The following is a 57,671-nucleotide window of genomic DNA, read 5'->3' as shown; positions in this document are numbered from 1 at the left end:
ACTGACACACCGTCATCGCGAGCAAGCTCGCTCCCACAGGTGGCCCGCATTCGGATCGGTTATACCGCATCCCTTGGCAGCATCAACCCCAACGGCAACCGCACCCGAGCCTCCAGCCCGCCACCGGCGCGGTTGCGCAACTCGACGTTGCCGCCGTGCATCGAGGCGATACGCTTGACGATGGCCAGGCCCAGCCCCGTGCCTTTCCCACCCCGGGCGCGATCGCCCCGGGTGAAGGGGTTGAAAATGGCTTCCAGCTCCGAGGGATCGATGCCGGCGCCACGGTCCATGACGCTCAGCACCACGTAAGGCGCGCTGGTGTCGCCAGAGACATAGGCCGCGACTTCGACGCCGGCGCCGGCATGGTTCAGGGCATTGCCGATCAGGTTGTTCAACAAACGCTTCATCGACACCCGGCGCAACGGGAACGGCTGAATCGGCTCCAGGCGCAGGTGCACTTTCTCGTCGTTCTGGTTATAGGGCGCGACCACTTCCCGCACCAACTCGCTGAGGTCCACCTCTTCCACGGACTCATCACGCCCGTCGCGTATGAACGCCAGGAACTGGTCGAGAATCGCGTCCATGTCCTCGATGTCGCGGACCATCTCGTCGGTCAGGTCGGTGTGCTCGCCCATCAACTCCAGCGACAACCGCAGCCGGGTCAAGGGCGTGCGCAGGTCGTGGGAGACGCCCGCCAGCATCAGCTCGCGTTCGCGCCCGGCCTGTTCCACATCCTCGGCCATCTGGTTGAAGGCGCGGTAGACCTCGGTCATCTCGCTGGGCGTATCGCTGATGGGCAGCCGCACGCTGCGACCCTGGCCCAGTTGGCGGGCGGCGTAGACCAGGCGTTTCAACGGTTGGTTGAGCTGGCTGACGAAGATCCACGCCGATGCGGTCGACAGCAGGCCGATGGCCAGGAACCAGCCGAGCACGTTCCAGATTTTCTGGCCGCGCAACGGATGCGGATACAACGGCACTTTCAGCCAGCCATCCCCCAGGCTTGGAGCCCGCACCCAAAGCGCCGGCGGCGAATGCATGCGCAATCGCACCTCGGTATCGGCGCCCAGTTCGGCTTGCATCTGGCGTTGATAGATCTCGCTGTAGGGCCAATGCTGCTCGCCCTCCGGCACGCCGGCACCGACGACACGGATCAGCGTCGCCGCCTCGGCAATTTTCGCCCGGTTGGTTTCGTCCGCCGCCCAATAGGCCCGCAGGGTCAAGGCAACGCCGTGGCTGTACTGTCGGTCCACGAGCACGTCTTCGTTCATCAGCAGGTACACCAACGTCAGTGCCTTGGAAAAGAGCACGACGATCAGCACCAGCCAGAGGGTGCGGGAGAAAAAACTCTGGGGGAACCAAACAGGGGTTTTCATGAATAACCGCTACACACTTGCAGGAGCGAGCGATGCTCGCACAATGACAGACCGCGAGTCGCCTGGAAGAAGACATTTCAACCGGCCAGGCCACCCGCTCCTACAAATCGCCGATCACTTGCTGGCGGCGCCATCCGGCACGAACACATAGCCCACGCCCCAGACGGTCTGGATATACCGCGGCTTGGAAGGATCAGGCTCGATCATCCGGCGCAGGCGGGAAATCTGTACGTCGATGGAGCGCTCCAGCGCATCCCATTCACGACCACGGGCCAGGTTCATCAGCTTGTCGCGGGTCAGCGGCTGGCGAGCGTTCATCACCAGGGCCTTGAGCACGGCGAACTCACCGGTGGTGAGCATGTGGACCTCATCACCGCGCTTGAGCTCACGGGTGGCCAGGGACAGTTCATAGTCGCCGAAGGTCACGCTTTCATCTTCGCTGCCCGGCGCGCCAGGCACCGGTGCCGACTGGCGACGCAGCACCGCCTTGACGCGGGCCATCAACTCGTCGGGGTTGAACGGCTTGGCCAGGTAATCGTCGGCGCCCAGTTCGAGGCCCTTGATACGGCTCAGCTCGTCGCCCTTGGCGGTGAGCATGATGATCGGGATCTGGTTGTTGGCGCCGCGCAGGCGGCGGCAGGCGGTCAGGCCGTCTTCACCGGGCAGCATCAGGTCGAGTACGACCAGGTTGAACACTTCACGGGCCAGCAACCGATCCATTTGCTCGGTGTTCGGTACGGTGCGGGCACGGTAGCCCTTGCTGACGAAAAAGCGTTCCAGCAGGCTGCTCAGCCCTGGATCGTCGTCAACAATAAGAATTTTTTCGCCTTCAGCAGTTTGTGCAGTGCTGCTCATAGGAAGCTCCTTTGATCTCGGCGCGCATTATGGCCTAGCTGCCGTTATACGCACCGTGTGCATTGTTAGCAGATTTTTCCTCTATCTCCACAAATCCAGGTATCAAGCCTACAGACCATGTCCCCCCCTCAGGACGGAACGCTGGTTATAATGCGCGGCCTTTTGTGCCAGGGAATGTCGGATCGTGATCCCGACGTGCCATTTTTTCAGCCTTGGCAAGGCAACTTTTTGAATTTCGCGGGTCAACAGGCAGCCTTTTGACCCAGGCAGCGGCGCATGCCAGGCCGCTCAACCAGTCTCGCCGAGCCCGGTTTCTGTGGTGGCGAGCCTGATTTCACAATTTGTCAGGTGGTTTTATGGACAGCATCAACAGCCGCATCGCCGAGGAACTCGGTGTACGCCCACAACAGGTCGAAGCGGCCGTCGCGCTACTCGATGAAGGTTCCACGGTACCTTTCATCGCCCGTTACCGGAAAGAAGTGACCGGCAGCCTCGATGACACCCAGTTGCGGCATCTGGAAGAGCGCCTGCGCTACCTGCGAGAACTCGACGAACGGCGCATCAGCATCCTGGCCAGCATCCAGGAGCAGGGCAAGCTGACCCCGCAACTCGAGCGCGACATCAAGCTGGCCGACACCAAGACTCGTCTCGAAGACTTGTACCTGCCCTACAAGCAAAAGCGCCGCACCAAGGGCCAGATCGCCCTGGAAGCCGGCCTCGGCGAGCTGGCCGACGGCCTGTTCAACGACCCGACCCTGGCCCCGGAAACCGAAGCTGCGCGCTTCGTCGATGCCGAAAAAGGCGTGGCGGACGTGAAAGCCGCGCTGGAAGGCGCCAAGTACATCCTCATGGAGCGTTTCGCCGAAGACGCCAACCTGTTGGAAAAACTGCGCAACTTCCTCAAACAGGAAGCAATCCTCAGCGCTCGGGTCATCGCGGGCAAGGAAGAGGAAGGCGCGAAGTTCCGCGACTACTTCGAACACGACGAACCGCTCAAGAGCATGCCGTCCCACCGCGCACTGGCGATTTTCCGGGGTCGCAACGAAGGCATCCTCAGCTCCGCCCTGAAGGTCGGTGAAGAATTGCCGGGCACCATGCACCCGTGCGAAGGCATGATCGGCCAGCAGTTCGGCATCCAGAACCAGAACCGCGCCGCCGACAAATGGCTGGCCGAAGTGGTGCGCTGGACCTGGAAGGTCAAGCTCTACACCCACCTGGAAACCGATCTGCTGGGCGAGTTGCGCGACAACGCCGAGACCGAGGCGATCAACGTGTTCGCCCACAACCTGCACGACCTGCTGCTGGCCGCACCGGCCGGCCCCCGCGCCACGCTGGGCCTGGACCCGGGCCTGCGCACCGGTTGCAAGGTGGCGGTGGTGGACTCCACCGGCAAGCTGCTGGATCACGCCACGGTCTACCCGCACGTGCCGCACAACAAGTGGGACCAGACCCTCGCCGTGCTCGCCGCCCTGTGCGCCAAGCATTCGGTGGACCTGATCGCCATCGGCAACGGCACCGCCAGCCGCGAGACCGACAAACTGGCCGCCGAGCTGATCAAGAAATACCCAGCCATGAAAATGACCAAGGTCATGGTCTCCGAGGCCGGCGCTTCGGTTTACTCGGCATCGGAACTGGCTTCCAAGGAATTCCCCGACCTGGATGTGTCGATCCGTGGCGCAGTGTCCATCGCCCGTCGCCTGCAGGATCCACTGGCGGAGCTGGTGAAGATCGACCCCAAATCCATCGGTGTCGGCCAGTACCAGCACGACGTTTCCCAACTGAAACTGGCCCGTGGCCTGGACGCCGTGGTGGAAGATTGCGTGAACGCCGTGGGTGTGGACGTGAACACCGCTTCGGTGGCGCTGCTGGCGCGGATCTCCGGCCTGAACGCCACGCTGGCGCAGAACATCGTCACCCACCGTGACGAACATGGCGCGTTCAAGACCCGCGCCGCGTTGAAGAAAGTCCCACGCCTGGGTGAAAAAACCTTCGAACAGGCCGCCGGCTTCCTGCGGGTCATGAACGGTGACAACCCATTGGATTCGTCGGCCGTCCACCCCGAAGCCTACCCGCTGGTGCAGCGCATCGCCGCCCAGACCGACCGCGACATCCGCTCGCTGATCGGTGATGCCGCGTTCCTCAAGCGCCTGGACCCGAAGAAATTCACCGACGAAACCTTCGGCCTGCCCACCGTCACCGACATCCTCCAGGAACTGGAAAAACCGGGCCGCGACCCGCGCCCCGAGTTCAAGACCGCCGAGTTCCAGGACGGCGTCGAGGACCTCAAGGACCTGCAGCCGGGCATGATCCTCGAAGGCGTGGTGACCAACGTCACCAACTTCGGTGCCTTCGTCGACATCGGCGTGCACCAGGACGGTCTGGTGCACATCTCGGCACTCTCCGAGAAGTTCATCAAGGACCCGCGCGAAGCGGTGAAGGCTGGCGATGTGGTGAAAGTGAAGGTCATGGAAGTCGACATCCCGCGCAAACGCGTCGGCCTGTCGATGCGCATGAGCGACACACCGGGCGAGAAAATCGACGGTGCCCGTGGTGCTCGCCCTGGCTCGACACCCCGTCAGTCGCAGAACACCGCGCCGCGCAAGGAAACCGCCACCGCAGCCCCGGCGAACCACGCCATGGCCTCGTTGTTCGCCAACGCCAAGCAGTTGAAGAAACGCTGATGGATACGCCGGCCGGGTTGGTGGAAAGCGCTTTTTTCAAGCTGCTCGGCTGCCGCTTGCAGAGCCTGGGGGACGGGGTGGCGCAAGTCGCCCTGGGCCTTGAGCCGCCGTTGCGCAACCGCGGCGGCAAGCTGCACGGCGGTGCACTGTTCAGCCTGGTGGACATCGCCATGGGCCTGGCCTGCTCCAGTGTCCATGGCTTTGACCAGCAAAGCGCGACCATCGAATGCAAGATCAACTACATTCGCGCCGTGTCCGACGGCGAAGTGCTGTGCACCGCCCGGGTCATCCACCCGGGCCGGCGCACGCTGGTGGTCGAAGCCGAGGTGATGCAGGGCGACAAACTGGTCGCAAAAGCGCAAGGCACGTTCGCTGTCCTATAGCTCCCTGTCATCGATTTGAGTTAATTTCGACGCCATGAATGCAGTGTCGGGCTTTCCTGTGGGAGCGAGCTTGCTCGCGATAACGGAGAGTCAGTCAAGATCAACGTTGCTGATCCACCGCCATCGCGAGCAAGCTCGCTCCCACAATGGGGTTGCGGTGGCTAGCTTTTGGCACGAAAACCAGGCGAAAACGCCAGTTTTAACTTCACCCTTGTAGACCGTCTTGCCCACCCCCATATTGGGGCGACTGACGCGTGAAGGAATTCAACTTGAGCGACCTTTTAAACCGCCGCCTGGCCTTGCTCGGCGAGCGCGCCAACCTCTCCCTGCTCGAACAGTGCCTGCACGGCATCGAGCGTGAATGCCTGCGTGTCACGGACGATGGGCGCCTGGCGCAGACTCCGCACCCCAAGGCCCTGGGTTCGGCGCTGACCAACGAACAGATCACTACCGACTATTCCGAGTCGCTGCTGGAGTTCATCACGCCGGCCCTGGCCAACCCGGCCGATACCTTGCGCAGCCTCGACAAGATCCACCGGTTTGCCTACAGCAAACTGGGTGACGAGTACTTGTGGAGCCCGTCGATGCCGTGCCCACTGCCGGCGGAAGAAGAGATTCCGATCGCCTACTACGGCACCTCGAATATCGGCCAGCTCAAGTACGTCTATCGCAAGGGCCTGGCCCTGCGCTACGGCAAGACCATGCAATGCATCGCCGGGATCCACTACAACTTTTCCCTGCCGGAAAAGCTCTGGCCCCTGCTCCGTCAGAACGAAGCCGCCGATCTGAGCGACCGTGACTTCCAGTCGTCGGCCTACATCGCGCTGATCCGTAATTTCCGCCGCTACAGCTGGTTGCTGATGTACCTGTTCGGTGCCTCGCCGGCCCTGGACGTCGGTTTCCTGCGGGGCCGCCCGCACCAGTTGGAACAACTGGACCCGGACACCTTGTACCTGCCCTACGCCACCAGCCTGCGCATGAGCGACCTGGGTTACCAGAGCAACGCCCAGGCCGGCCTCACGCCATGCTACAACGACCTGCCGAGCTACACCGACAGCCTGCGCAAAGCGGTGGCGACACCCTACGCGCCGTACGTCGAAGTCGGCACTCACCAGAACGGCGAGTGGGTGCAGCTCAATACCAACATCTTGCAGATCGAAAACGAGTACTACTCCAACATCCGTCCCAAGCGTGTGACCTACACCGGCGAGCGACCGATCCAGGCCTTGATGGCCCGGGGTATCCAGTACGTCGAAGTGCGCTGCCTGGACATCAACCCGTTCCTGCCGATGGGCATCGACCTCACCGAAGCGCGGTTCCTCGATGCGTTCCTGCTGTATTGCGGCCTCAATGACAGCCCGCAGCTGGAAAACAACGAATGCGGCAACGCCACGAGCAACTTCCTGACCGTGGTCAAGGAAGGTCGCAAGCCAGGCCTGCAATTGCAGCGCCAGGGTCAAGCGGTGGACATGCAGGCCTGGGCCGTGGAATTGCTGGAAAAAATCGCTCCGCTGGCCGCGCTGCTCGACCAGAGCCAGGGTGGCGATGCCCATCGCCAGGCACTGGACGCGCAATTGGCGAAAGTCCGCGATCCGTCCCTGACGCCTTCCGCCCAGGTGCTGGCCGCCATGGCCGAACACCAGGAAAGCTTCGCCCAATTCTCTCTGCGCCAAAGCAAGGCCCACGCCGAATTCTTCCGCGCCGAGCCGTTGCCTGCCCAGGAACAAGCGACATTCGAAGAGACCGCGCGCGAGTCGCTGGTCCAGCAAGCTGAGCTGGAACAGAACGAGGTGGGGGATTTCGATGTGTTCGTGGGTTCTTACCAGGCAAGCATCCTGGCGATCAGTAACTGATCAGCCCGCCTTGGCGGGGATACTCTTGTGGCGAGGGAGCTTGCTCCCGCTCGGCTGCGCAGCAGTCGTGAAATGGGGCCTGCTGCGCAGTCCAGCGGGAGCAAGCTCCCTCGCCACGGAGGCCTCAGTCGTTTCCGGATGTTTTTTTCGCAAATAAGCTCATTCGAAAAAGTTATTTATTTCTGAATTCTTAGATCATTTAGTCTCCTCGAACGCCGAACGTCCGGCGGCCTGTTGAGGAGATTTTCCATGTCTTTGCGTTTCCCCCTTCGCCTTCTCGCGGCCGCCTCCCTGGCAGCAACGAGTCTTTTTGCCCAGGCAGCCGACCTGACCGTCGCTTACCAGACCACCGTCGACCCGGCCAAAGTCGCCCAGGCCGATGGCGCCTACGAAAAAGCCACTCAAGCCAAGATCGACTGGCGCAAGTTCGACAACGGTGCCGACGTCATCACCGCCATTGCTTCGGGCGATGTGCAGATCGGCTACCTCGGTTCCAGCCCGTTGACCGCGGCCATCACCCGCAAGGTCCCGGTGGAAACCTTCCTCATCGCCACCCAGATCGGCGCCGCCGAGGCCTTGGTGGTTCGTGACGGCTCCGGCATTAATTCCCCGCAAGACCTGATCGGCAAGAAGATCGCCGTGCCGTTCGTGTCCACCGGTCACTACAGCCTGCTCGCCGCGTTGAAGCACTGGAACATCGACCCGTCGAAAGTCACCGTGCTCAACCTGGCGCCACCGGCCATCATCGCCGCCTGGAAGCGTGGCGACATCGACGCCACCTACGTCTGGGACCCAGCCCTGGGTGTGGCCAAGGAAAACGGCAAGGTGCTGATCACCTCCGCGGAGCTGGCCAAGTTCGGCGCACCGACGTTCGACGCCTGGATCGTGCGCAAGGACTTCGCCCAGAAGCATCCTGAAATCGTCACCGCCTTCGCCAAAGTGACCCTGGACGCCTACGCCCAGTACCGCAAGGACCCACAAGCCTGGCTGGCCGATACGTCCAACGTCGACAAACTGGTGAAGCTCTCCGGTGCCAAGGCCAGCGATATCCCGTTGTTGTTGCAAGGCAACGTCTTTCCCCTGGCGGCCGATCAGGTCGTGAGCCTCGGCGCACCGACCACCCAAGCCATCACCAATACCGCGGCGTTCCTCAAGGAACAAGGCAAAGTCGAAGCCGTGCTGCCGGACTACGCGCCTTACGTCAGCGCCAAATACATCACTCGCTGATCAAAAAAAGGAGACATGCGATGGCCTTGCTACAGCTGGAGCGCATCAGCGCACAGTACCCCGGCGCGGCGGAACCGGTGCTGGCGGATATTTCCCTGACCCTGGGGCCGAAGCAGTTGCTGGTTGCCCTCGGTCCGTCCGGCAGTGGCAAGACATCGCTGTTGAACCTGATTGCCGGGTTCGTCGAGCCCAGCGCCGGGCAGATCACCCTCGACGGCACGCCGGTCAAGGGCCCGAGCGCCGAACGCGGCGTGGTGTTTCAGGACGATGCGCTGCTGCCGTGGCAGGACGTACTGGCAAACGTTGGGTTCGGCCTGGAACTGGCCGGCGTCCCCAAGGAAAAACGCGAGGCTCGCGCCCGGGAAATGCTTGCCCTGGTGGACCTGGCCGGTTTCGAGCAACGCCGCGTCTGGCAGCTCTCCGGCGGTCAGAAACAACGCGTCGGCCTGGCCCGGGCGTTGGCGGCCAACCCGCGTGTGCTGTTGATGGACGAACCGTTCGGTGCGCTGGACGCCTTCACCCGCGAGCAGATGCAGGAACTGTTGCTGCAGGTCTGGCAGCGCACCGCCAAGCCGGTCTTCCTGATCACCCATGACATTGAAGAAGCCGTCTTCCTCGCCACGGACTTGATTCTGCTGGCACCGAACCCGGGGCAGATCGTCGAACGCCTGAGCCTGGATTTCGGCCAGCGCTACGGCGCCGGGGAATCGGCACGGTCGATCAAGTCCGACCCACGCTTCATCGAAACCCGCGAGCATGTGCTCGCCAAAGTGTTTTCCCAACGCAGCGCCACTCGACCTCAGGAGCGCGCATGAGCAGCTACGAAATTCCCGCCGGGGTCCGTGACGCGACGACCCGGCCCGCGGCCAGCGGTTTGAGGCCCCACCTGAGTACGCGTTGGATCAGCGGCTTGACCCTGATCGCGTTGCTGGCAGCCTGGTGGGCCGTCACCGCCAGCGGCCTGATCGAACCGCTGTTCCTGCCCCCGCCGTCGGCCGTGCTGCAAAAAGGCTGGCTGCTGGCGACCCACGGCTACATGGACGCCACCCTCTGGCAACACTTGGCCGCCAGCCTTGAACGCATCGGCCTGGGCCTGTTGTTCGCGGTGCTGACGGCGGTGCCGGTGGGCATCGCCATCGGCGCCAACCGCATCGCGCGCGGTGTGCTCGATCCGTTGATCGAGTTCTACCGGCCGATTCCACCGTTGGCGTACCTGCCATTGATCGTGATCTGGTGCGGCATTGGCGAGTTGTCGAAGGTGCTGTTGATCTACCTGGCGATCTTCGCCCCAATTGCCATTGCCACCGCCACCGGCGTGCGCACCGTCGACCGGGCCAAGCTGCGCGCGGCGCAGTCGTTGGGCGCCACGCGGGCACAGTTGATTCGCCATGTAATCGTGCCCAGTGCCCTGCCGGACATTCTCACCGGCATCCGCATCGGTCTGGGTGTGGGCTGGTCGACACTGGTGGCCGCCGAACTGATCGCCGCCACCAGCGGGCTGGGATTCATGGTGCAGTCAGCGGCGCAGTTCCTGGTCACCGATGTGGTGGTGTTGGGAATCCTGGTGATCGCGCTGATTGCCTTCGCCATGGAAATGGGCCTGCGCGCCCTGCAACGCAAACTGGTGCCGTGGCACGGCCAGACCCATTGATACCCAATGACCACGCCGACCATTCGGCGCCCAGACCGAGAACACAGCGATGAACCGCCCGACCATTACGCCTTTTAGCACCGCCCTCGGCGCGCAGATCGAAGGAATCGATATCCGCCAGCCGCTGAGCCTGGCCGACCGCGATACCCTCGAGCAGGCGCTGCTCGAACATCAGGTGCTGTTTTTCCGCGACCAGCCGATCGAACCGCCACAGCAGGCGCGCTTCGCCGGGTATTTTGGCGACCTGCACATTCATCCGATCTACCCCAACGTACCGGAGCAGCCTGAAGTATTGGTGCTCGACACCGCCGTCACCGATGTCCGCGACAACGCCGTGTGGCACACCGACGTGACCTTTCTCCCAACGCCAGCCCTCGGCGCGGTGCTCAGCGCCAAGCTGTTGCCGGCGGTGGGTGGCGATACGTTGTGGGCCAGTGGCATCGCCGCCTATGAAGCCTTGTCGAGACCGTTGAAACGCTTGCTGGAAGGGCTGACGGCGACTCACGATTTCACCCGATCCTTTCCCTTGGAGCGCTTTGGCAATACCGCCGAAGACCTGGCGCGCTGGGAAGAGGCACGGCGGAAAAACCCGCCGCTGTCCCATCCGGTGATCCGCACCCATCCGGTGAGCGGACGTCGTTCACTGTTCGTCAATGAAGGTTTCACCACGCGTATCAACGAACTGTCGGAGACCGAAAGCGAGGCGATCCTGAAACTGCTGTTCGCCCACGCCACCCGCCCGGAGTTCACCCTGCGCTGGCGCTGGCAGGTCAACGACGTGGCGTTTTGGGATAACCGTGTGACCCAGCATTTCGCCGTAGATGACTACCGCCCGGCCCGGCGGGTGATGCACCGGGCGACGGTGTTGGGGGATGTGCCGTTTTTTCGCTGAACGCACCACTCACCTGTGGCGAGGGAGCTTGCTCCCTCGCCACAGGTGTTTGTGTTACTCAGCTGACGAAGGCTTTTCCCAAAGATTGATCCCGCCTTCCTGGGCAAACCGGTCGATTTGCGCCAGCTCTTCGGCGCTGAAGCTCAGGTTCTGCAAGGCTCCGACGTTCTCGATGATCTGCTCCGGCCGGCTGGCGCCGATCAGGGCGGAGGTGACCCGGGGATCGCGCAAGGTCCAGGCCAGGGCCATTTGCGCCAGGCTCTGGCCACGACGCTGGGCGATCTCATTGAGGGCGCGCACGTGGGCGAGGTTCTCCTGCGACAAGTGCGAAGCCTGCAACGAGCCGCCCCCCGGACGATTCACCCGCGCATCGGCCGGAACGCCCTTGAGGTACTTGTCGGTCAACAGCCCTTGGGCCAGTGGGGTGAAGGCAATCACACCGGTCCCCAATTCGTCGGTGGCGTCCAGCAGGTCTTTTTCCACCCAGCGGTTGAGCAGGTTGTAGGCCGGCTGGTGGATCAGCAGCGGGACTTTCCATTCCTTGAGCAGCGCCGCCATTTCCCGGGTCTTCACCCCGGAATACGAGGAAATGCCGATGTACAACGCCTTGCCCTGCTGCACCGCAGTGGCCAGTGCACTGGCGGTTTCTTCCAGTGGCGTATCGGGATCGAAGCGGTGGGAATAGAAGATATCCACATAGTCCAGCCCCAGGCGTTGCAGGCTCTGGTCGAGGCTGGCCAGCACATATTTGCGCGAACCGCCGCCCTGGCCGTAAGGCCCCGGCCACATGTCCCAACCGGCCTTGCTGGAGATGATCAACTCATCGCGGTACTGCTGGAAATCTTCGCGCAGCAACCGGCCGAAATTGATCTCGGCGCTGCCGTAGGGCGGGCCGTAGTTGTTGGCCAGGTCGAAGTGGTTGATGCCCAGGTCGAACGCCGTGCGCAGCAAGGCACGCTGGGTGTCGATGGGCGTACTGTCGCCGAAGTTGTGCCACAACCCCAGCGACAACGCCGGCAGCACCAGCCCGCTGCGACCGACGCGGCGGTAGGGAATGGACTCGTAGCGGTTTTGTGCAGCGGTGTAGGTCATCGAAAAGGCTCTCTGTTCGGACGGCTGGTGTCAGAAGCTAACATTTCACAGACGCCTCGGTCAGGCTGAAAGTTCGCGCAAGGCCGCCGCTGCCAGAAAACCCGAACGCGAGCTATAACGCTGGTCCCGTCGCACGGTTTGGTCGATGCGCTCAAGCAATTGCTCGGGCAGCGTGGCGTTGAACCGCACTGACTTTCCGAAATAGGGCGTGACATCAAACTCAACCACCCCCCATATCCCCCCGGCGTATTGCGGATCGTCGAGATGATCGTCGATTTCATGGATCTGCGGCAGCGGTTCGCCGTCGGCTATCAAGCCTTCATAGTGCAACGAGAGCGCCTCTTTCACATTTTCGAATGCCTGGCTCACAGTACTGCCTGCGGAGAAACAACCCGGTACATCCGGGACCGTCACTCCGTAGTCGGAATCGGCATCCTTGTGCAGAACGACCGGAAATTTCATGTGGACGAATCCTTCCTTCAGATCCGGCAACCGCAGCAACCGGTCTGATAACAATGCATCCCCATCGGGGATTTCGTAATCGGTCATGGGCTTCATTTCAGGCCCACCTGTTTCAATATGCTATTGATCGTGCCTCTGGGCAGATCGGCGCCAGGGTGCTTGATCGTCACCCTTCCAGCCTTGGTGGAATGCTTGTACTGATGATGGCTACCCTTGACAGCCACCAGATACCAACCGTCCTCTTCGATCTTCCTGATCATTTCCCGACTTCGCATCACCTTTGCCCTATTCGACAACTCTGCCGGAAAACTCTAGCTGCGAAAAAGGCCCCCAATACACACAATACACACCCAGAAAAATATTAGTTCAACTCTCCAACAAATGCACCGCCATCACCACTCGGTCATCGCGCCTGCGCAAACACCTCCGCCACCCAATCCACGAATACGCGAACCCGTGGCGACATGTGTCGATTGTGGGGATAGAGCACCGACACCGGCATGGAAGGCGGCGGGTAGGCGGTGAGGACTTCCTGGATCATTCCCTGCCGGATCGGTTCTTCCATTCGGTAATGCGGGCATTGGATCAGGCCCATGCCGGCGATGGCCGAGGCGGCGTAGATCTCGGCGCCGGACACCGACAACGAGCCCCCGATCGGCACCTCCTTGAGTTCGCCATCGACCATGAACTCGAACGGATAGAGTTTGGCGGTGGTCCGCGAGACGTAATTCACCGCCCTATGGTGCTTCAAGTCATCGAGGCTCTTCGGCTCGCCATACTGGCGCAGGTAACCGGGGCTGGCACAGGTGATCTGCCGAAGATTGGCGACACGCCGGCCGATCAATGACGAATCCGCCAGCGTACCGGAGCGCAGCACGCAATCGACGCCCTCGGCAATCAGGTCGACGAAACGATCGGCCTCGCTGATGAACAGTTCTATTTCGGGGTAGCGGGCCATGAATTGCGGCAACGCCGGAATCACAAAGTACCGCGCCTGGGTGCCATGCAGGTCTACTCTGAGTTTGCCTTTGGGCGCCACACCGCGAAATGCCAGTTCAGCCTCTTCAAGCTCCGCCAGCAATTGCACGCAGCGTGGGTAGTAGGCTTCGCCGTCGAGGGTCGGGCGCACCTTGCGGGTGCTGCGCTCCAGCAAACGAATGCCCAGCCAGGCTTCGAATTGATTGAGCGTATGGGTCAGCGTGGCCCGGGGCATATTCAAGTCTTCAGCGGCCAGGGTGAAGCTGCTGCGCTCGTATATGCGGACAAATACCCTCATCGCCTTGACCTGATCCATCTGAATCCCGTGCCTTGATTGTTGGAAAATATTGAACAGTCAAGGCAACTCTCGGGCATTTATCGCCAAGAGTAAACATGTGAATCTGGTTTCAACGAATCACGACACTTCAACCTCAAAGGAACCTCACATGACTGTTCAAAACTCGAAAGTTGCCATCGTGACCGGCGCCTCCCGCGGCATCGGAGCAGAGATTGCCAAGCAATTGGCCAGCGAAGGCTTTGCCGTGGTCATCAATTACGCCAACAGCGCCACCGAAGCCTCGAAACTGGTGGTTCAACTGCGCCAGGCCGGCCATCAAGCCATAGCGGTCAAGGCAGACGTGTCCTCTTCTGCGGATGTGCGGCGGATGTTCGATGAAACCGAAGCGAAACTGGGCAAGGTCGATGTGTTGATCAACAACGCCGGCATCCTTCAGGTCATGCCCCTGGCGCAACACAGCGACGAGCTGTTCGAGCAGACGTTCGCCATCAACACCCGTGGCACCTTCAACACCTTGCGCGAAGCCGCGACCCGCCTGAACGACGGAGGCCGGATCGTGAATTTTTCCAGCAGCACCGTAGGGCTGAACCTGCCCGGCTACTCGGTGTACATCGCCAGCAAGGCGGCGGTGGAATCCCTGACCCAGGTATTCGCCAAGGAACTGCGCGGTCGCCAGATCACGGTCAATGCCGTGGCTCCCGGCCCGGTCGCCACCGAACTGTTCATGCACGGCAAGAGCAAAGAACAGGTGCAGCACTACGCCAAGATGCCGCCCCTGGAACGCCTCGGCCAGCCGCAGGACATTGCCAGCATCATCGCGTTCCTGGTGAGCCCGGCCGCTGGCTGGGTGAATGGGCAGGTCCTGCGGGCCAATGGCGGGCTTGTCTGAAGCTTCGCCCGGCGGGGTCCGGCAAACCGCTATCGCGAGCAAGCTCGCTCCCACAAGGGAGTCAGCGGCCCTCCAAGAAGGAATCACTTGCCCCTGTGGGAGCGAGCTTGCTCGCGATGAGGCCGGTAAAGATGGAAAACCTACGGCCTCGCTCAGCGCACCAAATGCAGGAACTGCAGGTGCCGCTCGTACTGGTCGAGGATGTCGTTGATGATTTGCTCCTTGGTGTAGCCCACCAGGTCGTAATCCTGGCTGCCTTCGCTCAAGTGCACCTCGGCACGGTAGTAGCGCCGGTTGTTGAGCTCCTTCGAGCCCATGCCGCCGCGGGCGAAGGACGGCGTGAAGTAGCCGCGCATCTGCACCTGGTAGATGAACGGATGCTGCTCGCCGTGACCGATCTCCAGGCTGACGCTGTCGTTGGCCGGGTCGGGCTGGGTCACCACCGTCAGCCCCTTCTCGACGAACACCGCGGTCACCTCTTCAATGGCCGGGCGCACCGTGGTGTCGAGGAAACGGTACACCTCGTCACGGGACGGGAAATGCACCGCCTGGCTCAAGCGCTGACGCCAGCCGCCCGTGCCCCGGCGCGATCCCGACACCGGTGCCAGGGAATGCAGTTGCGCGATCTGCTTCTGGGACTCCAGGTAAAACGCCTTGTGCAGGCCCCACATCATCAACAGCAAAATCAGTGAGAACGGCAAGGACGTCAGCACCACCGCCGACTTCAAGGCATCGATGCTGCCGGAGAACAACAACGCACTGGTCACCAGGGCCGTCATCGCGCCCCAGAACACCCGCAGCCACTTCGGCCCATCCTCATCGGGATTGCCGCCCTTGGCGGACAGCGTCGAAAGCACCACGGTGCCCGAGTCAGCGGACGTGACGAAGAACACGAAGCTGATGAATACGGTGACCGCGATGACGGTCTTGCTCCACGGGTAGGTTTCCAGCAGCAGGTAAAGGCTCATCGACGGGTTTTCCAGGGCGGACATGCCCAGGGCACTCATGCCGTGGTTCAGCACTTGGTCGATGGCGCTGTTGCCGAAGATCGACATCCACGCCAGGGTGAAACCCAGGGGGATCAGCAGCACGCCAAACACGAATTCGCGGATGGTGCGGCCACGGGAAATCCGCGCGATGAACAGGCCCACGAACGGCGACCACGCGATCCACCAGGCCCAGTAGAACACCGTCCAGCCGCCCAGCCAGTCGCTGGGCTTGTTGTAGGCGTACAGGTCGAAACTTTTCATCGGCAAGGCGCCGAGGTAATCGCCGATGTTCTGGATCAAGGTATTGAGCAAGTGCTGGGTGGGTCCGGCGAACAACACGAACAGCAACAACGCACAGGCCAGCAGCATGTTGATGTCGGACATGACCCGCACGCCCTTGTCGACACCGGCCACCGCGACGATGATCGCCGCGCCCATCATCAGCACGATCAAACCAACTTGAATCCACTGGGTGTGAGCGATGCCGAACAGGTAGTCGAGCCCGGAATTGAGGTGCAGCACACCAAAACCCATGTCCGCGCCGAGGCCGAACACCGTCGCGATAATGCCGAAGCCGTCCACGGCGTAGCCGATGGGGCCGTTGATACGCTTGCCGATCAGCGGGTACAGCGCCGAACGCAGGGCCAGCGGCAGATTGTGCCGGTAGGCGAAATACGCCAGGGCCATGCCGACGAACGCGAAGACGCCCCAGCCGTGCAGGCCCCAGTGCAAGAACAGGATCTGCATGGCTTGGCGCGCCGCCTCGGCGGTACCGGCCTGGCCTTGGGGCGGCTGCACCATATGGGTCAGCGGCTCGGAAACGCAGAAGAAAAACAGCGTGATGCTGATGCCAGCGGCAAACAGCATGCCGGCCCAGGACAGATAGCTGAATTCGGGCTCGTCGTGGTCGGCACCGAGCTTGATCTTGCCGTAGCCGGACAAGGCGGTGACCACCACGAAGACCAGATACAGCGTCATCGCGAGCATGTAGTACCAGCCGACCGTATTGGCCGCCCAGTTCTGCGCGGCCAGCAACCAGGCGCCGGCCTGGGCGGGCATGGCAATCACCACCAGGCCGAACAGCAGGATAAAGGTCGCGGCGAAGTAAAACACCGGCGGGTTCATGCGGACCAGGCCGCTGGGTGGCAGGGACGAAGCACTCATGGGCGAGGCACCCCGGGCAACGAAACGGCGAGGGTCGAAAACGGACTCGGCAAAAGCAAGCCTCCTTATTGTGAGCGGGCAGCAAACCGACGGTTTAACTTGAATGAACGTTCAAGTTAAACATGAATAGGCAGCTAAGGACTAATCGCAGGGCTCAACGGCATGCTTCCTACGCTAGCCTACGGGAGGGTATGACGTTGCCTGGTGAGCATTCGTTCAGTGTCTAAGCCATATACACAGCCCCCTGTGGGAGCGAGCTTGCTCGCGATGGCGGTATGTCAGTCAATACAGAGGCCAACTGAACCACCGCTATCGCGAGCAAGCTCGCTCCCACAGGATTTGAGGTGTTCATAAATCATGTGTCACTCCCTGCCCGTCGCTGGTTTACTTCCAAACAAATGATTGCCGGTTGCCCACGAATATCCGCGTGCCTATAGTCCAGACATCGCCTACAACCAGTACGGACCCATGATCAAAGAACAGTTGTCTCGCTTTAACCGTCTCGACCTGCTCAGCCATCCGACACCGTTGGAAAAACTCGACCGCCTCTCCACCTGGCTCGGCCGGGACATCTATATCAAGCGCGACGACCTGACGCCCCTGGCCTTGGGCGGCAACAAACTGCGCAAGCTCGAATACCTGGCCGCCGACGCCATCGCCCAAGGCGCCGATACCCTCATCACCGCCGGGGCGATCCAGTCCAACCACGTACGCCAGACCGCCGCCCTGGCCGCGAAGCTGGGCCTGGGTTGCGTGGCCTTGCTGGAAAACCCCATCGGCACCGAAGACAGCAATTACCTGGGCAACGGCAACCGGCTGCTGCTGGAGCTGTTCGACGCCAAGGTCGAGCTGGTGGAAAACCTGGACAACGCCGACGAGCAATTGCAGGCCCTCGCCGGGCGCCTGCGCAGCAATGGGAAAAAGCCCTACCTGGTGCCGATTGGCGGTTCGAACGCCTTGGGCGCGCTGGGGTATGTGCGCGCCGGCCTGGAACTGGCCGAGCAGATCAAGGACACCGGAATCGAGTTCGCTGCCGTGGTACTGGCCTCGGGCAGTGCCGGGACCCACAGCGGCCTGGCGCTGGCGTTGAGTGAAAGCCTGCCGGCGCTTCCGGTCATTGGCGTCACGGTTTCGCGCAGCGAGGAGGACCAGTTTCCGAAGGTCCAGGGCCTTGCCGAGCGCACGGCAGCGTTACTCGAAGTCGCCCTTCCGGAAGCGTTCAAAGTGATCCTGTGGGATGAATATTTCGCCCCCCGCTACGGCGAACCGAACGCCGGGACACTGGCGGCGGTCAAGCTGCTGGCCAGCCTGGAAGGTCTGTTGCTCGATCCGGTCTACACCGGCAAGGCCATGGCCGGCCTGCTCGATGGCATTGGCCGCGACCGTTTCGAGGAAGGCCCGATCATCTTCCTGCACACCGGCGGCGCACCGGCGTTGTTTGCCTATAACGCAGTCTTCTGAAGATGTGGAAACCCTCAATGTGGGAGCGAGCTTGCTCGCGATGAGGGTGTGTCAGCTAATTGGAGTTCGGCTGATCCACTGCTATCGCGAGCAAGCTCGCTCCCACAGGGGTCATTCCAAACAGGCATATATGGTTGATTTAATATTATTTTCCAATCTATAAAAGCCAACTTATAGTCTCGCCGCAGGCGCATTTGCCGCGAGACGCCCAGGTTGCTTTAAGGCAGGATGTGGCAATCTTTTCGGATCGCGGCTACGCCTTATCTCAGCCAAAATAACCTCTTCATAAGAAAACACAGGGGCTTGTCATGAATTTTTCCGCATTACGTCGCAACCTGTTGGTCGGTTCGCTGGGCCTGGCATTGAGCGCCGGGCTGTTGGGGCAAGCGGTTGCCGGTGAGCAACTGCAGAAAATCAAGGATGCGGGCGTTATCAACGTCGGTCTGGAAGGCACTTATCCTCCGTTCAGCTTCGTCGACGCCGACGGCAAGCTGGCCGGTTTCGAAGTGGAATTTTCCGAGGCCCTGGCCAAGGAACTGGGCGTGAAGGTCAAGCTGCAGCCAACCAAATGGGACGGCATCCTCGCGGCGCTGGAATCCAAGCGTCTGGACGCGGTGATCAACCAAGTGACCATTTCCGAAGAGCGCAAGAAGAAGTATGACTTCTCCGAGCCCTATACCGTTTCCGGGATTCAGGCGCTGACCCTGACCAAGAATAAAGACTCCATCAAGACCGCCGCCGACCTGGCCGGCAAGAAAGTCGGCGTAGGCCTGGGCACCAACTACGAACAATGGGTAAAGGCCAACGTGCCCAGCGCTGATGTACGTACCTACGAAGATGATCCGACCAAGTTCCAGGATCTGCGCGTAGGCCGCATCGACGCCATCCTGATCGACCGCCTCGCCGCGCTCGAATATGCCAAGAAAGCCAAGGACACTGCCGCCGCCGGCGAAGCCTTCTCCCGCCAGGAAGCCGGTATTGCCCTGCGCAAAGGCGAGCCCGAACTGCTGGCAGCCGTGAACAAGGCCATCGAGAAACTGCGCGCCGACGGTACGCTGAAGAAACTTTCGGAAAAATACTTCAGCGCTGACGTTACCCAATAATGGAAGCAGCTCTTCAACTCGCACTGGACTCCGCGCCCTTCCTGCTCAAGGGCGCGTATTACACGGTCATCCTCAGCCTGGGCGGCATGTTTTTCGGCTTGCTGCTGGGGTTCGGCCTGGCGCTGATGCGCCTGTCGCGCTTCAAACTGGTGAGCTGGATTGCCCGCATCTACGTGTCGTTCTTTCGCGGCACGCCGTTGCTGGTGCAGTTGTTCGTGATCTATTACGGGTTGCCGCAACTGGGCATCGAGCTGGATCCGCTGCCAGCGGCGCTGATCGGTTTCTCGCTGAACATGGCCGCCTATGCGTGTGAAATCCTGCGGGCCGCCATCAGTTCCATCGAGCGCGGCCAGTGGGAAGCGGCGGCGAGTATCGGCATGACCCGCGCCCAGACCCTGCGCCGGGCCATCCTGCCGCAAGCCGCACGCACGGCCCTGCCACCGTTGGGCAACAGCTTCATTTCCCTGGTCAAGGACACCGCGCTGGCGGCGACCATCCAGGTGCCGGAGCTGTTCCGCCAGGCGCAGTTGATCACCGCGCGAACCTTCGAAATCTTCACCATGTACCTTGCCGCCGCGCTGATCTATTGGGTTCTTGCCACCGTGCTCTCGCACCTGCAGAACGTCCTGGAAGCCCGGGTCAATCGGCATGACCAGGAGTCCTGACCCATGATTGTCGTGGAAAAACTGACAAAGCAGTTCAAGGGTCAGGTGGTGCTCAACGGCATCGACCTGAAGATCGAAGAAGGCGAAGTGGTTGCGATCATCGGCCCCAGCGGCTCGGGCAAGACGACGTTCCTGCGTTGCCTGAACTTCCTCGAAGAGCCTACCAGTGGCCGGATCAAGGTCGGCGACATCGAGATCGATGGCAGTCGTCCGCTGAACCAGCAACAAGGCCTGGTGCGCCGTTTGCGCCAGCAGGTGGGCTTCGTGTTCCAGAACTTCAACCTGTTCCCCCATCGCACCGCCTTGGAAAATGTCACCGAAGGCCCGCAGGTGGTGAAGAAAATTCCCCGCGCCGACGCCGAAGCCCTGGGGCGCAAGCTGTTGGCCAAGGTCGGGCTGGCCGGCAAGGAAAACGCCTACCCACGGCGCCTTTCCGGCGGCCAGCAACAGCGCGTGGCGATTGCCCGGGCGTTGGCGATGGAACCAGCGGTGATCCTGTTCGACGAGCCGACCTCGGCCCTTGATCCGGAGCTGGTAGGCGAGGTCCTGGCAACCATTCGCGGCCTGGCCGAAGAAAAGCGCACCATGGTCATCGTGACCCACGAAATGGGCTTCGCCCGAGACGTGGCCAACCGTGTGGTGTTTTTCGACAAAGGCGTGATCGTCGAACAAGGCGAAGCCAAGGCCTTGTTTGCGGCCCCCAAGGAAGAACGCACGCGACAGTTCCTCAGCAAGTTCCTCTCTGCCGGACACGGCGACCAGTAAATCAGTGTTATCACTTCCAGGGATGGAAGTGAGGCCGCTGCACAACTAACACGACATCGCCTTTCTTTTATCCGAACGACACAACTTGCAATTTACACCCGACTAAAAGCCTCCGTTTTTATATAGGAAGTAACCTATATATAACTCTCGCAACATTTTCCCTCCGCCTTCCTCACAAACTTAGTTGTCAGACGCGGCCTCTAGCCCTTCTCGAAAAAACCAACGAGCCTAGGAAATTGGCCTGCCGCGCCGCTCATTCTTAACATGCACACGTAGGACGTTTCTGAAGCCTTTCACAACGAGTTATTAAGCAACCGGCTCTATTGACACTGAAACTGTAGAGCCCTTATCTAGTGCCCGACAGGCGACGCACCGTATTTTAGTTTGTGCAGTGACTAAGCACAGACAGCCCCTATGGCTACACCCATAACATATACATCGCGATGATCTATCGCCTTTTGATCTTCCCGAAACGGACTTAGTTTTCAAGCATCAAGGAGAACACCATGACATGTAAGTCGAAGAGTCCTGAACTGGCCGCCCCCACACTGGCCAATGCCCACCCTACTGGCATCAATATCGCCAACGCCGCTCACCTGGAGGTGGCTATTGCGCCTTACCCCGGCATGGACACCGGTGACCTGATCGAACTGTTCTGGGACAACTGCTACGTCGGTTCGCGCGTGCTGTCGCAGGCCGACGTGCTGGGCAACATCACGATGCGGATCCCGGAGAGCTTCATCGTCAACGGCACCTCGCGCATCCATTATCGGGTGATGCAGGTCGGACGCGGGCCGGCGCTGTCGGCCAAGCAACAGGTGCTGGTGAAGCTCGATTGTCCCGGCGGCCAACCGTTGGCCCTGAGCGGCGATGAAAACCAGGGCTTGGCGCCGGTGCGCATTCCCACCACCATCCGGCGCCAAGGGGTGAACCCGAGCCAGATCAAGCGCGGCGTACCGCTGACCATCGAACCCTACCTGAACATGGCCGTCGGCGATGCCGTGACCCTGCGCTGGGGCGATGTGCGCATGGACCTGCCTGCGCTCACCGCCAGCGAGGTCGGCCAGCCGATCAATATCTGGGTCCCGCCGCAGATCATCCTGGAGGCGGGAGAAGACCTGCGCCTGGAAGTGACCTACTGCATCCTCGACCGCGTGGGCAACAACTCCCACTGGGCACCGCCACGGACGTTGAAGATCGGTTGCGCCAATCCCTATCCGAAGAAGCCCTCGAAAGAGGCCCTCATGGCCGCTGAACCGCGACATCGAGCGCCTTGATACAGAGCGCTTTTGGTGGCGAGGGAGCTTGCTCCCGCTTGGGTGCGCAGCGCCCACCGGTAAAAGAAGGGTTGCTGCGCAACCCAGCGGGAGCAAGCTCCCTCGCCACAGAGGACTCCTTCCAATTGAATCTAACCTATATATATTCCTAAAAGTTAGTTCAAAAATAATTTACACACGCTTAGGGTATATAAACCGGACCACCGGACATTCTAGATTTTTGCTCGCCGTCTTCATCGCGGCGTTTCTTGAGATGTGAGGTGGGTATGGAACGGAACACAATCGCCCCAGTGCAGTATGCCAAGGCACTGCCCGCAGCCACGGAGTGGCTGTAATGTCGGATTTGGCGCAAGCAAAGGTCCAGAGCGACCTGGACATCGCCCCCCTGCTGTTGCCCGCGCAGGTGTTGCGCAACGATGCCGAGGCGATCAAGGCCGCCCATGAACTGGCACAGGTCGCCCGTCAGCAAGCCGCGCGTCGTGACCAGCAACGCAAGCTGCCTTGGGCGGAAATCGAGCAATTCACCCGCAGCGGACTGGGCAGCATCGCCGTTCCCCGGGCCTACGGCGGCCCACAGGTTTCGTTCGTCACCCTGGCCGACGTGTTCGCAATCATTTCCGCCGCCGACCCGGCCCTGGGGCAGATCCCCCAGAACCAGTTCGGCGTGCTCCAGCTGATTCTCGGTACCGGTACCGAGCGGCAGAAAAAAACCCTGTTGCAGAGCGTGCTCGAAGGCTGGCGCATCGGCAATGCCGGGCCCGAACGTGGCACTCGCAACACCCTTGAACTCAAGGCGCGGATCACCGCCGACGGTGACGGCTTCGTCATCAATGGCCAGAAGTTCTATTCCACTGGCGCACTGTTCGCCCACTGGGTCGCGGTCAAGGCGCTGAATGACGAGGGCCGGCAAGTGCTGGCGTTCGTGCGGCGTGGCACCCCGGGCCTGCGCATCGTCGACGATTGGTCGGGCTTCGGCCAGCGCACCACCGCCAGCGGCACCGTGCTGCTGAACAATGTGCGGGTGGATGCCGAGTTGGTCCTGGAGAACTGGCGCATCAATGAAACGCCCGGTGTGCAAGGGGCGATTTCCCAACTGATCCAGGCCGCCATCGATGCGGGCATTGCTCGTGGCGCCATCGACGATGCCATCGCCTTCGTGCGCGAACAGGCCCGGCCCTGGATCGACGCCAAGGTCGACCGGGCCAGTGATGACCTCTACGTGATCGCCGACATCGGCAAGCTGAAAATCGAGTTGCACGCCGCCGAAGCGTTGCTGCGCAAGGCCGGACAAGTATTGGACCAAGTCAGTGCCGCCCCCATCACCGCACAATCGTCCGCCCGCGCCTCGATTGCCGTGGCCGAAGCCAAGGCACTCACCACCGAGATCGCCCTGCAAGCCAGCGAAAAACTGTTCGAGCTGGCCGGCAGCCGCGCCACCCTCGCCGAATTCAATCTTGATCGCCACTGGCGCAACGCACGGGTCCATACCCTGCACGACCCGGTGCGCTGGAAGTATCACGCGGTAGGCGCCTACCACCTGAACGGCACCTTGCCGGCCCGGCATTCCTGGATCTGACGACCCGACCTCTGGAGCAGTACATGACGTTTTCTCAACACGTCGCGGTGATCACCAGCGATGAACAAGCCCTGATCGTGGCCAGTGACCTGGCCGATGACTTCAAGCGCGACAGTGCCCTGCGCGACCGCGAGCGGCGCTTGCCGTACCCGGAACTGGAGGCCTTCTCTCGTTCTGGCCTGTGGGGCATCAGTGTACCCAAGGCCTATGGCGGCGCCGGGGTGTCCAACGTCACCCTGGCCAAAGTCATTGCGCTGATTTCCCAGGCCGACGGCTCGCTGGGGCAGATTCCGCAAAATCATTTCTACGCCCTGGAGGTACTGCGGGTAAACGGCACTGAAGCGCAAAAACAACGCCTGTACGCCGAAGTGCTCGCCGGGCAGCGTTTTGGTAACGCACTGGCCGAACTTGGCACCAAGACTGCCCATGACCGTACCACCCAGCTGCGCCGCGACGGCGAGGGTTATCGCATCAATGGCCGCAAGTTCTACGCCACGGGGGCTATCTATGCCCAGCGTATCCCCACCTCGGTGGTGGATGAAAACGGCGTGCAACAACTGGCGTTCGTCCCTCGTGACAGCAAAGGCCTGACGGTGATCGACGACTGGAGCGGTTTCGGCCAGCGCACCACAGGCAGTGGTTCGGTGGTGTTTGAAAACGTGTATGTCGCCGCCGACGACATCGTGCCCTTCCAAAGTGCTTTCGAACGTCCCACACCGGTGGGGCCACTGGCGCAGATTCTTCACGCTGCCATCGACACCGGCATCGCCCGCGCCGCCTATGAAGACGCCTTGCATTTTGTCCGCAGCAAAACCCGTCCCTGGATCGATGCCACCAGCGACGTCGCCACCGAAGACCCGCACACCCTCAAGAGTTTCGGCCAACTGAGCATCCGCCTGCATGCCGCCGAAGCCCTGTTGGAACGCGCCGGTGAATTCCTCGACCGGGCCCAGGCCGACACCGGGGCCGACACGGTCGCCGCCGCCTCGATTGCCGTGGCCGAAGCCCGTGCCATCAGCACCGAAACATCCCTGGCCGCCAGCAGCACGCTGTTCGAACTGGCCGGCAGCCAGGCGACCCTGGCCGAACATGGCCTCGACCGTCACTGGCGCAACGCCCGGGTGCACACCCTGCATGACCCGGTGCGCTGGAAATACCACGCCGTGGGCAACTTCTACCTCAACGACGAAAAACCGCCGCTGCGGGGGACCATCTGATGGCGGCCGGCAAAAAAAAGATCCTGCTCAACGCGTTCAACATGAACTGCATCGGGCACATCAACCATGGGCTGTGGACTCATCCCCAGGACACCTCGACTCAGTTCAACACCCTCGAATACTGGACCGCCCTGGCGCAATTGCTCGAGCGCGGGTTGTTCGACGGGTTGTTCATCGCCGACATCGTCGGCGTCTATGACGTGTACCAACAGTCGGTGGATGTCACGCTCAAGGAATCAATCCAACTGCCGGTCAATGACCCATTGCTGCTGGTCTCCGCGATGGCCGCCGTGACGAAAAACCTGGGCTTCGGCCTCACCGCCAACCTGACCTACGAACCGCCCTACCTGTTTGCCCGACGCATGAGCACCCTCGACCACCTGAGTCGCGGCCGGGTCGGCTGGAACATCGTCACCGGCTACCTGGACAGCGCCGCCAAAGCCATGGGCCTGACGGCGCAAGTCGAGCATGACCGCCGCTACGACCAGGCCGATGAATACCTGCAAGTGCTCTACAAACTGTGGGAGGGCAGCTGGGAAAACGACGCTGTGATCAACGACCGCGAGCAGCGGATCTATGCCCAACCGGAGAAAGTGCACAAGGTCCGCCACCAAGGCGAGTTCTACCAGGTCGAGGGCTATCACCTGTGCGAACCGTCGCCCCAACGCACCCCGGTGCTGTTCCAGGCCGGCAGTTCCGAGCGTGGTTTGCTGTTCGCCGGGCGGCACGCCGAGTGCGTGTTCATCAGCGGCCAGAACAAACCGGCGACCAAGGCCCAGGTGGACAAGGTCCGCGCCAGTGCCATCGAGGCCGGACGCAACCCCGGGGACATCAAGGTGTTCATGGGCCTGAACGTGATCGTCGGCGAGACCGAGGCGGCCGCCTGGGCCAAGCATGCCGAGTACCTGAGCTACGCCAGTGCCGAAGCCGGGGTGGCGCATTTTTCCGCGTCGACGGGGATCGATTTTTCCCAGTACGAACTGGACGAGCCGATCCAGTACGTCAAGAGCAACGCCATCCAGTCCGCCACCAAGACCCTGCAGAACAACGACTGGACCCGGCGCAAATTGTTGCAGCAACACGCCTTGGGCGGTCGCTACATCACGGTGGTGGGCTCGCCCGAACAGGTGGCCGATGAGCTGGAGTCGTGGATTGCCGAAACCGGCCTCGATGGCTTCAACCTGACTCGCATCGTGACACCGCAAAGCTACGTGGACTTCATCGACCTGGTGATCCCCGAGTTGCAGCGACGCGGCTCGTACAAGACCGAATACGACAACGGCACCTTGCGGGAAAAGCTGTTCCGCGCAGAGGCCCATCTACCCGAACAACACACCGGTTCGACCTACCGCCAAAAAGCGCACGGCTCAATTAATCAATGACTGGAATAACCGACATGACCACGCAACTCCTGACCCTGCCAGTCAAAGCACTGGCCCTGGCCCTCGGCCTGTTCAGCTCGGCGCTGTTTGCCGCCGACGCACCGCTGAAGATCGGCACCACCGCCGCGTTCGCCATTCCCCTGGAGGCAGCGGTCGAAGAGGCCGGCAAGCAAGGCCTGAAGGTCGAACTGGTGGAGTTCAGCGACTGGATCGCGCCCAACGTCAGCCTGGCCTCCGGTGACATCGACGTGAATTACTTCCAGCACATCCCGTTCCTGGAAAACGCCAAGGCTGCCGCCGGGTTCGACCTGGTGCCGTTTGCGCCGGGGATCATCAACAACGTTGGTCTCTATTCGAAAAAATACAAAAGCTTCGACGAACTGCCCGAAGGCGCCAGCGTCGCCATTGCCAACGACCCGATCAACAGCGGTCGCGGCCTGCAACTGCTGGCCAAGGCCGGGCTGATCAGCCTCAAGCCGGGCGTCGGCTACAAGGCCACCGAAGACGACATCGTCGCCAACCCGAAGAAACTCAAGATCCTGCAAGTCGAAGCGGTGCAACTGGTGCGCGCCTATGAAGACGCCGACCTGGTGCAGGGTTATCCGGCCTACATCCGCCTGGCCAAGACCTTCGATGCCAGCTCGGCCTTGCTGTTCGACGGCCTCGATCACAAGGAATACGTGATTCAGTTCGTGATCCAGCCCAAGAGCCAGAACGATCCACGGCTGATCAAGTTCGTCGACATCTACCAGCACTCGCCAGTCGTGCGCGCCGCCCTGGACAAGGCCCACGGCAAGCTCTACCAGGCCGGTTGGGAAGGCTGACATGAACGCCGTCAACGCGCGACTGCGCGACGAAGCTCCCGCGCCGCAAAGCGCCGACCAGACTGAACTGCATCCAGAGTTGAACCGTGCCCACGTGCGCTTCATCGGCCTGGGCAAGACCTACAACGGCAGCCAGGGCCCGGTGGCCGCGCTGCAAGGCATCGACCTGGCGATCCAGCGCGGCGAAGTGTTCGGCATCATCGGCCGCAGCGGTGCCGGCAAGTCTTCGCTGATCCGCACCATCAACCGGCTCGAACAACCCACCAGTGGCCGGGTGTTGATCGACCGGGTGGACATCGGCGAGTTCGATGAAGACCGCCTGGTGGAGCTGCGTCGGCGCATCGGCATGATCTTCCAGCACTTCAACCTGATGTCGGCCAAGACCGTGTGGCAGAACGTCGAACTGCCGCTCAGAGTCGCCGGCGTGCCCAAGGAGCAGCGCCAGCGCAAAGTCCGCGAGCTGTTGGAGCTGGTGGGTCTGCACGGCAAGCACAAAGCCTACCCGGCGCAGCTTTCGGGCGGGCAGAAGCAGCGCGTCGGGATTGCCCGGGCGCTGGTGCATGACCCGCAGATCCTGCTGTGCGACGAGGCCACCTCGGCCCTGGACCCGGAGACCACCCAGTCGATCCTCGGCCTGCTGCGCGAGATCAACCAGCGGCTGGGCCTGACCATCGTCTTGATCACCCATGAAATGGCAGTGATTCGCGAAGTCTGCGACCGGGTGGTGGTGCTTGAGCAGGGGCGGATCGTCGAGCAGGGACCGGTCTGGGAAGTCTTCGGCAACCCGCAACACGAGGTCAGCCGGACCCTGCTGGCGCCGTTGCAACACGCCATCCCGGAAGAACTGCAAAGTCGCCTGCAGGTGCTGCCGGCGTCGGCGGACGCGGCTACGGTGCTGCGCTTGCAATTCACCGGCATAGATCGCGAGGAACCGGATCTTGCCGCCTTGTTCAGCGCCCTCGGTGGGCGAGTGCGCTTGCTGCACGGCGGCATCGAACGGATTCAGGGCCACGGGCTGGGGCAATTGCTGCTGGCCGTGAGCGGTTCGTCGTGGGGCGCCGAGGAACTTCGTCAACGGGCGGGCAATTGGGCGCAACGGGTGGAGGTGCTGGGTTATGTGGTTTGATCGGTTGCTGCAAGGTTTCATCGACACGTTCCTGATGGTCGGCGTGTCGTCGTTGATCGCGTTGCTGGCGGGCATACCGCTGGCGGTGATCCTGGTCACCAGCGGCAAGGGCGGGATCTATGAAGCGCCGGCCTTGAACCGGGCCCTGGGCGCGTTCGTGAACCTGTTCCGCTCGATACCGTTCCTGATTCTGATGGTGGCGCTGATTCCGTTCACCCGGCTGATCGTCGGCACCACCTATGGCGTGTGGGCCGCGGTCGTACCGCTGACCATCGCCGCCACGCCGTTCTTCGCCCGTATCGCCGAAGTCAGCCTGCGGGAAGTCGACCATGGCCTGATCGAAGCGGCCCAGGCCATGGGTTGCCGCCGCTGGCACATCGTCTGGCATGTGCTGCTGCCCGAAGCCCTGCCGGGCATCGTCGGCGGTTTCACCATCACGCTGGTGACCATGATCAACTCCTCGGCCATGGCCGGGGCAATCGGTGCCGGTGGCTTGGGCGACATCGCCTACCGCTATGGCTACCAGCGTTTCGACAGCCAGATCATGCTCACGGTGATCGTGTTGCTGGTGGCGTTGGTCGCCGTGATCCAATTGGGGGGTGACCGCCTGGCGCGGGGCTTGAACAAGCGCTGACTGGAGGAAGCAGTTGACCTGTGGGAGCAAAGCTTGCTCCCACAGGTAGACCGATGATCTTGCGGTATAGTCGGCTGACGCTCCCCACCTAAGCCCCCAATCATGAAACACACCACCGACGACCTGCACACCATCACCGCCACGACCCTGAGCCATTACAACGCCGTGGCAGAAAGCTTCCGCGAAGGCACCCGCGACCATGATGTCAGCCAGAACATCGACGCCTTGCTGCGCCATATCCAGGGCCAGGCACCGCTGCACATCCTGGATTTCGGCTGCGGCCCGGGGCGCGACCTGCGCACATTCACAGCCATGGGCCATGTCGCGGTCGGCCTCGACGGTTCAGCGGAATTTGCCCGCATGGCGCGCCAGGACAGCGGTTGTGAGGTGTGGCAGCAGGACTTCCTGGAACTCGACCTGCCGGCCGAACGCTTTGACGGGATTTTCGCCAACGCGGTGCTGTTTCATGTCCCGGTCCAGGAACTGCCTCGGGTACTCCAGCAACTGCACGCCACGCTCAAGCCCGGCGGCGTGCTGTTCAGCTCCAACCCTCGGGGCGAAAACCAGGAGGGCTGGAACGGCCAGCGCTTCGGCGCTTATCACGACCTCGAGGCCTGGCGCACATCGCTCACGCAAGCGGGCTTTGTAGAGCTGGAGCATTATTACCGGCCGGCGGGGCTGCCGCGGGAGCAACAGCCTTGGTTGGCAAGTGTCTGGCGCAGACCTGCTTAGGATTTGAGGGCGCCATCGCGAGCAAGCTCGCTCCCACACTCGATCAGTTCTGAACTCATGATCTGCGAGCACCGCAGCTCCCATGTGGGAGCGAGCTTGCTCGCGATAGCGGTCCAACAGTCAATGAAGCTTGATGGCTTGGCCTCATCGCCTGGAAGCTTCACTCCTGTTTTTTCAACCATTTCTGCGACAACTGCTCCAGCCTCCCGTCATCCTTGATACGCGTCAGGGCGTTATCCAGGCTGGCCTTGAACGCCGGGTTGCCCTTCTGGAACGGAATCACCAGGCTCGGCGGCGGGCCGCTCTTCTCTTCTTCCGGCTGGAACGACTGCGCCATGACCAACGGACGCTGCGGCTCCTCCTTGCTCGCCAGCAGTTGTGCATCCGGACGGCTGTAAGCGGCACTGAGGTCGAAACGTTCGGCCAGTTCCGGGGTCATTGCTATGTGGTTGATGGCAACGTCGTACTTGCCACTCTCCACACCGGGCAGCAGATCCCCGGCATCGGTGACCACGAAATCGGGCCGTACATCGAGTTCCGCCGCGAGCATTTCACCCAGTTCCACTTCGAAACCGGTGAGTTTGCCGTCTTCCTTGAAGTTGAAGGGCGCGGTGTTGGCCTCAAGGGCAATGCGCAGTTCGCCACGGTCATTGATGTCATCGATCAGTTCGGCATGAGCCAGGGGGCTCAAAAGGGGTAGCAGGCAAATCAGGCCAGGCAGAAAGCGCATGGTCACTCCTTTGTATTTATACAAGCGACGCTCGTTTCAGGCTCGCTTTGCTATGGTTGTTGCAGGCTTCGACAACGATTGGTCATGAAGTTGTGATGGCCAGGCGGATTTCATGGAAAAACTGGAGAAAAAAATGAAAAGCTTTATGTCTCGTGCCGCGTTGGCCGGTCTGTTATTGGGCGCTTCGATGCTGGCAAGCGCCGCGACACCGGCGCCTAAAGGTGCTGAAGTGTTCATCGTTTCCCCGGCAGACGGCGACACCGTCGCCCAGGAATTCACGGTCAAGTTCGGCGTCAAGGACATCGCCCTGGCCCCCGCCGGCGATGTGACCAAGAACACTGGCCATCACCATTTGCTGATCGATGTCGACACGTTGCCTGCGGCAGGCGCGCCGATTCCAAACGACGCCAACCACATGCACTTCGGCAAGGCACAGACCCAGGCCACCATCAAACTGGCCCCGGGCAAGCACACGTTGCAATTGATCCTCGGCGACAGTGGCCACATGCCGTTCGACCCGTCGATCGTGTCCGAGAAAATCACTGTCACCGTGAAATAACGCCTGACTGGCTGACACAACACAACCCGGTGGGAGCGAGCTTGCTCGCGATAGCGGTGTGCCAGTGGATAGATCGGCCAACTGAACCGACGCTATCGCGAGCAAGCTCGCTCCCACAGGTTATGTGCTCGACAAAAAAACGGGAGCCCCTTGCGAGGCTCCCGTTTTTTTACTGCAAAGCCAGCCTGCTTAGAACAACACGCGGCAACGAATCGTGCCATTGATGTGCTGCAGCTTCTCTTGCGCCAGGTCCGAGTATTCGGCGTCGACGTCGATCACGACGTAGCCGACTTTCTCGTTGGTCTGCAGGAACTGACCGGAAATGTTGATGCCGTTTTCGGCGAAGACCTTGTTGATCTCGCTCATCACACCCGGGATGTTCTCGTGGATGTGCAGCAGGCGATGCTTGCCAGGGTGTGCCGGCAGGGCCACTTCCGGGAAGTTCACCGACGATACCGACGTACCGTTGTCGCTGTACTTGACCAGTTTCTCCGCCACTTCCAGGCCGATGTTGGCTTGGGCTTCAGCGGTGGAACCGCCGATGTGCGGGGTCAGGATCACGTTGTCCAGGCCACGCAGCGGGCTTTCGAAGATGTCGTCGTTGGAGCGTGGCTCCACCGGGAACACGTCGATGGCGGCGCCGATCAGGTGCTTGTCCTTGATCGCTTCGGCCAGGGCGTCGAGCTTGACCACGGTGCCACGCGCGGCGTTGATCAGGATCCCGCCCTTCTTGATGGCACGGATTTCCTTCTCGCCGATCATCCACTGGGTGGCGGCGGTTTCCGGTACGTGCAGGGTCACGATGTCGGACATGCCCAGCAGCTCGTGCAAGTCGTTGACCTGGGTGGCGTTGCCCAGGGGCAGCTTGGTCACGGTGTCGTAGAAGAACACTTGCATGCCCAGGCCTTCAGCCAATACCGACAACTGCGTGCCGATCGAGCCGTAGCCGACGATACCCAGCTTCTTGCCGCGGATTTCGAAGGAGTTGGCCGCGCTCTTGATCCAGCCACCACGGTGGCAGGAAGCGTTCTTCTCAGGGATGCCGCGCAGCAGCAGGATCGCTTCGGCCAGCACCAGCTCGGCGACGGAACGGGTGTTGGAGTACGGCGCGTTGAACACCGCGATACCGCGCTCGCGAGCCGCGTTGAGGTCAACCTGGTTGGTGCCGATGCAGAAGCAGCCGACCGCCACCAGTTTCTTGGCGTGGTCGAAGATCTCTTCGGTCAGTTGAGTACGGGAGCGAATGCCGATGAAGTGAGCATCGGCGATCTTTTCCTTGAGCTGGGCTTCCGGCAGAGAACTGGTGATGTACTCGATGCTGGTGTAGCCCGCCGACTTGAGGACGTCGACAGCCGATTGGTGGACGCCTTCGAGAAGAAGGAACTTGATCTTGCTCTTATCGAGAGAAGTCTTGCTCATCTGCGTAAACCTGTGTCCCGGAGAAAAATGGCAGGGAATCGGACAGCGCATGCTGGCCCGACCGGCGTGACAGCCGTCGCCGCAGAACAGCCGTTGGGCACTACGCTGCGGGGTCGGTATGCTAGCATACGCACCCCGCTAAACACTCATTCCTGCGACGTGAAGCGTTCTCAGGATGACCATGAATTGTTCGAGAGTTCTATCGATGACCCATCCTGCCGTGATAGATGAGCTGAAGACCCTGGTTGAGCCTGGCAAGGTCTTGACCGATGCCGACTCCCTGAACGCTTACGGCAAGGATTGGACCAAGCATTTCGCCCCGGCGCCTTCGGCCATTGTCTTTCCCAAGACCACCGAACAGGTCCAGGCCATCGTGCGCTGGGCCAATGCGCACAAAATCGCGCTGGTGCCATCGGGCGGGCGCACCGGGCTGTCCGCCGCGGCCGTGGCTGCCAACGGCGAAGTCGTGGTGTCATTCGACTACATGAACCAGATTCTCGACGTGAACCTGACCGACCGTACTGCCGTGTGCCAGCCGGGCGTGGTCACCGAACAGCTACAGAACCAGGCTGAGGAACATGGCCTGTACTACCCGGTGGACTTCGCCTCGGCAGGTTCCAGCCAGATTGGCGGCAATATCGGCACCAATGCCGGCGGTATCAAGGTCATTCGCTACGGCATGACTCGCAACTGGGTGGCGGGCATGAAGGTCGTCACCGGCAAGGGCGACCTGCTGGAGCTGAACAAGGACCTGATCAAGAACGCCACCGGCTACGACTTGCGACAGCTGTTCATCGGCGCCGAAGGCACCCTAGGCTTCGTGGTCGAGGCCACCATGCGCCTGGACCGCGCGCCGAAAAACCTCACCGCCATGGTGCTCGGCACCCCGGACTTCGACTCGATCATGCCGGTGCTACACGCTTTCCAAGGCAAGCTGGACCTGACCGCCTTCGAATTCTTCTCCGACAAGGCCCTGGCCAAGGTCCTCGGTCGTGGCGACGTTCCGGCACCGTTCGAAACCGACTGCCCGTTCTACGCCTTGCTGGAATTCGAAGCCACCACCGAAGAAGTCGCCAACCACGCCCTGGAAACCTTCGAGCACTGTGTGGAGCAGGGCTGGGTGCTGGACGGCGTGATGAGCCAGAGCGAAACCCAACTGCAGAACCTGTGGAAGCTGCGCGAGTACATCTCCGAAACCATTTCCCACTGGACGCCGTACAAGAACGATATTTCGGTGACTGTTTCGAAAGTCCCAGCTTTCTTGCGGGAAATCGACGCGATCGTCGGCGAACACTACCCGGATTTCGAAATCGTCTGGTTCGGCCACATCGGCGACGGCAACCTGCACTTGAACATCCTCAAGCCGGAAGACCTCAGCAAGGATGAGTTCTTCGCCAAATGCGCGACCGTGAACAAATGGGTCTTTGAAACCGTCGAGAAGTACAACGGCTCGATTTCCGCCGAACACGGCGTGGGCATGACCAAGCGCGACTACCTGACCTATAGTCGTTCGCCGGTAGAAATCGAATACATGAAAGCCGTGAAGGCTGTCTTCGACCCGAACGGCATCATGAATCCGGGCAAGATTTTCGCGATTTGATACCTAAAACACCTGATGAACCCAAGAAGCAGGAGTCGGTAATGAGCTATCAGCACCAGTATGTCGACGGTACACGTATTCATTTCCCGGTGGGGAAAGTGGTGTGCATTGGCCGTAACTACGCCGAACATGCAAAGGAACTGGACAACCCGGTGCCCACCGAACCCTTGCTGTTCATCAAGCCGGGCAGTTGTGTGGTGCCACTGGAAGGCGGCTTCAGCATTCCCGCCGACCGTGGTTCGGTGCACTACGAGGCGGAAATCGCCGTACTGATCGGCAAGCCGCTGTCCACCAAACCCAGCGCTGAAGAAGTACTGGACGCGATCTCCGGCTTCGCCCCGGCCCTGGACCTGACCCTGCGGGACAAACAGGCCGAGCTCAAGGCCAAGGGCCTGCCTTGGGAGGTTGCCAAGTCCTTTGACGGTGCGGCGGTGATTGCCCCCTTTGTTTCGAACGCTACGTTTGCCGACCTGACTGACATTCCCGTGCGCCTGACCATCAACGGTGAAGTGCGCCAGGACGGCAACAGCAGCCTGATGCTCAACCCCATCGTGCCGATGATCCAATACATGGCCGGTTGCTTCTCGCTGCAGGCCGGCGACGTGATCCTCACCGGCACCCCGGCGGGCGTCGGGCCGCTGAATGCGGGCGATGAGCTGATCCTGGAACTGCCAGGGGCGAGCCGCTTCGAAAGCAGCGTTCGCTAACGGCCAACCCTTGCCCCCTTGTGGGAGCGAGCTTGCTCGCGATAGCGGTGTGCCAGCCAACACCCATGTTGAAGGTGATGGCCTCATCGCGAGCAAGCTCGCTCCCACGGGATATACATGACGCATCTGCGATCATTTACCGTTTTTTTCACATGCCATCCGGATAATTCCGGGGAATGCGGCATCTGAGCCAGCCACTCCCCTAGCCGAATTTTCTGGAACGCATTCCCCGATGGCCAAAACCCAAGCACTGCCTGCCGCCAAACCTGCCCGCCGCTCGCGCTTCGCCCTGCCCTGGTATGCCTGGTCGCTGCTGGCGGTGGCCGCAGCCTATGGCCTGGCGTTTGCGATGCACTGGGACGACCGCGGCCTGCTTTGGCTATCGGAACACTTCCAGAGCCCGGCCCAGCGCCAGGAAAGCATCTGGTTGCCGGACTACCACGCCGTGATCGACGCCAAGCCGCTACCAGGCATGGAGAAGGACGAGGCGTCCGATGTGGCCTACAACCCACAAACCAAGACCCTGTTCGCGGTCATGGGCAAGAACCCGTTCCTGGTGGAACTGACCCTGCAGGGCGACGTGCTGCGCAAGATGCCTTTGGTGGGCTGGAACAACCCTGAAGGCGTGACCTACATGACCAATGGCCTGTTGGCGATTACCGACGAGCGCAATCACATGCTGTCGATCGTCCAGGTGGATGCCAACACTCGCGAACTGAACAGCACTGACTTTCCTCACTATGATCTGGGCGCCTCGCAGAACCAGAACAAAGGGTTCGAAGCGATCGCCTGGGACCCACGCAACCAGCAACTGTTGCTCGGCGAAGAACGCCCGCCGGCACTGTTCACCTGGAAAAGCGATGGCAGCCAACTGCTCAAGGGCGACAAGCAGATCCATGTCAGCAATGAACTGGACCTGCGCAACCTCTCGGCATTGGCGATCGACCCGCGTACCGGCCATACGCTGGTGCTTTCGGCCGACTCCCACCTGCTGCTGGAACTGGACGAAAAAGGCGAGCAAGTCAGCTTCATGACCTTGCTGGGTGGCTTCAACGGCCTGAAAGACACGATCCCTCGCGCCGAAGGCGTCACCATCGACGACGCCGGAAACCTGTACATAGTCAGCGAGCCGAATCTGTTCTATCGTCTCGAAAAACAGCGCTGACAGGACTAACTCTGTAAGGTAAGTTCCCTTTCGTTGTAGGGTGTGGCACACCGCCATTAAGTTTCAGTTCAGGCAGCCGTGGTATTTCCACTCACCTGTTCTCATCCGAGCCCACCCCAACATGCGTCGACTCGCCCGTCCCAAACCCTTGATCCTGATATTGCTGACGCTGGCGCTGATCCTCCTGATCGCCGCCGGTCAACACCTGCGCCTGTTCGAGCGCGCCTGGTTCAACCTCAACACCTATTGGAAACCCACCAGCGAAGAGACCATCGCCCTGGACCAATACCGAGTCACGGTGGAGGCGCAGGTGATCGACGGCCTGGACGATGACGTTTCCGCGCTGACATTCGATCCGGTCCGCAAGAGCCTGTTCACCGTGACCAACCAGAATTCCGAGCTGATCGAGTTGTCCCTCGATGGCAAGATCCTGCGGCGCATCGCCCTGATCGGCTTCGGCGACCCGGAGGCGGTGGAATTCATCAGCGAAGACACTTACGTCATCACCGACGAGCGCCAGCAGCGCCTGATCAAGATTCACCTGGAGGACGACACCCAGTTCCTCGACGCCGCCGACGCCGAGCAAATGACCCTCGGCGTGCACATGAGCGGCAACAAGGGGTTCGAAGGGCTGGCCTACGACTCAGTGGGCAAACGCCTGTTCGTGGCCAAGGAACGCGACCCGATGCTGATTTATGAAGTGCATGGGTTTCCCCACCACAATCCAGAAAAGTCCTACGCGGTCCATGTGATCAACAACCCCAAGCGCGATGCCGGGCTGTTCGTGCGCGACCTTTCAAGCCTGCAATACGATGAACGCAGCGGCCACTTGCTGGCGCTGTCCGATGAATCGCGGCTGATTATCGAATTGGATATCGACGGCCGGCCATTGAGCACGCTGTCGTTGAGCAAGGGTGGCCAGGGCCTGCAAAAAACCGTGCCCCAGGCCGAAGGCCTGGCCATGGACGACGATGGCAACCTGTACCTGGTGAGCGAGCCGAACCTGTTCTATGTGTTCAAGAAGCCGCAGCCTTGATGCACCACAAAACCTAATGTGGGAGCGAGCTTGCTCGCGATGGCGGTGTGTCAGCCAACATCAATGTGTCGGATAGACCGCTATCGCGAGCAAGCTCGCTCCCACAGGGACTGCTTCACTCAAAAGAGCTATTTCGCCAACTTACTCAGCCCGCAGGGTCTTCACCCCTTCAGCGGTTCCCAGCAACAGCACATCCGCCGGACGCGCCGCGAACAAACCATTGGTGACCACGCCAACGATGGCGTTGATCTGGCTTTCCAGTTCCACCGGATTGGTGATCTGCAGGTTGTGCACGTCCAGGATGATATTGCCGTTATCGGTCAGCACGCCTTCGCGGTACACCGGGTCGCCGCCCAGCTTCACCAGTTGCCGGGCCACGTGGCTGCGGGCCATGGGAATGACTTCCACCGGCAATGGGAATGCGCCCAGCACCGGCACCAGCTTGCTGGCGTCGGCGATGCAGATGAAGGTCTTGGCCACCGCCGCGACGATCTTCTCGCGGGTCAAAGCCGCGCCGCCGCCCTTGATCAGGTTCAGGTGCGCGTCGCTTTCGTCGGCGCCGTCGATGTAGAACTCCAGGTCGCTGACGGTGTTGAGCTCGTACACCGGGATCCCGTGGCCCTTGAGGCGTGCGGCAGTCGCTTCGGAGCTGGCGACCGCGCCGTCGAACGCGCCCTTGTGTTGCGCCAGCGCATCGATGAAGCAATTGGCCGTGGAGCCGGTGCCGACCCCGACGACGCTCTTGTCATCCAGTTTCGGGAGGATGAGGTCGACGGCGGCCTGGGCCACGGCCTGTTTGAGTTGATCCTGGGTCATGCGGGCTCCGAAGGTGCCGAGAGGGAACGAAAGGCCGGCATTATAGGCGTAGAAACCGTGGCGAGGGAGCTTGCTCCCGCTTGAGTGCGAAGCGCTCATCGCTTTTTCTGGGGCCGCTGCGCGGCCCAACGGGAGTAGGCACCCTCGCCAGCGCGGGCTCGCTGCCTTCAAACCCCTTAATTCGTGTGGTCGCCCGGCCAAAAGCCGGGTTAGACTCCTTGGCCCTGCCCAACCCGCTCAGTGATGCTTTCCGATGCTTGAACAGTACGTCAAAAAGATCCTCACCTCGCGCGTTTACGACGTTGCCGTAGAAACCCCGCTGCAGACCGCTCGCCAGCTCTCCGAGCGGCTGGGCAACAGCATTTTGCTCAAGCGTGAAGACTTGCAGCCGGTGTTCTCGTTCAAGATTCGCGGCGCCTACAACAAGCTGACCCAGCTCAGCGACGAAGAACGCGCTCGCGGCGTGGTCACGGCTTCGGCGGGCAACCACGCCCAGGGCCTGGCCCTGGCGGCCAAGGTGCTGGGGGTCAAGGCCACCATCGTGATGCCCAAGACCACGCCGGAAATCAAGGTCGAAGGCGTGCGCTCCCGTGGCGGCAAAGTAGTGCTGCACGGCGATTCGTTCCCCGAAGCCCTGGCCTACTCGCTGAAACTGGTGGACGAAAAGGGCTACGTCTACATTCACCCGTATGACGACCCCCACACCATTGCCGGGCAGGGCACGGTGGCGATGGAGATCCTGCGCCAGCACCCTGGGCGCCTGGACGCGATTTTCGTCCCGGTGGGCGGTGGCGGGCTGATTGCCGGGATCGCGGCCTACGTGAAATACCTGCGCCCGGACATCAAGATCATCGGCGTCGAACCGGACGACTCCAATTGCCTGCAAGCGGCCATGGCCGCGGGCGAGCGCGTGGTGCTGCCGACCGTGGGGCTGTTCGCCGATGGCGTTGCCGTGGCGCAGATCGGACAGCACACCTTTGATATCTGCAAGCACCACGTGGACGAAGTGATCACCGTCAGTACCGACGAGATCTGCGCCGCCATCAAGGACATCTACGACGATACCCGCTCGATCACCGAACCTGCCGGCGCCCTGGGAGTGGCCGGGATCAAGAAATACGTCGAGTCACGGGGCATCAGCGGCCAGACCCTGGTGGCCATCGACTCCGGTGCCAACGTCAACTTCGACCGCTTGCGCCACGTCGCCGAGCGCGCCGAGCTGGGCGAAGGCCGCGAAGCGATCATCGCCGTGACCATCCCCGAGAAGCCGGGCAGCTTCAAGGCGTTCTGCGAAGCCGTCGGCAAGCGCCAGATCACCGAATTCAACTATCGCTACAACACCGGCAGTGAAGCGCACATTTTCGTCGGCGTGCAGACCCACCCGGAAAACGACCCGCGCAGCGCGCTGATCGCCAGCCTGACCGAACAAGGCTTCCCGGTGCTGGACCTGACCGACAATGAGCTGGCCAAGTTGCACATCCGCCACATGGTCGGCGGGCATGCGGCCCATGTCATCGATGAAGTGGTGCTGCGCTTCGAATTCCCGGAGCGCCCGGGCGCGCTGTTCAACTTTCTCAACAAGCTGGGTGGGCGCTGGAATATCTCGATGTTCCACTACCGCAATCATGGCGCGGCGGATGGCCGCGTGGTCGCGGGGCTGCAAGTGCCTCACGATGAACGCCACCTGGTCCCCGCCGCCCTGGAAGAAATCGGCTATCCGTACTGGGATGAAAGTGACAACCCGGCGTACCAGCTATTCCTGGGGTGAATCCCATAATTGCGACTGTTTGGACTGGGTGGACCTGTGGCGAGGGAGCTTGCTCCCGCTTGAGTGCGAAGCGCTCAGCGCTTTTTGGGGCCGCTTCGCGACCCAGCGGGAGCAAGCTCCCTCGCCACGGGGGTCTAAGCTGTTGAGCACGTCATAAGGAAATCGAACGATGGAAACGTTAACCGCGCTGAAAATCGCTCACGTCGTCGCCACGGTGTTGCTGTTGGCAGGTGCCCTGGGGCTGGCCGTCTGGGTCTGGCGCACGCGACGCAACGGCGACGCCACGGCGGCCGCGCGCACGCTGCAACGGCCGCGACTGTTCGTCTGGCTGGTGATGATCCTGGCACTGGCGAGCCTGCCCTTCACCGGCTGGTGGATGGTTCATCAAGTCGGCTGGCCACTGGGCCAGACCTGGCTGCTGGCTTCCAGCGTGCTCTACACCTTGGCGGCGCTGGCCGGGTTCTGGCTATTGGTACGGTTGAACAGACTGCGCAAGCTGCCGACGGCGGGCAGTGGCAAATTCACCTTGGCCCTGGCGCTGTTCAGCGTCGTCTGCTTTATCGCCATTGCGGGGTTGATGGGGGCCAAGCCGGTCTAAGGCGTTGGACCGTGTCGCCCCTTTCGCGAGCAGGCTCGCTCCCACAAGAGGTTGCGTGATCGACGCAAATCCCCTGTGGGAGCGAGCTTGCTCGCGATAGCCATTTTCAGCCGCGCAACGAAATCACCGGCCAACCCCGCCTCTCGGCCTCGGCCCGAAGGTTCGGATCCGGATCCACCGCCACCGGGTGCGTCACCACCTCCAGCAACGGCAAGTCATTCATCGAATCGCTATAGAAATAGCTGCCGTCGAGGGAATGCCCCGTTTCTTCCAGCCAACGGTTGAGGCGCGTCACCTTGCCCTCGCGAAAACACGGGATGTCGGTGCTGCGGCCGCTGTAGCGCCCGTCGACCATCTCGCATTCGGTGGCGATCAGGGTTTCGACGCCCAGGCGCTCGGCAATCGGCGCGGTGACGAAGCGGTTGGTGGCGGTAATGATCACCAGCTTGTCGCCAGCGTCACGGTGCTTTTCCAGCAGTTCGATGGCCTGGGGCAATACGATCGGCTCGATGCAGTCGCGCATGTAGTCCTGGTGCCACTGGGCCAGCACGTGCATTTCGGTACGCCCGAGGATTTCCAGGCAAAAATTCAGGTACTCGGCGTTGTCGAGCTTGCCGGCCAGGTAATCCTGGTAGAACGCGTCGTTGCGTGCCTTGTACGTGACAGCGTCCAGAAAACCGCGCTCACACAGGTAATCGCCCCACGCGTGGTCGCTGTCGCCGCCCAGCAATGTGTTATCCAAGTCGAATAAAGCCAGCCGCATTGCAGTTACTCGCTGAAAAATCTGAAGAAAGGCGTCCAGAATACGGACTTTTCACAAGAGTGCACATAAGCTAGGGGCGCTCGTTGCTGCTTTCACAACCTTTGTGGAACAATGCGGCGACATGCGTTTGCGAGGTTGTTGCCGTGATCGATCCCGATGGTTTCCGTCCCAATGTGGGGATCATTCTTACGAATGATGCTGGGCAGGTGCTATGGGCTCGCCGTATCAATCAAGACGCCTGGCAGTTTCCCCAGGGTGGGATCAACCCCCAGGAGACGCCGGAAGAGGCCTTGTACCGCGAGTTGAACGAAGAAGTGGGGCTTGAGCGAGAAGATGTCGAAATACTCGCCTGCACCCGAGGCTGGTTGCGCTATCGTTTGCCGCAACGCCTGGTCCGCACGCACAGCCAACCGCTGTGCATCGGCCAGAAGCAGAAATGGTTTCTCCTGCGCCTGATCTCCAACGAGCAGCGGGTGCGGATGGATTTGACCGGTAAACCGGAGTTCGATGGCTGGCGCTGGGTCAGCTATTGGTATCCGTTGGGCCAGGTGGTGACATTCAAGCGCGAAGTGTATCGACGCGCTCTCAAAGAGCTTGCCCCGCGCCTGCTGACGCGCGACTGACGACGGAGTTCGACCCCGAGCCATGCTCAATACGCTGCGCAAGATCGTCCAGGAAGTTAACTCCGCCAAGGATCTCAAGGCGGCGTTGGGGATTATTGTATTGCGCGTCAAAGAGGCCATGGGCAGCCAGGTCTGCTCGGTCTACCTGCTGGACCCCGAGACCAACCGTTTCGTGCTGATGGCCACCGAGGGCTTGAACAAGCGCTCCATTGGCAAGGTCAGCATGGCCCCCAATGAAGGCCTGGTCGGCCTGGTCGGCACGCGCGAAGAACCCCTGAACCTCGAAAACGCCGCGGATCACCCGCGCTACCGCTACTTTGCCGAAACGGGCGAAGAGCGTTATGCCTCGTTCCTCGGCGCACCGATCATCCACCACCGCCGCGTCGTCGGCGTGTTGGTCATCCAGCAAAAAGAGCGCCGCCAGTTCGACGAAGGTGAAGAAGCCTTCCTCGTGACCATGAGCGCGCAACTGGCCGGCGTTATCGCCCACGCCGAGGCCACCGGCTCGATCAGCGGCCTGGGTCGCCAGGGCAAGGGCATCCAGGAAGCCAAGTTCGTCGGCGTGCCGGGTTCGCCGGGCGCGGCGGTGGGCACGGCCGTGGTCATGTTGCCGCCTGCCGACCTCGACGTGGTGCCGGACAAGACCATCACCGACATCAACGCCGAGCTGGGCCTGTTCAAGACCGCCATCGAAGGCGTGCGGGCCGACATGCGTGCCCTGTCGGCCAAGCTGGCGACGCAGTTGCGCCCGGAAGAACGCGCGCTGTTCGACGTTTACCTGATGATGCTCGACGATGCCTCCCTGGGCAGCGAAGTGACCACCGTCATCAAGACCGGCCAGTGGGCCCAGGGCGCGCTGCGCCAGGTGGTGACCGACCACGTCAACCGCTTCGAACTGATGGACGACGCCTACCTGCGCGAGCGCGCCTCGGACGTCAAGGACCTTGGCCGCCGGTTGCTGGCCTACTTGCAGCAGGAACGCCAGCAGACCCTGGTCTACCCCGACAACACCATCCTGGTCAGCGAAGAGCTGACCCCGGCCATGCTCGGCGAAGTGCCCGAAGGCAAGCTGGCGGGGCTGGTCTCGGTATTGGGCTCGGGCAACTCCCACGTGGCGATCCTGGCCCGGGCCATGGGCATCCCGACGGTGATGGGCCTGGTGGACCTGCCGTATTCCAAGGTCGACGGCATCCAGATGATCGTCGATGGCTACCACGGCGAGGTCTACACCAACCCCAGCGACGTGCTGCGCAAGCAGTTTGCCGACGTGGTGGAGGAAGAAAAGCAACTGTCCCTGGGACTGGACGCGCTGCGGGACCTGCCGTGCGTGACCCTCGACGGCCACCGCATGCCCTTGTGGGTCAACACCGGCCTGCTGGCCGACGTGGCCCGGGCGCAGAAGCGTGGGGCCGAGGGTGTGGGCCTGTACCGCACCGAAGTGCCGTTCATGATCAACCAGCGCTTCCCCAGCGAAAAGGAACAGTTGGCGATCTACCGCGAACAACTGGCCGCGTTCCACCCGCAACCGGTGACCATGCGCAGCCTGGACATCGGCGGCGACAAGTCCCTGTCCTACTTCCCGATCAAGGAAGACAACCCGTTCCTCGGCTGGCGCGGCATCCGCGTGACGCTCGACCACCCGGAAATCTTCCTGGTCCAGGCCCGCGCCATGCTCAAGGCCAGCGAGGGCCTGAACAACCTGCGCATCCTGTTGCCGATGATCTCCGGCACCCATGAACTGGAAGAAGCCCTGCACCTGATCCACCGGGCCTGGGGCGAAGTGCGCGACGAAGGCACCGACGTGCCGATGCCGCCGGTGGGGGTGATGATCGAGATCCCGGCGGCGGTGTACCAGACCAAGGAACTGGCGCGGCAGGTGGACTTCCTGTCAGTGGGCTCCAACGACCTGACCCAGTACCTGCTGGCCGTGGACCGTAACAACCCACGGGTTGCCGACCTGTACGACTACCTGCACCCGGCGGTGCTGCAAGCCCTGCAGAACGTGGTGCGTGACGCCCATGCCGAAGGCAAGCCGGTGAGCATCTGCGGTGAGATGGCCGGCGACCCGGCGGCCGCGGTGCTGCTGATGGCGATGGGGTTCGACAGCCTGTCGATGAACGCCACCAACCTGCCGAAAGTGAAGTGGATGCTGCGCCAGATCAACCTCAGCAAGGCCCAGGAATTGCTGGCGGAAGTGATGACCATCGACAACCCGCAAGTGATCCACAGCTCCCTGCAACTGGCGCTGAAGAACCTTGGGTTGGCGCGGATGATCAATCCGGCTTCGAACAAGACGCTCTGATCCTGCTGCGCCCCTATCGCGAGCAAGCTCGCTCCCACAGGGTCTCGGTTGTTCACAAAATTTGTGTTCACTGACGATCTACTGTGGAAGCGAGCTTGCTCGCGATGAGGCCAGCAATGACACAGCAAAACTAAACCCTGACCTCCACCTCCCCCAAATGCCCCCCATGGGGCCCGAAACTGCGCTCGACCATCTGCCGCGTCCCATCGGCATGGACAATCAGCGCCGTACTCGCCCGCGTCCCGTAGGCCGGGCTGGCAATGAACACACTCGATAGCAGCATCTCGGTCGCCAGGCCCACGCCCGTGTCTGGCAGTTCCGCCACCGGCGCGGGTTGTGGGTCGTTCAGCAGCGCCAACAAGGCCTGGGGCTGCGGATCGTCCAGCACCTCGCCCAGGGCCGCCCGGGCCTTGAGCAATTTGGGCCATGGCGTGTTCAGCCCAGCGTTCGACAAACCATAGACGCCCTCGGCCAGACGCTGGGGCTGGGTATCGCGGGCGTTGTGGTGCCACAGCTCGGTGCCATCGCCGAGCAGCAGGTTGAAGCCACCATACTCGTTGGCGCGGGGCACGATCTCGCTGAGGTAATCGGCAATCGACAGATTCCCGGTCAGGAACCGCGCTACCAGTTCACCGCGCGACTTGAAGGCCGGCACCTGGCCCGGGTCGCGAATGTTGGTCAGGGCGGCGAAACGACCTTCGGCACCAATACCGAGCCAGGTGCCACCGGCTTCGAGATCGCGCCCGGCATGGACATGGGGCGCGTCAGGCCATTGGGCCAGGGGCAAGGTCGGCCGGGCGTAGAACTCGTCGCGGTTGGCCGCCACGATCAGCGGTTGGGCGTGGCCGGGTCGCCAGGCAAATACGATCAGGCACATCAGGTCGTCCTGTTAATAATGCCAATCCATTGAAAGAGTAGAGCCGAACACAGCCTTTGTGGCGAGGGAGCTTGCTCCCGCTGGGCTCTGTAGGAGCTGGCGAAGCCTGCGATCTTTTGACCTTTCGCTTGGGATTCAAGCGTCAGGGGAAAGATCGCAGCCTCGTTGCACTCGACAGCTCCTACACCCAGCGGGAGCAAGCTCCCTCGCCACGACAGCAGTTCGTCCCCCCAATATCTCCAGGGTTCTCAGCCCACTCTACCCACACATCGCCCCGGCATCCATCGCCTTCAGTGGAGCCTGGGGCCCTGGATCCGTTACCATGCCGCTCTTATTTCGGGGATGGGCGGGGAGAGTCTGGTGGAATTTGTGCTCTATCTGCTGCTCGGCGCCTGCGCGGGGGTGCTGGCCGGGTTGTTCGGCGTGGGGGGCGGGATCATCATCGTCCCGGTGCTGGTGTTCAGTTTCACCCTGCAGGGTTTCGATCCGCAGGTGTTGACGCACCTGGCCGTCGGCACATCCCTGGCATCGATCATCTTCACCTCGATCAATGCCGTGCGCGAGCATCAGCGCAAAGGCGCGGTGCGCTGGCCGATTTTCGCCTGGATGACGGTGGGAATCCTGATCGGTGCCGGTTTCGGTGCGATCACCGCCGAAGCGATTTCCGGCCCGCACCTGCAAAAGATCATCGGCGTGTTCGCCCTGATCGTTGCCATGCAACTGGCCCTGGACGTCAAGCCCAAGGCCAGCCGCACCGTACCGGGCAAGGCCGGGCTGACCGTGGCCGGCACCGTGATCGGCTGGGCCTCGGCGATTTTCGGCATCGGCGGCGGTTCGCTGACCGTGCCATTCCTGACCTGGCGCAGCGTGCCGATGCAACAAGCGGTCGCCACGTCATCGGCCTGCGGACTGCCCATCGCCGTGGTCAGTGCTTTGAGTTTCATGATTCTGGGCTGGCACGATCCGCTGCTGCCGGCCCATAGTCTCGGATTTGTGTATTTACCGGCGCTGCTGGGCATCGCCTTGACCAGCATGGTCTTCGCCCGTTTCGGCGCGCGACTGGCCCATCGCCTGTCGCCACGCTTGCTCAAGCGGCTGTTCGCCGCCTTGCTATTCTGCGTGGGCTTGAGTTTTCTGTTCTGACGCAATCCTGGCTTAATCCCGAGGTGGCAGCGTCGCCCGGGCATTTTTGACGTTTACGAGGAATATCAATGCTGCCTTACCCGCAGATCGATCCGGTGGCCCTGGCCATCGGCCCGCTGAAAATCCACTGGTACGGCCTGATGTACCTGATCGGCATCGGCGGCGCCTGGCTGCTGGCGTCGCGCCGGCTCAACCGCTTCGACCCGACCTGGAACAAGGAGAAACTCTCCGACCTGGTGTTCTGGTTGTCCATGGGCGTGATCGTCGGCGGACGCCTGGGCTACGTGCTGTTCTACGACCTGAGCGCCTACCTGGCCAATCCGACGCTGATCTTCGAAGTCTGGAAAGGCGGCATGTCGTTCCACGGCGGGTTCATCGGCGTGATGCTGGCGGCGTTGTGGTTCGGCAAGCGCAACAACAAGTCGTTTTTCGAGCTGATGGACTTTGTCGCGCCGATGGTGCCGATCGGCCTGGGCGCCGGGCGCATCGGCAACTTCATCAATGCCGAATTGTGGGGCAAGCCGACTGACGTGCCATGGGCGATGATCTTCCCGCCGTTCAGCGACCCGGCGCAATTGCCACGCCACCCGTCGCAGCTGTACCAGTTCGCCCTCGAGGGCGTGGCACTGTTCCTGATCCTCTGGCTGTTCTCGCGCAAGCCGCGGCCAACCATGGCGGTATCGGGCATGTTCGCGCTGTTCTATGGCATCTTCCGTTTCATCGTTGAATTCGTCCGCGTCCCGGACGCCCAGCTTGGCTACCTGGCCTGGAACTGGCTGACCATGGGCCAGGTGCTGTGCCTGCCGATGATCATCGGTGGCCTGGCGTTGATCTGGCTGGCTTATCGTCGTGCACCGGCTGCGGCGGCCAAGGTTTAAAATTCGAACTCCGGGGCGCTGGCCTCGGGTTCAAGGACACAGGTAACCCATGAAGCAATATCTCGATCTGGTGGCCCACGTCATCAAGAACGGCACCAAGCAAGCCAACCGCACCGGCGTGAACACCATCAGCTTCCCCGGCGCCATGCTGCGCTATGACTTGAAGGACGGCTTCCCGGCCATCACCACCCGCAAGATGGCCTTCAAATCGGCCATCGGCGAAATGTGCGGTTTTCTCCGTGGTGTGAACAATGCCGCCGAGTTCCGCGCCCTGGGCTGCAAGGTCTGGGACCAGAACGCCAACGAAAACGCCCAGTGGCTGGCCAACCCGTTCCGCCAGGGCGACGACGACCTGGGCGAGATCTACGGCGTGCAATGGCGCAAATGGCCGGCCTACAAGCAGATACCCCTGAGCAACCCGGCGGCCATCGAGCAGACGCTGGCCCAGGGTTACCGGAAAATCGCCGAAGGCGAAGAAAACGGCCAGGCCTACGTGGTGCTGTACAAAGCCATCGACCAGGTTCGCCAGTGCGTCGACACCATCATCAAGGACCCGGGCAGCCGCCGTATCCTGTTCCACGGCTGGAACTGCGCCCAGCTCGATGAAATGGCCCTGCCGCCGTGCCATCTGCTGTACCAGTTCCACCCGAATGTCGAGACCAGGGAAATTTCCCTGACCCTCTACATCCGCTCCAACGACCTGGGCCTGGGCACGCCGTTCAACCTCACCGAAGGCGCCGCCCTGCTGAGCCTGATCGGTCGCCTGACCGGCTACACGCCGCGCTGGTTCACCTATTTCATCGGCGATGCCCACGTCTACGAAAACCACTTGGACATGCTCAACGAACAGCTCAAGCGTGAGCCGTTCCCGATGCCCAAGCTGGTGATTTCCGAGCGTGTGCCGGAGTTTGCCAAGACCGGTGTGTACCAGCCGGAGTGGCTGGAGTTGGTGGAGCCGGGCGACTTCTCCCTGGAAGGCTACCAGCACCATGCGCCAATGACCGCGCCGATGGCGGTCTGAACAACACCACCCTCCCCTGTGGGAGCGAGCTTGCTCGCGATGAGGCCATTACACTCAACATAGATGTTGACTGCCAAGCCGCTATCGCGAGCAAGCTCGCTCCCACAAAGGCTCAATGCCCATGACTGCGCCCCACATGCGAATGCTCCACCTCCGGCGCCACTGCCCCGCTCACCTCCAGCCGCTGCAAGATCCCGCATTGATCCAGGTCCGGCCCTTCGCCACAGCGATGGCGCAGGTCGATCAGTTGTGTCTGCAGGGCCAGTAGGCCATCGATACGGGCCTTGACGTGCTGGATGTGTTCGTCGATCAGCGCATTGACGCTTTCGCATTGGTCTTGGGGGCTGTCACGCAGGGCCAGCAGGCTGCGGATTTCTTCCAGGGTCATGTCCAGGGTGCGGCAGTTGCGGATGAACGTCAGCCGCTCGGCATGGGCCTGGGTGTAGACGCGGTAATTGCCGTCGCTGCGGGCCGGTTCCGGCAGCAGGCCTTCGCGCTCGTAATAGCGGATGGTTTCGACCTGGCAGTCGGTGATTTTCGCCAGTTCTCCGATCTTCATGATGCGACCTCCCAAATAGGTGCTTGACCCTATAGTGGCTACAGGGTCTTTACTGCGCAACAGGCACTTTTCACGGACGTCACCCGATGAGCGATTCCCTTCATACCCACAAACCCGACCACGGCCATGACCACGGGCATTCCTGCTGCGCCTCGAAAGCGGCGCCAGCGGTGGTCAACCTCGGCAAAACGCCGACGGACGGTGCGCGGCTGAGCAGTTTCCGCATCGAAGCCATGGACTGCCCTACCGAGCAAACGCTGATCCAGAACAAGCTCGGCAAGCTCGAAGGCGTGCAGCGACTGGAATTCAACCTGATCAACCGCGTGCTGGGCGTGACTCACGATTTGCCCAGCGACGCGCCGATCATCCAGGCCATCGAGTCCTTAGGGATGCAGGCCGACCCGCTGACCCCGGGCCAGAAATCGCAAACCAACGACCTGCCCGCCCCGGTCAAACCCTGGTGGCCATTGGCGCTGTCCGGCGTGACGGCCTTGGGCGCCGAGCTGATCCATTTCACCAATGCCGCGCCCAACTGGGTGGTCGCGCTGGTGGCGTTGGTGTCGATCCTCAGTGGTGGCCTGGGCACGTACAAGAAGGGCTGGATCGCCCTGAAGAACCGCAACCTGAACATCAATGCGCTGATGAGCATCGCCGTGACCGGTGCCGTGCTGATCGGCCAATGGCCGGAAGCGGCGATGGTGATGTTCCTGTTCACCGTGGCCGAGCTGATCGAGGCCAAATCCCTGGACCGGGCGCGTAACGCCATCAGTGGCCTGATGCAGATGGCCCCGGAACAGGCCACCGTGCAACAGGCCGATGGCAGCTGGCAGGTGCAAGAGGTCAAGGCCATTGCCCTGGGTGCGCGAGTGCGGGTGCGCCCCGGCGAACGCGTGGGCCTGGACGGTGACGTGGTCGCCGGCCGCTCCACCATCGACCAGGCACCGATCACCGGCGAAAGCCTGCCGGTGGAAAAAACCGTCGGCGACAAAGTATTCGCCGGCACCATCAACCAGGCCGGCGAACTGGAATACACCGTGACCGCGGCGGCCGACCAATCCACCCTGGCGCGGATCATCCACGCTGTGGAACAAGCCCAGGGCTCCCGCGCACCGACCCAGCGTTTCGTCGATCAGTTCTCGAAAATCTACACCCCGGTGGTGTTTGCCCTGGCCTTGGCCGTGGCCGTCATCCCCCCGCTGTTCATGGGCGCGGCGTGGTTCGACTGGATCTACCGGGCGCTGGTGCTGCTGGTGGTCGCCTGCCCCTGCGCGCTGGTGATTTCCACGCCCGTGACCATCGTCAGCGGCCTCGCCGCCGCGGCGCGCAAAGGCATCCTGGTCAAGGGCGGCGTGTACCTGGAGGGCGGCTACAAGCTCGACTACCTGGCCTTGGACAAGACCGGCACGATCACCCACGGCAAACCGGTGCAAACCGACTACGTGGCCCTCGACCCGACGGTGCAAAGCACCGCCCCGGCCCTGGCCGCCAGCCTCGCCGCCCGTTCCGACCACCCGGTGTCCCGGGCGATTGCCAATGCGGCGGTGGATAAGCAACTGGCCCCGCAGGTTGTGGATAACTTCGAGGCGCTTGCCGGACGCGGCGTGCGCGGCGACATCGGCGGCCAGACCTATCACTTGGGCAATCACCGCCTGGTGGAAGACCTCGGCCTGTGCTCTCCCGAGCTGGAAGAAAAACTCTTCGCCCTGGAAAAACAAGGCAAGTCGGTGGTGCTGCTGCTCGACGCTACGGGCCCCTTGGCGCTGTTTGCCGTGGCCGACACCGTAAAGGACTCCAGCCGCGAAGCCATCCGGCAATTGCACGACCTGGGCATCAAGACCCTGATGCTCACCGGCGACAACGCCCACACCGCCGAAGCGATTGCCGCGCAGGTGGGCATGGATCAGGCGCGGGGCGACTTGTTGCCGGAAGACAAGCTGCAAGCCATTGAGGCGCTGTATGCCCAGGGTCACCGCGTCGGCATGGTCGGCGACGGCATCAACGACGCCCCGGCCCTGGCCCGCTCGGAAATCGGTTTCGCCATGGCGGCGGCCGGCACCGACACGGCCATCGAGACTGCCGACGTCGCGCTGATGGACGATGATCTGCGCAAGATTCCGGCGTTCATTCGCCTGTCGCGGCAGACGTCCAGCATCCTCAAGCAAAACATTGCCCTGGCGTTGGTGATCAAGGCGATTTTCCTTGGGGTCACCTTCGCCGGGCTTGCCACCATGTGGATGGCGGTGTTTGCCGACATGGGGGTGAGTTTGTTGGTGGTGTTCAATGGGTTGCGGTTGTTGCGCAAGTAAAAGGCCAGGGTGACTGGCCTGGCCTCATCGCGAGCAAGCTCGCTCCCACAGTGGTTCTCTATTGCTGCGCGCAGAATATGTGCTCACTGAGGATCCTGTGGGAGCGAGCTTGCTCGCGATAGGGCTGCGCAGCAGCCCAGCGGGAGCAAGCTGCCTCGCCACAGAAGCAGTGCATGGCAGTTCTCGTCGCAATGACGATCAATCGCGCTTGGGCTCGCGGATCTTGTACCAGGCCACATACAGCGCCGGCAGGAACAGCAGCGTCAGCAGCGTGGCGATGACGATCCCGCCGATCATCGCGTAGGCCATCGGCCCCCAGAACACTTCCCGGGCAATCGGGATCATCCCCAGGCTCGCCGCGGCGGCCGTGAGCAGGATCGGCCGGCGCCGGTGTTCGGTGGCCTCCACCACCGCGTCCCAGGGCTCGTAGCCGTCACGTTCGTATTCCTCGATCTGGGTCACCAGGATCACCGAGTTACGGATGATGATGCCGATCAAGGCGAGGATCCCGAGGATCGCCACGAAGCCCATGGGCGTGCCCGTCGGCACCAGCGCCAGCACCACGCCGATCAACCCGAGGGGCGCGACGCTCGCCACCAGGAACAGTTTCTGCACGCTGTGCAGCTGGATCATCAGGAAGGTCGCCATCAGAAACAGCATCAGCGGCACGACGCTGGCGATCGGCCCTTGGGCCTTGCTGCTTTCTTCCACCGTACCGCCCGTGGCGACCTTGTAACCCACCGGCAGGCCGGCGGCGAACTTATCGATGTCCGGTTGCAGTTGCTTGACCAGGTCGGTGGGTTGGATCTCGTCGCGCACCGCGGCCTTGATGGTGATGGTCGGCTTGCGATCACGACGCCACACCAACGGCTGCTCCAGTTCATAGCGCACCGTGGCAAACGCCAGTAACGGAATCGAGGTGCCACTCGGGGTGACGATCTGCAGGTTCTGCAGGGTTTCCGGCGAACCGCGCTCGGCATCTTCAGCGCGGCCGACCACATCGATCAGGTAGATATCGTCGTTGACCTGGGTCACCGGCGAGCCACTGACGATGCTGTTCATCAGCCTGGCCACATCATCGGAAGACAAGCCCAATTGCCGCGCCTTGTCCTGGGCGATATCAATGCGCAAGACCTTGCCCGGCTCGTTCCAGTCGTAAATGATTTCGCCGATGTGCGAGTTCTTATCCAGCTCGGTGGCCAGCTCGATGGCGTGCTTGCGCACCTGGTCGACGTCCTTGCCGCTGACCCGGTACTGGATCGGCCGGCCCACCGGCGGGCCCATTTCCAGGGCCTGCACGTAGCTGCCAATGCCGACGAAATCCTCGCGCAGACGCTTTTGCAGGCGCTCGGTCAGGGCGTTGCGCGACTCCAGGCCCTTGCTGACGATCACCAGTTGCGCGTAGTAGGGGTTCTGCAACTGCTGGTCCAGCGGCAGGTAGAAGCGAATCGCGCCTTCGCCGATGTAGGTGCTCCAGCGCGCGATGTCCGGGTCACCCTTGAGGGTCGCTTCCAGGCGGTCGACGGCTTTGCGGGTCTCGTCCATCGAGGTGTTTTGCGGCAGGTTGAGGTCCACCAGGATTTCCGGTCGGTCCGACGATGGAAAAAACTGGTTCTGCACGAAGCGCATGCAAAACACCGCCAGCACGAACAGCAACACCGTGATGCCAATGGCCCACCAGCGATTGCGCATCGCCCACAGCAGGCCGCCGTTGAACGCCCGGCCGATCCGCCCCGGCTCGGCGCTGTGAGGTTTGACGTTGGTGCTGAGAATATGCACGCCGATCACCGGGGCAAACAGCACCGCGACGATCCACGACACCAGCATCGCCACGGCGATGACCGCGAACAGGGTGAAGGTGTACTCACCGGCGGAACTCGCATTCAGGCCAATGGGCACGAAACCGGCGACAGTCACCAGGGTCCCGGTGAGCATCGGGAACGCCGTCGAGGTATAGGCAAAGGTCGCGGCCTGTTCCTTGCTGTCACCTTTTTCCAGGCGCGTGACCATCATCTCCACGGTAATCATCGCGTCGTCCACCAGCAGGCCGAGGGCGATGATCAACGCGCCGAGGGAAATCCGCTGCATGGTGATGCCGCTGTATTCCATGAACAGGAAGACCATCGCCAGCACCAGTGGGATCGAACAGGCCACCACCAGCCCGGCCCGTACGCCAAGGCTGATGAAGCTGACGACCAGGACGATGATCACCGCCTCGAACAAAGCGCTGGTAAAGCCGCCGACGGCCTCTTCCACCACCTCGGCCTGATCCGACACGGTGTGCACGCCAACGCCCACCGGCAGGTCGGCGGTCAGTTCGTTCATGCGCGCATGCAGCGCCTTGCCGAAATCCTGGATGTTGCCACCCTTCTTCATCGCGATGGCGAGGCCAATGGCCGGCGTGCCGTTGAAGCGGAACATCGGTGTGGCGGGGTCGACATAACCCCGGCTGATATCGGCGATGTCGGCCAGCCGATAGAACCGGTCATTGAGCCGCAGGTTGACGTTGGCCAGGTCTTTTTCCGACTGGAACTGCCCGGACGTACGCACGGAAATCCGCTCCGGCCCCGCGTCGATCACCCCGGCCGGCGTCACGGCATTCTGCGATTGCAGACTCTGCACCACCTGGCGCTGATCGATGCCCAGCGCAGCGAGTTTGCGCGTGGAGAAGTTCAGGTACAGCACTTCATCCTGCTCGCCGAGCATTTCCACCTTGCCCAGCCCGGGCACGTCGCGAATCTCGGCGCGCACCTGCTCCACGTAGTCGCGCAACTGGCGCATCGACAGACCGTCGCCGGTGAAGGCGTACACCGAACCGTACACGTCACCGAACTCGTCGTTGAACCCCGGGCCTTGCAGCCCCTGGGGGAAGTCGCCACGAATGTCGTCGATCTTCTTGCGTACCTGGTACCAGATCTCGGGGATGTCCTTGGCCCCGGTGGTGTCGAGCAGGTACACGAACACCGTCGATTCGCCCGGACGGGTGTAGCTTTTGACGTAGTCGAGGGAGTCGAGCTCTTCGAGTTTCTTCTCGATGCGGTCGGTGACCTGCTTGAGGGTTTCTTCCTGGGTCGCGCCCGGCCAGCGGGTCTGGATGATCATGGTCTTGATGGTGAACGACGGGTCTTCCTCCCGCCCCAGGTTCATGTACGAGAACACGCCCATCAACAGCGCCACGAACATCAGGTACCAGACGAACGACTGATGCCGCAGGGCCCATTCGGATAAGTTGAAAGGCCCTTTCATCGTGCGTCCTCGTCGAGTTTCACTTTCTGCCCCGGCTTGAGGCTGTTCACGCCGGCGCTGACCACGCGGTCGCCGGCCTTGATACCGTTGGCCACCAGCACCGCGTCATTGGAGCGTTCGAGAATCCGTACTTCGCGGGGGGAGACGGTCTGGTTCTGCGGGTCAATGAGCCAGATGCGCACCTTGCCGTCGATCTCTTGCAGGGCGCTGAGCGGCAGCTCGATGCGCGGTTCGATGGTCGAGCTCAGGGTCACGCTGATCGCCGTGCCCAGGCGAAAACCTGGCGGTGTGTCGGTCAGCGTCAGACGCGCGCGGCGGGTGCGGGTAGCGCTCTGGGCCTGGGGTTCGATCTCGCGCACGATGGCGCTGGTGTGGATCGTCGGGTCCAATTGCGCCGCGACCTCGAACACCACGTCCGTGGGCAGGCGCTCGACCAGCCCGGCCGGCAGGTCGATCACCGCTTCCTTGACGTCCGGGCGGGCCAGGGTCACTACTTGTTGGCCGGCGGTGACCACCTGCCCGGCTTCGGCATTCCAGGCAGTGACGATGGCGTCATGGTCGGTACGCAGCTCGCTGTAGTTGAGCTGGTCGCGGGCCTGCTCCACCGAGGCCCGGGATTGTTCGAGAGAGGCGCCGGTGGTTTTCAGATCGGTCTGGGCGATGTCCAGTTGCGCCTGGGCCCCAACGCCACGGTCGAACAATTGCTGCTGGCGACGGGCATTGGCCTGGGCATTGATGTACTGCGCCTCGATCCGCGCCAGGTCACCTTGGGCGGCGCGCAATTGGTTCTGCTGGTCGGTGGGGTCGAGCGTGGCGAGCAAGTCGCCCTTCTTCACTTCAGCACCGACATCGACATTGCGGCTGGCGATACGTCCTGGCACGCGGAAACCCACGTTGCTCTCGTAGCGCGCCTGGATATTCCCGGCGAACCGCCCGAGTGCCTGCTGGTCGAGGGCCCGGACCTCAACGGACAACACCGGGCGCACCGGTTCGGGCGGCGCTTCTTCCTTGGAGCAGGCGGCCAGCAACAGGCCGGCCGAGACCATCCACAAACGCTTCATGGCTGGGCTCCCGGCTTGGATTTTCCATAAGTGTCTTCAGCGATCTCGACGCCTACGCCGGGGTGCAGCAATTGCCCGCCCGCGGTGACGATTTTCTCACCGCCCTTGAGGCCGTCGCTGATGATGACCTTGCCGGTCAGGTAGCGGCCGACCGTCACAGTTTGCAACTGCGCCTTGCCTTCGCCATCCACCAGCCATACGGCCGGCTCACTGAGGTTCTTGGTCAGGGCCGACCAAGGCAGCTCGAAAGCGGTCTTGCCGGCGGACTTGGCCGTGGCGCTGACCACCGACCCCAGGCGCATGCCTTCGGGCAAATCTTTGAGGGTGACCTTGACCTGCACGGTGCCGGTCTGGGCAGACACTGCGGGAGTGATTTCGCGTACCGTGCCGGTGGTCTTGACGGCGGGGTCATCCAGCAGACTGATGGTGATTGCAGGGTCCGACGATGGTTCGCTCAACAGCGATTCGTAGATGTTGAACACCGCGTCGCGCTCGCCGTCCCGGGCCAAGCTGAAGATCGGCTCCGTGGCCTGCACCACCTGGCCGACTTCCGCCTGGCGCGCGGTGATGATGCCCGGTGCCTCGGCAATCAGCGCGGTGTAGCTCAGTTGCTCACGGGCGTTGGCCAATTGGGCCTGGGCGGCGGTCAGCGCACTCTGGCTGCTGCGCAGTTGAGCCTGGGCCGCGTCGTATTCGCTCTGGCTGGTGTAGCCCTTGGGCAGGAGTTTCTGCTGGCGCACGAACGCCGCCGCACTCTGCTTGACCCGCGCCTGCTCGGCAGCCACCTGGGCCTCGGCGGAGTCGACGTTGGTCTGCAGGTCCCGGGGATCGAGCCGGGCCAGCACTTGTCGGGCCGAGACCCGGTCACCGACATCGGCCTTGCGCTCGATGATCTTGCCGCCCACACGAAACGACAGATCGGCCTGCACCCGCGCCTGGACATCGCCGGTCAGGGTCACCGAGGCTGCGTATTCACTGGGCACGGCTTGCTGCACGAAAACCCGCGGCAGGGCTTTTTCTTCGGGCTTCTTATCACCGCACCCCGTCAACAATGCACACACGCCCAAACCAATAACCCATTTGATTCCGGGACCAGTCATGCAGACTCCTTTGCGTTGTACGGACGTACCAGTGACGATACGACTGTGAGCTTAGAACAGGGTTCACTGAAAGCACAGCAATCGGGCAGACTTGCTCCTGACGCCCGTGCAAAGGAAACAGGCATGCTCAAGACATTGGCGGTGGCCAACTACCGATCGATCAATAAATTGGTCATCCCCCTGGGCCGGCTGAACCTGATCACCGGCCCCAACGGCAGCGGCAAATCCAATCTTTACCGTGCCCTGCGCCTGCTGGCCGAGACGGCCCAGGGTGGGGTGGTCAACGCCCTGGCCCGTGAAGGTGGACTCGACTCGACCTTCTGGGCCGGCCCGGAGGAAATCAGCCGCCGCATGCGTAACGGCGAGGTGCCGGTCCAGGCGATTGTGCGCCAGGGCACCAAGCGCCTGCGCCTGGGTTTCGCCGGGGAAGACTTCAGCTATTCGATCGCCCTGGGCTTGCCGGAACCCAGTCGTTCAGCGTTCTCACTGGACCCTGAAATCAAGCGCGAATGCATCTGGGCCGGCCCGGTGTTCCGGCCCGCCAGCCTGCTGGTAGACCGCAACGGGCCGATGATCCGTGCCCGCGAAGGCCGTTCCTGGGATGTGCTGGCCCAGCACACGCCCACCTTCGACAGCCTGTTCGACCAGGTCGGCAGCCTGCGCACTTCGCCGGAGGTCCTGCAGATGCGCGAGTTCATTCGTCGCTGGCGCTTCTATGACCATTTTCGCAGCGACGCCGACGCCCCGGTGCGCCAACCGCAACTGGGCACCCGCACGCCAGTGCTGCACCACGACGGACGCGACCTGGCCGCCGCCCTGCAGACCATCCTTGAAATCGGTGACGACGAAGCCCTGCATGCCGCCATCGGCGACGCGTTCCCCGGTGCCCGCCTGAACATCGAGAAGCTGCAAGGCGGACGTTTCGCCATCGCGTTTCAACAACATGGCCTGCTGCGTCCGCTGTCCGCCGCCGAACTGTCGGACGGGACCCTGCGCTATCTGTTGCTGGTGGCCGCCCTGCTCACCCCACGACCGCCTTCGCTGATGGTGCTCAACGAACCGGAAACCAGCCTGCACCCGGACCTGCTGCCGGCCCTGGCGCGGTTGATCATCCGCGCCTCGGCAAATTGTCAGGTCTGGGTCGTGTCCCACGCCACACGCCTGATCGCCGCCCTGGAACAGGATGAGCAGTGCAATTGCATCGTGCTGGAGAAAGATCTTGGACAGACCGGGATCGTCGGGCAGCGGGCGCTGGATGAGCCGGCGTGGCACTGGCCGGATTGATTGGCGCCTGTAAACCGAATCGCGAGCAAGCTCGCTCCCACACACAATTCCCCTGTGAGAGCGAGCTTGCTCGCGAAGGCGCGCTGAAGGTCTACACAACCCTCAGAGAATCACCCCTGCCATTTGCCACCCTCGACAATCACACTCTCCGGCTTGGTGTCATCGCTCAGTTCCTTGCGCACGTATTGGTCGTACAGCTTGAGCAAGTACTTCTCTTCACCCAGCTTCGCCAACTCGGCATTGACCCAATCACGCAACTCGATATTGCCCTTCTTCACCGCCGGTGCAATCGGCGCTTCGGCGCCCAGTGTCTGCTCCAGCACGCGATAGCCGGGGTTCTGCTTGGCCCAACTGAACAGCACCAGATTGTCCTGGGCATAGGCATCGCCACGCCCGTTGGCCAGGGCTTGCAAGGACTCGGAATTTTTCTCGAACTTGAGCAGCTTCCAGTCCGGGTGATTTTTGGTCAGCCAGATGTCCGCCGTGGTGCCGGTGGTGACGATAGTGGTGCGGCTCGCCAGGTCATCGAGGCTTTTCACCGCGCTGGCTTGTGGCACCAGC

The 57,671-nt window shown here is 62.0% G+C and carries 51 protein-coding genes (1 of these 51 only partly in view); 34 read left to right on the top strand and 17 right to left on the bottom strand.

The genetic code is table 11. The features are described 5' to 3' along the window. Positions 1-59 precede the first annotated feature (59 nt). Together J4E63_RS21615 and ompR are read right to left on the bottom strand one after the other, a co-directional pair. Positions 60-1,373: an ATP-binding protein gene (locus tag J4E63_RS21615; RefSeq protein ID WP_060739672.1), complete on the bottom strand. Its 1,314-nt coding sequence runs from the start codon at positions 1,371-1,373 to the stop codon at positions 60-62. Positions 1,374-1,487: 114 nt separating this feature from the next. Further along, complete coding sequence (gene ompR / locus J4E63_RS21610) at positions 1,488-2,228, bottom strand: two-component system response regulator OmpR (protein WP_003196691.1); 741 nt, start codon at positions 2,226-2,228, stop codon at positions 1,488-1,490. Between the two features lie 356 nt (positions 2,229-2,584). Here ompR and J4E63_RS21605 point away from each other — a divergent pair, with 356 nt between their 5' ends. The 7 genes from J4E63_RS21605 to tauD all read left to right on the top strand — a co-directional run bounded on the left by J4E63_RS21605 (position 2,585) and on the right by tauD (position 10,915). Then, on the top strand, positions 2,585-4,909 hold the full coding sequence (locus tag J4E63_RS21605) for a Tex family protein (protein WP_207283318.1): 2,325 nt from the start codon (positions 2,585-2,587) through the stop codon (positions 4,907-4,909). Beyond that, on the top strand, positions 4,909-5,292 hold the full coding sequence (locus J4E63_RS21600; RefSeq protein ID WP_192262043.1) for a PaaI family thioesterase: 384 nt from the start codon (positions 4,909-4,911) through the stop codon (positions 5,290-5,292). The genes J4E63_RS21605 and J4E63_RS21600 overlap by 1 nt, the downstream gene beginning before the upstream one ends. Positions 5,293-5,561: 269 nt before the next feature. Beyond that, on the top strand, positions 5,562-7,145 hold the full coding sequence (gene gshA, locus J4E63_RS21595; protein ID WP_192262042.1) for a glutamate--cysteine ligase: 1,584 nt from the start codon (positions 5,562-5,564) through the stop codon (positions 7,143-7,145). Between the two features lie 249 nt (positions 7,146-7,394). Continuing rightward, entirely contained in the window at positions 7,395-8,372 is a 978-nt protein-coding gene (gene tauA, locus J4E63_RS21590; protein WP_207283317.1) for a taurine ABC transporter substrate-binding protein, read from the top strand. Between the two features lie 20 nt (positions 8,373-8,392). Continuing rightward, entirely contained in the window at positions 8,393-9,187 is a 795-nt protein-coding gene (gene tauB, locus J4E63_RS21585; RefSeq protein ID WP_207283316.1) for a taurine ABC transporter ATP-binding subunit, read from the top strand. Further along, entirely contained in the window at positions 9,184-10,023 is an 840-nt protein-coding gene (gene tauC, locus J4E63_RS21580) for a taurine ABC transporter permease TauC (protein WP_207283315.1), read from the top strand. Before tauB ends, tauC begins: the two co-directional genes overlap by 4 nt. 49 nt (positions 10,024-10,072) lie before the next feature. Next, a complete protein-coding gene (tauD, locus tag J4E63_RS21575) occupies positions 10,073-10,915 on the top strand; it encodes a taurine dioxygenase (RefSeq protein ID WP_207283314.1) in 843 nt (280 codons plus the stop codon). Between the two features lie 54 nt (positions 10,916-10,969). Here the strand turns inward: tauD and mgrA are convergent, their stop codons facing one another. The 4 genes from mgrA to J4E63_RS21555 form a co-directional block, all read right to left on the bottom strand. Beyond that, complete coding sequence (gene mgrA / locus J4E63_RS21570) at positions 10,970-12,007, bottom strand: L-glyceraldehyde 3-phosphate reductase (RefSeq protein ID WP_207283313.1); 1,038 nt, start codon at positions 12,005-12,007, stop codon at positions 10,970-10,972. Positions 12,008-12,067: 60 nt separating this feature from the next. Next, on the bottom strand, positions 12,068-12,469 hold the full coding sequence (locus tag J4E63_RS21565) for a type II toxin-antitoxin system HicB family antitoxin (protein ID WP_063325186.1): 402 nt from the start codon (positions 12,467-12,469) through the stop codon (positions 12,068-12,070). A 92-nt stretch (positions 12,470-12,561) separates the two neighbouring features. Next, positions 12,562-12,744, bottom strand: coding sequence for a type II toxin-antitoxin system HicA family toxin (locus tag J4E63_RS21560; protein WP_207283312.1), 183 nt, complete (start codon positions 12,742-12,744; stop codon positions 12,562-12,564). A gap of 128 nt (positions 12,745-12,872) precedes the next feature. Further along, positions 12,873-13,763: a LysR family transcriptional regulator gene (locus tag J4E63_RS21555; RefSeq protein WP_103311008.1), complete on the bottom strand. Its 891-nt coding sequence runs from the start codon at positions 13,761-13,763 to the stop codon at positions 12,873-12,875. A 130-nt stretch (positions 13,764-13,893) separates the two neighbouring features. Here J4E63_RS21555 and J4E63_RS21550 point away from each other — a divergent pair, with 130 nt between their 5' ends. Next, complete coding sequence (locus J4E63_RS21550; RefSeq protein WP_207283311.1) at positions 13,894-14,634, top strand: SDR family oxidoreductase; 741 nt, start codon at positions 13,894-13,896, stop codon at positions 14,632-14,634. A 152-nt stretch (positions 14,635-14,786) separates the two neighbouring features. On the opposite strand, the gene betT is transcribed toward J4E63_RS21550, so the two are convergent. Next, positions 14,787-16,748: a choline transporter BetT gene (gene betT / locus J4E63_RS21545; RefSeq protein ID WP_177431747.1), complete on the bottom strand. Its 1,962-nt coding sequence runs from the start codon at positions 16,746-16,748 to the stop codon at positions 14,787-14,789. Between the two features lie 507 nt (positions 16,749-17,255). Between betT and J4E63_RS21540 the strand changes: the two genes are divergently transcribed. From J4E63_RS21540 to J4E63_RS21485, 12 genes are all read left to right on the top strand, one after another. Then, a complete protein-coding gene (locus tag J4E63_RS21540) occupies positions 17,256-18,248 on the top strand; it encodes a D-cysteine desulfhydrase (protein WP_207283310.1) in 993 nt (330 codons plus the stop codon). A 308-nt stretch (positions 18,249-18,556) separates the two neighbouring features. Then, positions 18,557-19,351, top strand: a complete 795-nt coding sequence (gene tcyJ / locus J4E63_RS21535; RefSeq protein WP_207283309.1) for a cystine ABC transporter substrate-binding protein — start codon at positions 18,557-18,559, stop codon at positions 19,349-19,351. Continuing rightward, positions 19,351-20,016, top strand: a complete 666-nt coding sequence (gene tcyL, locus J4E63_RS21530) for a cystine ABC transporter permease (RefSeq protein ID WP_060739686.1) — start codon at positions 19,351-19,353, stop codon at positions 20,014-20,016. Before tcyJ ends, tcyL begins: the two co-directional genes overlap by 1 nt. Positions 20,017-20,019: 3 nt before the next feature. Beyond that, complete coding sequence (gene tcyN, locus J4E63_RS21525) at positions 20,020-20,781, top strand: L-cystine ABC transporter ATP-binding protein TcyN (protein WP_072409216.1); 762 nt, start codon at positions 20,020-20,022, stop codon at positions 20,779-20,781. Positions 20,782-21,287: 506 nt separating this feature from the next. Continuing rightward, complete coding sequence (locus J4E63_RS21520; RefSeq protein ID WP_207283308.1) at positions 21,288-22,058, top strand: hypothetical protein; 771 nt, start codon at positions 21,288-21,290, stop codon at positions 22,056-22,058. A 334-nt stretch (positions 22,059-22,392) separates the two neighbouring features. After that, positions 22,393-23,634, top strand: a complete 1,242-nt coding sequence (locus J4E63_RS21515) for an SfnB family sulfur acquisition oxidoreductase (RefSeq protein WP_207283307.1) — start codon at positions 22,393-22,395, stop codon at positions 23,632-23,634. A gap of 23 nt (positions 23,635-23,657) precedes the next feature. Beyond that, positions 23,658-24,851 (top strand): SfnB family sulfur acquisition oxidoreductase, encoded by a 1,194-nt coding sequence (locus tag J4E63_RS21510; protein WP_207283306.1) that lies wholly within the window; start codon positions 23,658-23,660, stop codon positions 24,849-24,851. Further along, positions 24,851-26,233 carry an LLM class flavin-dependent oxidoreductase gene (locus tag J4E63_RS21505; RefSeq protein ID WP_207283305.1) on the top strand — a complete coding sequence of 461 codons (1,383 nt, stop codon included), beginning with the start codon at positions 24,851-24,853 and terminating at the stop codon, positions 26,231-26,233. The genes J4E63_RS21510 and J4E63_RS21505 overlap by 1 nt, the downstream gene beginning before the upstream one ends. Before the next feature lie 14 nt (positions 26,234-26,247). Continuing rightward, positions 26,248-27,057 (top strand): MetQ/NlpA family ABC transporter substrate-binding protein, encoded by an 810-nt coding sequence (locus J4E63_RS21500; protein ID WP_092329978.1) that lies wholly within the window; start codon positions 26,248-26,250, stop codon positions 27,055-27,057. Position 27,058: 1 nt separating this feature from the next. After that, positions 27,059-28,183: a methionine ABC transporter ATP-binding protein gene (locus J4E63_RS21495; RefSeq protein WP_207283304.1), complete on the top strand. Its 1,125-nt coding sequence runs from the start codon at positions 27,059-27,061 to the stop codon at positions 28,181-28,183. Beyond that, positions 28,173-28,817 carry a methionine ABC transporter permease gene (locus tag J4E63_RS21490; protein WP_025211262.1) on the top strand — a complete coding sequence of 215 codons (645 nt, stop codon included), beginning with the start codon at positions 28,173-28,175 and terminating at the stop codon, positions 28,815-28,817. The genes J4E63_RS21495 and J4E63_RS21490 overlap by 11 nt, the downstream gene beginning before the upstream one ends. Before the next feature lie 102 nt (positions 28,818-28,919). Then, positions 28,920-29,549 (top strand): bifunctional 2-polyprenyl-6-hydroxyphenol methylase/3-demethylubiquinol 3-O-methyltransferase UbiG, encoded by a 630-nt coding sequence (locus tag J4E63_RS21485; RefSeq protein ID WP_207283303.1) that lies wholly within the window; start codon positions 28,920-28,922, stop codon positions 29,547-29,549. A 160-nt stretch (positions 29,550-29,709) separates the two neighbouring features. On the opposite strand, the gene J4E63_RS21480 is transcribed toward J4E63_RS21485, so the two are convergent. Next, positions 29,710-30,279, bottom strand: coding sequence for a transporter substrate-binding domain-containing protein (locus J4E63_RS21480; protein ID WP_207283302.1), 570 nt, complete (start codon positions 30,277-30,279; stop codon positions 29,710-29,712). Positions 30,280-30,412: 133 nt separating this feature from the next. On the opposite strand from J4E63_RS21480, the gene J4E63_RS21475 reads away from it, so the two are divergent. Beyond that, entirely contained in the window at positions 30,413-30,838 is a 426-nt protein-coding gene (locus tag J4E63_RS21475; RefSeq protein ID WP_207283301.1) for a DUF4399 domain-containing protein, read from the top strand. Positions 30,839-31,027: 189 nt separating this feature from the next. Here the strand turns inward: J4E63_RS21475 and serA are convergent, their stop codons facing one another. Continuing rightward, on the bottom strand, positions 31,028-32,257 hold the full coding sequence (gene serA, locus J4E63_RS21470; RefSeq protein ID WP_025211258.1) for a phosphoglycerate dehydrogenase: 1,230 nt from the start codon (positions 32,255-32,257) through the stop codon (positions 31,028-31,030). Between the two features lie 205 nt (positions 32,258-32,462). On the opposite strand from serA, the gene J4E63_RS21465 reads away from it, so the two are divergent. The 4 genes from J4E63_RS21465 to J4E63_RS21450 all read left to right on the top strand — a co-directional run bounded on the left by J4E63_RS21465 (position 32,463) and on the right by J4E63_RS21450 (position 36,765). Then, positions 32,463-33,857 carry an FAD-binding oxidoreductase gene (locus J4E63_RS21465; protein WP_207283300.1) on the top strand — a complete coding sequence of 465 codons (1,395 nt, stop codon included), beginning with the start codon at positions 32,463-32,465 and terminating at the stop codon, positions 33,855-33,857. 41 nt (positions 33,858-33,898) lie between these two features. Further along, positions 33,899-34,564 (top strand): fumarylacetoacetate hydrolase family protein, encoded by a 666-nt coding sequence (locus J4E63_RS21460; protein WP_207283299.1) that lies wholly within the window; start codon positions 33,899-33,901, stop codon positions 34,562-34,564. A gap of 232 nt (positions 34,565-34,796) precedes the next feature. Then, the gene (locus J4E63_RS21455) at positions 34,797-35,729 is read left to right on the top strand and encodes an SdiA-regulated domain-containing protein (RefSeq protein WP_207283298.1); all 933 of its coding nucleotides are present in this window, start codon (positions 34,797-34,799) and stop codon (positions 35,727-35,729) included. Between the two features lie 121 nt (positions 35,730-35,850). Next, positions 35,851-36,765, top strand: coding sequence for an SdiA-regulated domain-containing protein (locus J4E63_RS21450; RefSeq protein ID WP_207283297.1), 915 nt, complete (start codon positions 35,851-35,853; stop codon positions 36,763-36,765). A gap of 141 nt (positions 36,766-36,906) precedes the next feature. Here J4E63_RS21450 and rpiA read toward each other — a convergent pair whose 3' ends face one another. Further along, positions 36,907-37,581, bottom strand: a complete 675-nt coding sequence (rpiA, locus tag J4E63_RS21445) for a ribose-5-phosphate isomerase RpiA (protein WP_060739700.1) — start codon at positions 37,579-37,581, stop codon at positions 36,907-36,909. Positions 37,582-37,834: 253 nt separating this feature from the next. Here rpiA and ilvA point away from each other — a divergent pair, with 253 nt between their 5' ends. Further along, positions 37,835-39,349, top strand: coding sequence for a threonine ammonia-lyase, biosynthetic (ilvA, locus tag J4E63_RS21440; RefSeq protein WP_072409243.1), 1,515 nt, complete (start codon positions 37,835-37,837; stop codon positions 39,347-39,349). Positions 39,350-39,518: 169 nt separating this feature from the next. Then, a complete protein-coding gene (locus tag J4E63_RS21435; protein ID WP_207283296.1) occupies positions 39,519-39,947 on the top strand; it encodes a DUF2269 family protein in 429 nt (142 codons plus the stop codon). A 106-nt stretch (positions 39,948-40,053) separates the two neighbouring features. On the opposite strand, the gene J4E63_RS21430 is transcribed toward J4E63_RS21435, so the two are convergent. Next, positions 40,054-40,710, bottom strand: a complete 657-nt coding sequence (locus tag J4E63_RS21430; RefSeq protein WP_207283295.1) for an HAD family phosphatase — start codon at positions 40,708-40,710, stop codon at positions 40,054-40,056. 143 nt (positions 40,711-40,853) lie between these two features. On the opposite strand from J4E63_RS21430, the gene J4E63_RS21425 reads away from it, so the two are divergent. Beyond that, a complete protein-coding gene (locus J4E63_RS21425) occupies positions 40,854-41,333 on the top strand; it encodes an RNA pyrophosphohydrolase (RefSeq protein ID WP_003186867.1) in 480 nt (159 codons plus the stop codon). A gap of 22 nt (positions 41,334-41,355) precedes the next feature. Continuing rightward, the gene (ptsP, locus tag J4E63_RS21420; RefSeq protein ID WP_053180992.1) at positions 41,356-43,635 is read left to right on the top strand and encodes a phosphoenolpyruvate--protein phosphotransferase; all 2,280 of its coding nucleotides are present in this window, start codon (positions 41,356-41,358) and stop codon (positions 43,633-43,635) included. A 130-nt stretch (positions 43,636-43,765) separates the two neighbouring features. On the opposite strand, the gene J4E63_RS21415 is transcribed toward ptsP, so the two are convergent. Beyond that, positions 43,766-44,512: an NRDE family protein gene (locus J4E63_RS21415; RefSeq protein WP_207283294.1), complete on the bottom strand. Its 747-nt coding sequence runs from the start codon at positions 44,510-44,512 to the stop codon at positions 43,766-43,768. A gap of 360 nt (positions 44,513-44,872) precedes the next feature. Between J4E63_RS21415 and J4E63_RS21410 the strand changes: the two genes are divergently transcribed. The 3 genes from J4E63_RS21410 (at position 44,873) to J4E63_RS21400 (ending at position 47,554) form a co-directional block, all read left to right on the top strand. After that, entirely contained in the window at positions 44,873-45,655 is a 783-nt protein-coding gene (locus tag J4E63_RS21410) for a sulfite exporter TauE/SafE family protein (RefSeq protein ID WP_207283293.1), read from the top strand. Between the two features lie 68 nt (positions 45,656-45,723). Continuing rightward, entirely contained in the window at positions 45,724-46,533 is an 810-nt protein-coding gene (lgt, locus tag J4E63_RS21405; RefSeq protein WP_030140534.1) for a prolipoprotein diacylglyceryl transferase, read from the top strand. A gap of 49 nt (positions 46,534-46,582) precedes the next feature. After that, the gene (locus J4E63_RS21400) at positions 46,583-47,554 is read left to right on the top strand and encodes a thymidylate synthase (protein ID WP_207283292.1); all 972 of its coding nucleotides are present in this window, start codon (positions 46,583-46,585) and stop codon (positions 47,552-47,554) included. A gap of 112 nt (positions 47,555-47,666) precedes the next feature. On the opposite strand, the gene cadR is transcribed toward J4E63_RS21400, so the two are convergent. Then, entirely contained in the window at positions 47,667-48,113 is a 447-nt protein-coding gene (gene cadR, locus J4E63_RS21395; RefSeq protein WP_003196623.1) for a Cd(II)/Pb(II)-responsive transcriptional regulator, read from the bottom strand. Positions 48,114-48,199: 86 nt separating this feature from the next. On the opposite strand from cadR, the gene J4E63_RS21390 reads away from it, so the two are divergent. Continuing rightward, positions 48,200-50,419, top strand: coding sequence for a heavy metal translocating P-type ATPase (locus J4E63_RS21390; protein WP_207283291.1), 2,220 nt, complete (start codon positions 48,200-48,202; stop codon positions 50,417-50,419). A gap of 198 nt (positions 50,420-50,617) precedes the next feature. Here J4E63_RS21390 and J4E63_RS21385 read toward each other — a convergent pair whose 3' ends face one another. Genes J4E63_RS21385 through J4E63_RS21375 form a run of 3 tightly spaced genes read right to left on the bottom strand, consistent with a single transcriptional unit; the run spans position 50,618 to position 55,826 of the window. Continuing rightward, positions 50,618-53,665 (bottom strand): efflux RND transporter permease subunit, encoded by a 3,048-nt coding sequence (locus J4E63_RS21385; RefSeq protein ID WP_207283290.1) that lies wholly within the window; start codon positions 53,663-53,665, stop codon positions 50,618-50,620. After that, positions 53,662-54,726 (bottom strand): efflux RND transporter periplasmic adaptor subunit, encoded by a 1,065-nt coding sequence (locus tag J4E63_RS21380; RefSeq protein WP_207283289.1) that lies wholly within the window; start codon positions 54,724-54,726, stop codon positions 53,662-53,664. The genes J4E63_RS21385 and J4E63_RS21380 overlap by 4 nt, the downstream gene beginning before the upstream one ends. Next, a complete protein-coding gene (locus J4E63_RS21375) occupies positions 54,723-55,826 on the bottom strand; it encodes an efflux RND transporter periplasmic adaptor subunit (protein ID WP_192262014.1) in 1,104 nt (367 codons plus the stop codon). The genes J4E63_RS21380 and J4E63_RS21375 overlap by 4 nt, the downstream gene beginning before the upstream one ends. Positions 55,827-55,949: 123 nt before the next feature. Here J4E63_RS21375 and J4E63_RS21370 point away from each other — a divergent pair, with 123 nt between their 5' ends. Beyond that, a complete protein-coding gene (locus J4E63_RS21370) occupies positions 55,950-57,110 on the top strand; it encodes an AAA family ATPase (RefSeq protein WP_106272640.1) in 1,161 nt (386 codons plus the stop codon). Positions 57,111-57,220: 110 nt separating this feature from the next. Here the strand turns inward: J4E63_RS21370 and J4E63_RS21365 are convergent, their stop codons facing one another. Further along, positions 57,221-57,671, bottom strand: partial view of a transporter substrate-binding domain-containing protein gene (locus tag J4E63_RS21365; protein WP_207283288.1) — the 3' portion only. It continues 431 nt past the right edge of the window; the window shows 451 of its 882 coding nt (coding positions 432-882); its start codon lies off the right edge, out of view; it ends in the stop codon at positions 57,221-57,223.

Origin of the sequence: Pseudomonas sp. FW300-N2F2, assembly GCF_017351655.1 — a bacterium.
GTDB classification, from domain to species: Bacteria; Pseudomonadota; Gammaproteobacteria; order Pseudomonadales; family Pseudomonadaceae; genus Aquipseudomonas; species Aquipseudomonas fluorescens_AA.
This window is presented reverse-complemented; position numbering and strand designations above follow the sequence as displayed.

Coding starts and splice junctions, on each gene's coding strand:
- J4E63_RS21615 (WP_060739672.1), bottom strand. CDS start 1,373: ATGAAAACCCCTGTTTGGTTCCCCCAGAGTTTTTTCTCCCGCACCCTC.
- ompR (WP_003196691.1), bottom strand. CDS start 2,228: ATGAGCAGCACTGCACAAACTGCTGAAGGCGAAAAAATTCTTATTGTT.
- J4E63_RS21605 (WP_207283318.1), top strand. CDS start 2,585: ATGGACAGCATCAACAGCCGCATCGCCGAGGAACTCGGTGTACGCCCA.
- J4E63_RS21600 (WP_192262043.1), top strand. CDS start 4,909: ATGGATACGCCGGCCGGGTTGGTGGAAAGCGCTTTTTTCAAGCTGCTC.
- tauA (WP_207283317.1), top strand. CDS start 7,395: ATGTCTTTGCGTTTCCCCCTTCGCCTTCTCGCGGCCGCCTCCCTGGCA.
- tauB (WP_207283316.1), top strand. CDS start 8,393: ATGGCCTTGCTACAGCTGGAGCGCATCAGCGCACAGTACCCCGGCGCG.
- tauC (WP_207283315.1), top strand. CDS start 9,184: ATGAGCAGCTACGAAATTCCCGCCGGGGTCCGTGACGCGACGACCCGG.
- tauD (WP_207283314.1), top strand. CDS start 10,073: ATGAACCGCCCGACCATTACGCCTTTTAGCACCGCCCTCGGCGCGCAG.
- mgrA (WP_207283313.1), bottom strand. CDS start 12,007: ATGACCTACACCGCTGCACAAAACCGCTACGAGTCCATTCCCTACCGC.
- J4E63_RS21565 (WP_063325186.1), bottom strand. CDS start 12,469: ATGAAATTTCCGGTCGTTCTGCACAAGGATGCCGATTCCGACTACGGA.
- J4E63_RS21560 (WP_207283312.1), bottom strand. CDS start 12,744: ATGCGAAGTCGGGAAATGATCAGGAAGATCGAAGAGGACGGTTGGTAT.
- J4E63_RS21555 (WP_103311008.1), bottom strand. CDS start 13,763: ATGGATCAGGTCAAGGCGATGAGGGTATTTGTCCGCATATACGAGCGC.
- J4E63_RS21550 (WP_207283311.1), top strand. CDS start 13,894: ATGACTGTTCAAAACTCGAAAGTTGCCATCGTGACCGGCGCCTCCCGC.
- betT (WP_177431747.1), bottom strand. CDS start 16,748: ATGAACCCGCCGGTGTTTTACTTCGCCGCGACCTTTATCCTGCTGTTC.
- J4E63_RS21540 (WP_207283310.1), top strand. CDS start 17,256: ATGATCAAAGAACAGTTGTCTCGCTTTAACCGTCTCGACCTGCTCAGC.
- tcyJ (WP_207283309.1), top strand. CDS start 18,557: ATGAATTTTTCCGCATTACGTCGCAACCTGTTGGTCGGTTCGCTGGGC.
- tcyL (WP_060739686.1), top strand. CDS start 19,351: ATGGAAGCAGCTCTTCAACTCGCACTGGACTCCGCGCCCTTCCTGCTC.
- tcyN (WP_072409216.1), top strand. CDS start 20,020: ATGATTGTCGTGGAAAAACTGACAAAGCAGTTCAAGGGTCAGGTGGTG.
- J4E63_RS21520 (WP_207283308.1), top strand. CDS start 21,288: ATGACATGTAAGTCGAAGAGTCCTGAACTGGCCGCCCCCACACTGGCC.
- J4E63_RS21515 (WP_207283307.1), top strand. CDS start 22,393: ATGTCGGATTTGGCGCAAGCAAAGGTCCAGAGCGACCTGGACATCGCC.
- J4E63_RS21510 (WP_207283306.1), top strand. CDS start 23,658: ATGACGTTTTCTCAACACGTCGCGGTGATCACCAGCGATGAACAAGCC.
- J4E63_RS21505 (WP_207283305.1), top strand. CDS start 24,851: ATGGCGGCCGGCAAAAAAAAGATCCTGCTCAACGCGTTCAACATGAAC.
- J4E63_RS21500 (WP_092329978.1), top strand. CDS start 26,248: ATGACCACGCAACTCCTGACCCTGCCAGTCAAAGCACTGGCCCTGGCC.
- J4E63_RS21495 (WP_207283304.1), top strand. CDS start 27,059: ATGAACGCCGTCAACGCGCGACTGCGCGACGAAGCTCCCGCGCCGCAA.
- J4E63_RS21490 (WP_025211262.1), top strand. CDS start 28,173: ATGTGGTTTGATCGGTTGCTGCAAGGTTTCATCGACACGTTCCTGATG.
- J4E63_RS21485 (WP_207283303.1), top strand. CDS start 28,920: ATGAAACACACCACCGACGACCTGCACACCATCACCGCCACGACCCTG.
- J4E63_RS21480 (WP_207283302.1), bottom strand. CDS start 30,279: ATGCGCTTTCTGCCTGGCCTGATTTGCCTGCTACCCCTTTTGAGCCCC.
- J4E63_RS21475 (WP_207283301.1), top strand. CDS start 30,413: ATGAAAAGCTTTATGTCTCGTGCCGCGTTGGCCGGTCTGTTATTGGGC.
- serA (WP_025211258.1), bottom strand. CDS start 32,257: ATGAGCAAGACTTCTCTCGATAAGAGCAAGATCAAGTTCCTTCTTCTC.
- J4E63_RS21465 (WP_207283300.1), top strand. CDS start 32,463: ATGACCCATCCTGCCGTGATAGATGAGCTGAAGACCCTGGTTGAGCCT.
- J4E63_RS21460 (WP_207283299.1), top strand. CDS start 33,899: ATGAGCTATCAGCACCAGTATGTCGACGGTACACGTATTCATTTCCCG.
- J4E63_RS21455 (WP_207283298.1), top strand. CDS start 34,797: ATGGCCAAAACCCAAGCACTGCCTGCCGCCAAACCTGCCCGCCGCTCG.
- J4E63_RS21450 (WP_207283297.1), top strand. CDS start 35,851: ATGCGTCGACTCGCCCGTCCCAAACCCTTGATCCTGATATTGCTGACG.
- rpiA (WP_060739700.1), bottom strand. CDS start 37,581: ATGACCCAGGATCAACTCAAACAGGCCGTGGCCCAGGCCGCCGTCGAC.
- ilvA (WP_072409243.1), top strand. CDS start 37,835: ATGCTTGAACAGTACGTCAAAAAGATCCTCACCTCGCGCGTTTACGAC.
- J4E63_RS21435 (WP_207283296.1), top strand. CDS start 39,519: ATGGAAACGTTAACCGCGCTGAAAATCGCTCACGTCGTCGCCACGGTG.
- J4E63_RS21430 (WP_207283295.1), bottom strand. CDS start 40,710: ATGCGGCTGGCTTTATTCGACTTGGATAACACATTGCTGGGCGGCGAC.
- ptsP (WP_053180992.1), top strand. CDS start 41,356: ATGCTCAATACGCTGCGCAAGATCGTCCAGGAAGTTAACTCCGCCAAG.
- J4E63_RS21415 (WP_207283294.1), bottom strand. CDS start 44,512: ATGTGCCTGATCGTATTTGCCTGGCGACCCGGCCACGCCCAACCGCTG.
- lgt (WP_030140534.1), top strand. CDS start 45,724: ATGCTGCCTTACCCGCAGATCGATCCGGTGGCCCTGGCCATCGGCCCG.
- J4E63_RS21400 (WP_207283292.1), top strand. CDS start 46,583: ATGAAGCAATATCTCGATCTGGTGGCCCACGTCATCAAGAACGGCACC.
- cadR (WP_003196623.1), bottom strand. CDS start 48,113: ATGAAGATCGGAGAACTGGCGAAAATCACCGACTGCCAGGTCGAAACC.
- J4E63_RS21390 (WP_207283291.1), top strand. CDS start 48,200: ATGAGCGATTCCCTTCATACCCACAAACCCGACCACGGCCATGACCAC.
- J4E63_RS21385 (WP_207283290.1), bottom strand. CDS start 53,665: ATGAAAGGGCCTTTCAACTTATCCGAATGGGCCCTGCGGCATCAGTCG.
- J4E63_RS21380 (WP_207283289.1), bottom strand. CDS start 54,726: ATGAAGCGTTTGTGGATGGTCTCGGCCGGCCTGTTGCTGGCCGCCTGC.
- J4E63_RS21375 (WP_192262014.1), bottom strand. CDS start 55,826: ATGACTGGTCCCGGAATCAAATGGGTTATTGGTTTGGGCGTGTGTGCA.
- J4E63_RS21370 (WP_106272640.1), top strand. CDS start 55,950: ATGCTCAAGACATTGGCGGTGGCCAACTACCGATCGATCAATAAATTG.